Raw genomic sequence first — 55436 nt, 5'->3', positions numbered from 1 at the left:
CATTCGTCCTACGACACGCAGACCATCGACCTGCTGGCGAGCTACACCCCGACGCCGGACAACCGCTTCACCCTCAAGGTGATCAACAACGACCTGCACGCGGACCTCGCCGCCCGGTCGTCGCTGGCCGAGTTCCGCACCAACCCCTATCAGCGCGGCTGCGCGGCGGCGGCGACCGCGGCGGCGGGCTGCTCGCTCACCAACCTCTTCGTCAACGGCGCCTACGGCCGAAGGGTCGGCGTCACCGCCGAGGAGGCCGGCTTCGAGCGCAAGGACCGGCGCACGATCGTGGCGGCGCGCTACGAGCACGACATCGACGCCCAGACCACCTGGCGCACGCAACTCGGCTTCGACGAGCGCAATTTCAACCAGCCGTTCTACGCGACCGCGTCACGGGGCTCGTACCCGTCCTGGAACTTTCTCACCGACCTCACCCGGCGCTACGACCTGTTCGGCCTGCCGGCGGTCGGCTACGTGGCTTTGGCCTACAGCACCATCGACAACCGGATCTCGACCTACAACCGCGCGCCCTACGGCGGCCCGCGGCTGGGCGCGCTGATCGGCGACCAGGAAACGGTGCAGTCGAACCTCGGCGGCCGCGCCCGCACCGAGGTCGCGCTCTCCGAGCAGTGGACGGGCGTCGTCGGCATCGGCGCCGAGACCACGTCGATCACCGGGCGCAGCCTCGCCTACGCCTACGCGGCCGCGGGCGCGACCACGACGATCGCGGACGCGAACCGCACCTTCCTCAACGTCGCCCCGGAACTGGCGCTGGTCTACCGCCCGGGCGCCGAATGGGCGTTCCGCGGCCGCGTCGCCACCGGCTACACCACGCCGGCGGCGAGCAACCTGTTCGTGACCTCGGCGGGCCTGCCCGGCAACAACACCGGGCTGCAGACCCAGGAGAACCTCGGCTTCGACCTCGGCACCGACTGGACGCCGGTCGAGGGGCTGCGCCTCAGCGTCACCGGCTTCTACGAGATCTTCCGCAACGAGCTCGTCTCGCAATCGCCCGGGGCCGGCCTGCAGAGCTACACCTTCAACGCCCCGGCCTCGGAGCACCGCGGCCTCGAGGTCGGCGCCGACTGGGCCTTCGCGCCGGGCTGGCGCATCGTCGCCGCCTACACCTTCGACGACCAGGTCTACAGCCGCTACGTCGAGCAGCTCAGCGCCGGAGCGCTGACCCGCCGCCTCGACCGCGCCGGCAACCGCATCCCGGGGGTGCCGGCCAACCAGCTGCTCGCCCGCGTCGGCTACGACGTCCCGGCCGGGCCGCTCGCCGGGCTCGGCGCCTTCGTCGAGACCGTGTTCCAGGACGATTTCTACCTCGACAACGCCAACCAGCTGAAGGCGCCGGGCTACGCGATCGTCAACGCCAACGTCCACTACGCGACGGAACTCCCCGGCGGCTACGCCAAGCGCCTCACGCTCTACGCCGAGGTGCGCAACCTGTTCGACACGGTCTACGCCGCCTCGGCCCAGAACCTCGCCAACACGATCAGCGCGGCGACCGGGCTGCAGAACGGCGCGGGCGTGCTCGCCGGCACCACCGGCTCGATCTATGCCGGCGCCCCGCGCAACCTCGTCGCCGGGATGAAGCTGGCGTTCTGATGCCGACCCTCGGTGAGCCCGGCTCATCGAGGGTCGGCCCCCGCGACCGCCGGGCGGCGGTCGTCCGCCGGACCTCATGGGTTCTCACCTACGAGGCTTGGCCTGAAGACTCGGCATGAGCCTCAGATCACCGCCTCGATCAGGCCGAGGGTGCGGGCCTCCTCGGCCTCGATGTACCAATTGTAGGGAGCCCGCTCGATCACCTGGTCGAGGGTCACGCTCGAGCCCTCGACGAGGTTGGCGAAGCCCTCGTTCTGGATCGCGATCGAGCACTCGATCTCGTGGAGCGTCGCCTTCACCGTGGCGATGCAGGTGGTTAGCGGACCGTTGATCCGGAGCTCCTTGGCGAGCTTGCGCTCGTGGATCATCAGCCGCGTGCCGGGGGTGAGGTAGCGGTTCTGCCGGGTGAAGAAGCTCATGAAGGTGGTGCCGGCGGAGTAGATCGCCGCCTTGCCGAGGAAGGCGTAGCGGCATTGCGGGTTCATCGCGCTCTTGAAGCGGATGTCCTCGCCCATCATCCGCGCGACCTCCGGGTCGCCGCCGAGCGTGGTCAGCTCGACGACGACCAGCCCCTCGCACGGGGCCTTTCCGATCTGGGCCCGGAAGTCCCGGTACATGTCGTAATCCACCGTGCCGGCGAGCAGGACGGTCGGAGCCGCGAAGTCGGCGGCTTTCAGGGTCGTATCCGGGGTCGTGGTGTTCATGGGGCGGGGCGGCCTTGCGATGCGGACGGGTTTGCGATCCGAACGGGATCGCGGCCTGCACAACCCGCGCCGGACCTGTTCGTTCAGGAAAAGATCCGCATCGGGGACGCCGTCAGCGCGACAGCCCGTCGTCGGGCGCGCGCAGGCGGTAGCCGACGCCGGTCTCGGTGAGCAGCAGGCGCGGGCGCTCGGGATCGGCCTCCAGCTTCTGCCGGAGCTGGCGCATGTAGACCCGGAGGTATTGCGGGTCGGACGAGGCCGAGACCGCGCCCATCAGCTGGGCGTGGGTCAGCACCTTGCCGGCATGCTGCACCAGCACCCGCAGGAAGTCGTACTCGCGCGGCGTCAGCTTCACCTCGCGCCCCTCCACCCGGACGATGCGGCGCACGAGGTCGACGCTCAGGGGCCCGACCTGGAACAGCGGGCGCTGCCCTTCCGTCGCGAGCTGGTGGCGGAGCGCCGTGCGGATGCGGGCCAGCAGCTCGCCCATGCCGAAGGGCTTGGTGACGTAGTCGTCGGCCCCGAGGTCGAGCGCCTCGACCTTGCCGGTCTCGTCGTCGCGGCTCGACAGCACCACCACCGGCAGGGCGGGATGCGCCGCGCGGATCCGGGCGAGGAGGTCGTGCCCGCGCATGTCGGGCAGCCCGAGATCGAGGATCACGAGGTCCACCGTCTCGTGGCCGGACGCCTTGCGGCCCAGGGTCTCCAGGGCGGTGCGGCCGTCGGGCGCCTCCAGCACGGCGTAGCCCTGGGTCCCGAGCCCGGTGCGCAGCAGCCGCCGGATCGGCGGCTCGTCGTCGACGACGAGGATGTGCAGGGTCATGCCGCCCGATCCGAGGCGGTCCGCGCGGGCTCGGCGGGGACCGGCAGGGTGATGGTGAACACCGCGCCGGAGCGGTCGCGGCGGTTGGCGCCGACGACCGTGCCGGCCATCGCCTCGATGAAGCCGCGGGAGATCGGCAGGCCGAGGCCGGTTCCGGCCCGCACGCTGTCGGCCTTGGCGACGCGGTAGAACGTGTCGAACACCCGTTCCAGGTCGGCCTCCGGCAGGCCGCCGCCCTCGTCGAGGATCTCGATCCGCACCCGCATCCCGTCCCTCCGGCCGCGCAGGCGGATGGTCGACCCCTCGGGGGCGTACTTGCCGGCGTTGTCGAGGAGGTTGACCAGCACCTGCTCGAACAGCACCGGATCGAGCCGCAGCGGCGGCAGGCCGGGCGCGATCTCCACCACGACGCGGTGGCCGGACAGGATCGCCTCCAGGCGGCGCAAGGCCGTGTCGGCGATCTCGGCGACGTCGTGCAGCGCGACGTTGGGCACCACCGCGCCGGCCTCCAGGCGGGTCATGTCGAGGAGGTTGGCGATGAAGCGGTTGAGGCGCTCGGATTCCGCGATGACGGTCGCGAGGAGATCCGCCTTCGCGGGGGCGTCGAGGGCGTCGTCGAGGTCGCGCAGCGTCGTGGCCGCGCCGAGCACGGCGGCGAGCGGCGTGCGCAGGTCGTGCGAGATCGAGGTGAGCAGCGCCTGGCGCAGGCGGTCGGTCTCGGCCGCGCGCTCGGCCCGGTCGAGGTCCTCGACGAGGCGGACGCGCTCGATGGCCAGCGCGCCCTGGTCGGAGAGCGCGTCGAGGAGGCGCCGGCTCTCCGGCGAGAGGATCGGCCCGGCCCGGTCGGCGTCGAGGCCGATGACGCCGAGCGTCCCCCGGCCGGTCCGCATCGGCAGGAACAGGCGCTTGGCGCCGGGTAGGGTGTCGGCGCCGCGGCCCGCCGCCCGGTCGTTGTCGAAGGCCCACTTGGCGGCGGCGAGGTCGGCCGCGTCGAGGGTGTCCTCCGGCGGGTAGCCGGCGCGCACCGCGATCGCGCCGGCCTCGGGCAGGAGCAGCACGACGCGGACGTCGAGGCTCGCGGCGATCTGGTAGGCGGTCGCCCACAGCACGTCGTCGAGGGTGCCGCAGCCGGCGAGCTTGCGGCTGAAGCCGTAGAGCCGCTCGCTCGCCACGGCCCGCGCCCGCGAGACCACCGCCTCCTGGCGGGTGCGCGCGGCGAGGTTCGAGACCAGCACGGCGACCAGCGTGAACAGGCAGAAGGCGGCGACGTTGGTCGGGTCGGCGATGGTGAAGGTGTAGAGCGGCGGCAGGAAGAAGAAGTTGTAGGCGAGCGAGGCCGCCACCACGGCGGCGAGCGAGGGCCCGAGGCCGAAGCGCACCGCCACGGCGACCACGGCGGTGAGCAGGACGAGGTCGGCGTTCTCGACGCCGAGCATCGGCTGCAGCGCGAGCGCGATCCCGAGGGCGCCCCCGACGGCCGCGAGCGCGACCGCGTAGGGCCAGGCCGAGCGGGACGGCTCCGCGGCCGTGCGCACGCTCTTCGGCCCGGCCGCGTCCCCGCCCTGCGCCTCCCCACTCTGCGCCTCGCCCGCGATGACGTGGACGCTGATCTGCCCTGAGCCGCGCACGAGGTCGTGCACCACCGAGCCGTTCAGGATCTCGAACAGCCGCGAGCGCTCGGACTTGCCCACCACGACGTGGTTGGCGTTGGCGCTCCGCGCATAGGCCAGGATGTCGTCGGCGATCCGCCGCGAGCCCGGCACGGTCGCCGCCTCGCCGCCGAGCCGGTCGGCCAGCCGCAAGGTGTCGGCGATGCGGTCGCGGGCGGCCTCCGACAGCGCCTGCGCCCGCGGCCCCTCGACCGAGAGCGCGGTCCAGGGCGCGTGCAGGCGGTCGGCCAGGCGCTTGGCGTAGCGCACCAGCCCGGCCGCGCGCGGATCCTCGCTGACGCAGACCAGCACCCGCTCGCCCGCGCCCCAGGGCCCGGGGATGGCGTTGGCCCGCATGTGGCTCAGGAGTTCGTCGTCGACCCGGTCGGCGGTGCGGCGGAGCGCCAGCTCGCGCAAGGCCGTGAGGTTGCCGCGGGAAAAGTAGTGCCGCAGCGCGCGGGCGGCGTTGCGGGGCAGGTAGACCTTGCCGTCCTCGAGACGCCGGATCAGGTCGTCGGGGTTGAGGTCGATCACCTCGATGTCGTCGGCCCGGTCGAGGATGCCGTCGGGCACGGTCTCGCGCACCCGGATGCGGGTGATCTGGACGACGACGTCGTTCAGGCTCTCGACGTGCTGGATGTTGAGGGTGGTGTCGACGTCGATGCCGGCGTCGAGCAATTCCTCGACGTCCTGGTAGCGCTTCGGATGGCGCGAGCCCGGCGCGTTGGTGTGGGCGAGCTCGTCGACCAGCGCCAGGGCCGGGCGCCGGGCCAGCAGCGCGTCGAGATCCATCTCGTCGAGGCGGGTGCCCTTGTAGGCGACGGCGCGGCGCGGGACGACCTCCAGCCCGGCGACGAGGCTTTCGGTCTCCGCGCGGCCATGGGTCTCGACCACGCCGACCACCACGTCGAGGCTGGCGCGGGCCTTGGCCTGGGCCGTGGTCAGCATCTCGTAGGTCTTGCCGACCCCCGGCGCGGCGCCGAGGAAAATCTTCAGCCGGCCGCGCGACCGGCTTTCGCGGCGCGCGGCTTCGAGCAGCGCGTCGGGGGAGGGGCGGGACGGGTCTCGGCTCGGCTCGGGCATCGGGGGCGCATCCTACCCGCAACGGGGCCCGAATGGGCCAGCGCCTATTTCGCCAGCCCGTCCAGCGCGAGGTTGAGCGCCAGCACGTTCACCCGCGGCTCGCCGAGGATGCCGAGCCAGCGACCGCGGACCTGCCCCTCGACGAGGTCGCGCACGGCCGGCTCGGGGAGCCCGCGCGCGGCCGCCACGCGCTTCACCTGGAACAGGGCGGCGGCGGGCGAGAGGTCGGGGTCGAGGCCCGAACCGCTCGTGGTCACGAGGTCGACCGGCACCGGCACGCCCGGGTTCTCGGCCTTCAGGCGGGCGAGGTCGGCGCCGACCCGCTCGGCGAGCGCCGCGCTCGTCGGGCCGAGGTTGGAGCCCGACGAGTTCGCGGCGTTGTAGGGCGCCGGCACGGTCTTGGCGGGGTCGGCCGGGTCGGCGGCGCTGGTCGCGGACGGCCGGCCCTGGAAGTAGCGCGCGCCGGCGAAGGCCTGGCCGATCAGGCTCGACCCGACGGGCTTGCCGTCGCGCAGGACGATCGAGCCGGCGGCCTGGCTCGGGAAGGCGAGGCCGGCGATCCCGGTCATCGCGAGCGGATAGGCGAGCCCGGTGAGCGCGGTCAGCGCGATCAGCAGGACGAGGGCGGGGCGAAGCTGGGTCAGCATGGCGGGGTCTCGTGACGCGAAGGGGGAGGATCAGGCGAGGCGGAGCGCGGTGACGGCGAGGTCGATCGCCTTGATGCCGACGAAGGGCACCAGGATTCCGCCCAGGCCGTAGATCGCCAGGTTCCGGCGCAGCAGCGCGCCGGCGCCGACCGCGCGGTAGGCCACGCCGCGCAGGGCCAGCGGGATCAGCGCGACGATGATCAACGCGTTGAAGATGATCGCCGACAGGATCGCGCTCTGGGGCGAGGCGAGCCCCATCACGTTCAGCGCCTGGAGCTGCGGATAGAGCCCGAGGAACATCGCCGGGATGATGGCGAAGTACTTCGCCACGTCGTTGGCGATCGAGAAGGTGGTCAGCGCGCCGCGCGTCATCAGCAGCTGCTTGCCGATGCCGACGATCTCGATGAGCTTGGTCGGGTCGGAATCGAGGTCGACCATGTTGCCGGCCTCGCGCGCCGCCACCGTGCCGGTGTTCATCGCGACGCCGACGTCGGCCTGGGCGAGGGCGGGGGCGTCGTTGGTGCCGTCGCCGCACATCGCGACGAGCTTGCCCTGCGCCTGCTCGCGGCGGATCAGCGCCAGCTTGTCCTCGGGGGTGGCCTGGGCGAGGAAGTCGTCGACGCCGGCCTCGGCGGCGATCGCGGCGGCGGTGACCGGGTTGTCGCCGGTGATCATCACCGTGCGGATGCCCATGCGGCGCAGCTCGGAGAAGCGCTCCCGGATGCCGCCCTTCACGATGTCCTTCAGCGTCACCACGCCGAGGAGGCGTCCGTCGCGGGCGACGGCGAGCGGCGTGCCGCCGGCCTTGGCGACGTCGTCGGCGATGGCGCGGACCTCCTCGACGCTCTCGGCCGAGGCGGTCGGCGCGTAGGCCAGGGCCGCGCTGGAGCCCCGGGTCGCGACCGGGCCGCCGCTCACCGCCGCGACGATCGAATCGACGGCGCCCTTTCGAATCTGCGAGCCGGCGAGGTCGACGCCGCTCATCCGGGTCTGTGCGGTGAACGGCACGAAGGTGGCGTCGAGGCTTGCCATGTCGCGGGCGCGGATCCCGTAGCTCTCCTTGGCCAGCACCACGATCGAGCGGCCCTCCGGCGTCTCGTCGGCGAGGGAGGCGAGCTGCGCCACGTCGGCGAGCTCCTGCTCGGTGACGCCGCGGACGGGGCGGAACGCGGTGGCCTGACGGTTGCCCAGCGTGATCGTGCCGGTCTTGTCCAAGAGCAGCGTATCGACGTCGCCGGCCGCCTCCACGGCGCGGCCCGACATGGCGAGCACGTTGAAGCGCACCAGCCGGTCCATGCCGGCGATGCCGATGGCCGAGAGCAGCGCGCCGATGGTGGTCGGGATCAGCGTCACGAACAGCGCGACCAGCACGATCAGCGGGATCGCGCCGCCGGCATAGGAGGCGAAGCTCGGGATCGAGGCGACGGCGAAGACGAAGATCAGGGTCAGGCCGGCGAGCAGGATGTTGAGCGCGATCTCGTTCGGGGTCTTCTGGCGGGCGGCGCCCTCGACGAGCGCGATCATCCGGTCGACGAAGGTCGAGCCGGCCGCGGCCGTGATCCGCACCCGGATCTCGTCGGAGAGCACCTGCGTGCCGCCGGTCACCGCCGAGCGGTCGCCGCCCGATTCGCGGATCACCGGGGCGGATTCGCCGGTGATCGCCGCCTCGTTGACCGAGGCGATGCCGAGGATCACCTCGCCGTCCGAGGGGATGATGTCGCCGGCCTCGACCAGCACCACGTCGCCGACCTTGAGGTCGTTGCCGGGGACGGTCTCGAAGGCGCGGCCCGCACCCGTCAGCCGCTTGGCCATGGTCTCGGTGCGGGTGCGCCGCAGGGAATCCGCCTGCGCCTTGCCGCGCCCCTCGGCGATCGCCTCGGCGAAGTTGGCGAACAGCACCGTGAACCAGAGCCACAGGATGATCTGCCCGGAGAAGGCGAGGTTCTCGGCGCCCGTCGCGGCGTCGCGGACGAACAGCACCGTGGTGAGCGCGGCGACGACCTCGACGACGAACATCACCGGGTTACGCACCATCAGGCGCGGATCGAGCTTCCGCAGCGCGCTGAGGAGGGCCGGGCCGACGAGGGCGGCGCTGAGCAGGGTCTGGGAGGGGCGGGACATGGGGTTTCGTCCGGATGCGGGGGAGGGCCGGCGGGCTCAGTGTCCGAGCGCGCGGCCGAGGAGGGCGGCGCCGGCCATCAGGCCGAGGGCGCCGAGGAGGGTGAGGCTCAGCATCGCCAGGATCAGGTCGGAGACCCGGACCGGCGGGCGGCGCCCGGCGACGGCCGGGCGCGGGCGCTGCGCGCCCCGCTTGCGCCGCGGCAAGGGGCGGTGTGCTGTGCGGGGGGCGGCGTGGAGGAGGGTGCGGCCCACGGGTCAGCCCCCCGCCGCGAAGGTCTGGCCGAGGCCGCCGGCGAGGTGCTCGACGATCGGCCCCAGCGCCAGCGCCGGGAAGAAGGTCAGGCCGCCGACGATGAGGATCACGCCGACGAGGAGCCCGACGAACAGGCCGCCGTCGGTGGGGAACGTTCCGGACGAGGCCGGCACGGTCTTCTTGGCGGCGAGCGCGCCGGCGATGGCGAGCGCCGGGACGATCACGAAGAACCGCCCGACCAGCATGCCGGCCGCCAGCGTGGTGTTGTAGAAGGTCGTGTTCGCCGTCAGCCCGCCGAAGGCCGAGCCGTTGTTGGCCGCCGCCGAGGTGAAGGCGTAGAGCATCTCGGAGAAGCCGTGCGGGCCGGCATTGGCGGGCCCCGCGAGCCCCGCCGCGACCACGGTGGCGAGCGCGGTGCCGCCGAGCATCATCAGCGGCAGGCAGAGGATGGCGAGCATCGCCATCTTCACCTCGCGCGCCTCGATCTTCTTGCCGAGGTATTCCGGCGTGCGCCCGACCATCAGCCCGGCGACGAAGATCGTGACGATGACGAAGACCAGCATGCCGTAGAGCCCGGCGCCGACGCCGCCGACGATGATCTCGCCGAGCTCCATGTTGATCAGCGGGATCATGCCGCCGAGCGCGGTGAACGAGTCGTGCATGGCGTTGACCGCGCCGCAGGAGGCGGCGGTGGTGACGACGGCAAACAGCACCGAGGCCACGATCCCGAACCGGATCTCCTTGCCCTCCATGTTGCCGCCGGGAAGCCCGAGCGCGTTCAGGACCGGGCTGCCGGCGGCTTCGGCGCCGTAGGTGACCGCGATCCCGGCCCCGAACAGCACGGCCATCGCGGCCAGGATCGCCCAGCCCTGACGCTCGTCGCCGACGCTGCGGCCGAACAGGTTGGTGAGCGCGGCGCCGATCGCGAAGATCGAGACCATCTGCACGAAGTTCGACAGCGCGGTCGGGTTCTCGAACGGGTGGGCGGCGTTGGCGTTGAAGAAGCCGCCGCCGTTGGTGCCGAGCATCTTGATCGCGACCTGGCTCGCCACCGGCCCGACCGCGATGGTCTGCTGCGCGCCCTCGAGCGTCGTCGCCGCGACGGCGCCGCCGAAGGTCTGCGGGATGCCCTGCCAGACCAGGAACAGCGTGAACACGACGCAGAGCGGCAGCAGCAGGTAGAGGGTGCAGCGGGTGAGATCGACCCAGAACGAGCCCACCGTCCGCGCCGAGGCCCGCGAGAATCCCCGGACGAGGGCGACGGCCAGGGCGATGCCGGTCGCGGCCGACAGGAAGTTCTGGTGGGTCAGCCCCAGCATCTGCGACAGGTACGAGAGCGTGGTCTCGCCGCCGTAGGACTGCCAGTTGGTGTTGGTGACGAAGCTCGCCGCGGTGTTGAAGGCGAGGTCCGGCGCCACGGCGCCCTGCCCGTCCGGGTTCAGCGGCAGGGCCGCCTGCAGCCGCAGCAGGCCGTAGAGCAGCACGAAGCCGGCCGCGTGGAAGACGAGCATCGCGGTGGCGTAGGCGAGCCAGTGCTGCTCGTGGGTCCGGTCGATGCCGGCCAGGCGATAGAGCCCGCGCTCGATCGGCTCGAGCACGGGCGAGAGCAACGTCCGCTCGCCCGCGAACACGCGGGTCATGTAGCCGCCGAGGGGACGCACGAGCGCCAGCACGACCGCGCAGAAGAGCGCGATCTGGATCCAGCCGTTCACGGTCATGGGCTTGGTGTCCTTCAGAACCGCTCGGGGCGGACGAGGGCGTAGGCGAGGTAGGCGAGGAGGCCGACCGTCACGAGGGCGCCGAGGGTCAGGTCGAGAGACAGGCCGTAGGGCATGGCGGGGCCCTCACAGGCGCGCGCACAGGCCGGCATAGCCGACCGCGAGGGCGAAGAAGGCGAGGCCTCCGGCGAGGAAGACGAGGTCGAGCATGGCGGGCGTCCGGACGACGAGGAGCCGGCAACGCGGTCGTGGGCCGACCGGTCCGCTTCGACCGATCCGCCCCGGCGACCTGCTTGCCGTGATCGTCAGAGTGGCCGGACGCGCCGTAGGAATGCGAGAGGGAGGCGGCGCCGAATCCATAAGGATCCCATCAGGATCGGGCCGGCTCGGCGGTGTCGGGCACGGACGACCGCGTCCGGTCGAAGGCGCGGCGGATCGCGCGCTGTCCCGGCGTCTCGACGGCGTAGCGGATCACGGTCGCGAGCCCGACCGAGGCGAGGACGGCCGCGAGGATCGCCGATCCGGACGACCATCCGCCGGCCTCCAGCGCCCGGATGATCGCGTAGCCGAGGATCTGGTGGACGAGGTAGAGCGGGTAGGAGATCGCCCCGAGGAAAACCAGGGGCGCGCAGCCGAGCCAGGGCAGCCGCCCGGTCGCGGCGGCGAGGACCGTGCCGGCAAAGCCGAGCACGAGCAGGACATAGAAGCCCGTCCCGACGCCGCCGTAGTCGACGGCGGGCCCGAGGGCGGTGAAGCCGAACACGGCGGCGAGCGCCCCGAGGCCGAGGGGGGTCAGCGCGCCCGCCGCGAGGCGCGCGAGCATCGCCCCAATCACGAACAGCAGCGCGAAGGGAAGGTTGAGGAGCACGACCACCTGCAGCGTCCGGACCGGAAGGACCAGCGTGCCGACGAACGCCGCGGCGAGCCATCCGGCGCAGATCCGCTCCAGGCGCAGCCCGGGATCGGTCGCCGGGCCCCTATGGATCAGGGCGAGGGCGGCGAGGGCGTAGAAGGCGACCTCGTAGGTCAGCGTCCAGTGGGACGGATCGATCGGCGGCACCCGGATCAGCGAACTGAGCATCGTCAGACCCGCGAGGGCCGCGCCCGGCGTGATCCCCACGGGATTCGGGCCGCCGAGGGCGAAGATCCCCAGCGTGACCCCCGAGCAGACGAGGAAGGCGGGATACAGCCGCGCGACCCGCCGCACGGCGTAGTCTCCGAGGGACGGCGTCCGCCCGAGCGTACCGGCAATCACGAAACCGCTCAGGATGAAGAACAGCTCGACGCCGAAATGCCCGGCGGCGAAGCTCGGAACGCGGTCGACATGCGGCCCGATGCGGCCTTCGTAGCTGAAGAGGTAATGGTGCAGCATCACCATCGTTGCGGCGAGACCACGCAGGGCGTCGATGGATCGGATTCGGCCGATGGGGCGGACGGGGGTGTTGCCCGAATCAATCGACATACTTTAGGTACGTTTTCCGCAACGCGTTCCCGTCACGCCATGACAGCGCGGTTGCCTTAAGAAACGTCGACCCCTGCCGTGCGGGATACCGGCCATTCGAAAAAAGCGTGGCTGCACCGTTGGAAAGGTATAGATTGATACCACGATTACAGTGCTCCTCTTGATTATATTCCGAGAGCGCCGGTTACACCGCACATCCGGGCATCCCGCCCGACAGCACGAACCCTGTGAGGCCAGCCCCATGACGACCGCGGAACAGAAGAAGCCGACCGATGCCGACCACACCGTCGGCAACCGCATCGCGGTGCTTCGGGCCGCCCGCGGGATCAGCCAGACCGCCCTGGGCCAGGCGCTGGGGGTAAGCTTCCAGCAGGTCCAGAAGTACGAGAAGGGCCGCAACCGCGTCGGCGCCGGCCGCCTGCAGACGATCGCCGACCATCTCGGCGTCCCGGTCTCGACCTTCTTCGAGAGCGAGCCCGGCGAGGCCCGCAGCTTCGAGGACGGCACGAGCCTGCCCTTCCTCGGCATCGCCGGCGCCGCGGAGCTGCTGAAGGCCTACGCCGCGATCGCCGACCTGCAGATGCGCCGCGACGTCCTGGCGATGGTGAAGTCCGCCGCCCGGATCGCCCGCGCCAGCACGCCCGACGCGTCCGCTTCCGACATCGCCTGACACGCGGGCCGACGCCACGGCGCCGGCCGCACCCGACAACGTGATCGCCGGGCGCTCCGATGCGCCTATCTTCCCGGATGCGAGCCACGCTGGCTTGCCGAAAGGGAGGATCCGATGATCCGCACCGTCCGCGGCGGCTTCGCCGCATTGGCGCTGTCCGCCTTCGCGCTGTCCGCGACCGTCTCCGGGGCGTCGGCAGCCGAAGGCCTGGCGTACCGGGCTGCGCTGAAGGCAAGCTCGGAAGTGCCCGCCAACGACAGCAAGGGCACCGGAGAGGTCTCGGCGACCTACGATCCGGCGAGCAAGACGCTGACCTGGAAGGGCAGCTACAATGGGCTGACCGGGCCCGTGACGGCCGCGCATTTCCATGGTCCGGCCGAGGCCGGCGCCAATGCCGGCGTGCTGATCCCGGTGACCGCCGCCGCCAGCCCGTTCGAGGGCTCGGCCACGATCGACGACGCCAAGGCGGCCGACCTCGTCGCGGGCAAGATCTACGTCAACCTCCACACCGCCGCGAACCCGAAGGGCGAGATCCGCGGGCAGGTGGTGCGCGCGCCGTAGGCCTTTTCCGGGCCGCGCGCTTTCTGTAGGCCGCTCGCCGGGGGACGGCATGCGGAGGCTCGGTCGGTGAAGCAATCGGACGCCATCATCGCCTGGACGCCGGCGCGCTGGGCGGAGCTGCGCCCGGACACCGCCGGCCAGGTCGCGGTGCTGCCCCTCCCCGACACGGAGGGCGCGGCCAAGCGCTTCATGATGCGCGGCGGGGCCGGCTCCTCGGCCCTCCAAGCCCTGACGGGGGAGGCGCGCATCGCCCGCCTGTTCATCGACTTCCAGACCCTGGTGGTGCGCGACGGCCTCGACCCGCAGGCGGTGCACCGGGCGTTCCTCGCCATCGACGAGTACCGGTTCCGCATCGCCCCCGACACGGAGGGCGCGGAGTTCGAGGATCCGCCGGAAGAGGATTGATCGCAGAGCCGCCCGAACGGCTCGCGGAGTCACAATCGAGAAAAGGCGGGCGCTTACTCACGGTTGCCCTAGTTGAGTCCCGGCACGCCTTGCGCCACGGAGCCTTCCGCGATGCCTCTCGCAGCCTCTCCCGCACCCAGCCGCCTGTCCCGCCGCGCGCTGATCGCCGCCGCCGGGCTGCTACCCTTGGCCCAAACCCTCGCGGCGGAGGAGGCGCTGATCCGCCGGCCGATCCCGTCGACGGGCGAGCTGCTGCCGGTGGTCGGCATCGGCACCTCGCGCCGCTACGAGGTCGCGCCGACGCCGGACGCCGTCGCGCCGCTGCGGGCGGCGGTGGAGCGCTTCGTGGCGCTCGGCGGATCGGTGATCGACACCGCCCCGAGCTACGGCACGGCGGAGGACGTGCTCGGCCTCATCCTCCCGGACGGGGCCCTGCGCGAGAAGGTGTTCCTGGCGAGCAAGGTGGACACCACCGGCCGCGAGGCGACGCGCGCCGAGTTCGAGCGCTCGCTGGCGCGGATGAAGGTCGCGCGGATCGATCTGCTGGCCGTGCACAACCTGATCGACGCGACCGAGAACCTCGCGGTGCTGCGCGACCTCAAGGCCGAGAAGCGGATCCGCTACCTCGGCGTCACGGTCTGGCGCGACGGGCAGTTCGACGGGCTGGAGCGGGTGATGCGCGGCGAGACCCTCGACGCGATCCAGGTCAACTACGCGATCGACAACCGCGAGGCCGCCGAGCGCATCCTGCCGCTCGCCGCCGACCGGGGGCAGGCGGTGATGGTCAACGTGCCGTTCGGGCGCGACCGCCTGTTCAAGGCGGTCCAGGGCAAGGCGGTGCCGGACTTCGCCAAGGGCTTCGGCTGCGAGACCTGGCCGCAATTCTTCCTGAAATACGTCCTCGGCCACCCGGCCGTGACCTGCCCGATCCCCGGCATGGCGAAGGTCGCCTACGTCGAGGACAACCTCGCCGCAGCCCGCGGGCGCCTGCCCGACGCGGCCGAGCGGAAACGGATGGAGGCCTTCATCGATGCGCTCTGACCTTTTGGGACTTTCCCGTCGTGCCGCGCTTATCGCCGGCCTCGCATGCCTCGCGTTTCCGGCGATGGCGCAGGAAGCATCCAAGAAAATCCGGATCGGCGTGATCGGCTCGGGCAACATCGGCGGCACGATCGGGAGCCTCTGGGTCAAGGACGGGCACGAGGTGATGTTCTCCTCCCGCCATCCCGAGACCCTGAAGGCCCTGATCGAATCCCTCGGGAGCAAGGCCAAGGCCGGCACGCCCGAGGAGGCGATCGCCTTCGGCGACGCGGTGCTCGTGGCGGTGCCGTACAAGGCCTATCCGGAGCTCTCGACATCCTACGCCGCCGCGCTCAAGGGCAAGGTCGTGCTCGATGCCGGCAACGCCACCAAGGCGCGCGACGGCGAGCTCTACGACGAGGTCCAGGCCAACGGCATCGGCGCCACCTCGGAGAAGTACTTCCCCGGTGCCAGGCTCGTCCGGGCGTTCAACGCCGCCAACTACAAGGTCTTCGCCAAGGAGGGCGCCAACGGCGGGGCCGACCGGGCCGGCGGCCGCATGGCGATCCCGATCGCCGGCGACGACGCCAGCGCCCTCAAGGTCGCCGAGGGCCTCGTGCACGATGCCGGCTTCGACCCGGTGGTGGTCGGCGGCCTCAAGGACGCGAGCAAGTTCGCCATGGGCTCGCCGGGCTTCGGCCACGAGAAGACCGCGCCGGAGCTGCGCAAGACCCTCGGGCTGACGCCGTGACGATGGCCACCGGGCAACTCCCTCTCCCCTCTGCGGGGGAGGGCGCGTCGGAGCCGGTCCTTGCAACAAGTTGACCCGATGAATCACGCAACGCCGCCGAGCGAGGCCGCGCCTTCGAACGCCCTCGCGCGCCTGATCGGCGTCCGGCCCGGAGAGGGGCCGGCCCTGGCCTGGTCCTGGGCCTACATCTTCTCGATCCTGGCCGCCTACTACGTGCTGCGGCCGATCCGCGACCAGATGGGCGTGGCCGGCGGCATCGAGAACCTGCCCTGGCTGTTCACGGCGACGCTGGTCGGGATGCTGGCGCTGAACCTGCCCTTCGCCTGGCTGGTCAAGCGCATGCCGCGCGCGCGCTTCGTGCCGCTGACCTACCGGTTCTTCGGCGCCAACATCCTTTTGTTCGCGCTGGCGCTCTACCTCGCCCCGCCGGACTGGGACGTGTGGATCGGGCGGGTGTTCTTCGTCTGGCTCTCGATCTTCAACCTGTTCGTGGTGTCGATCTTCTGGGCGACCATCGTCGACGTGTTCTCGACGATCCAGGGCAAGCGCCTGTTCGGCTTCATCGCGGCCGGCGCGACGCTCGGGGCGATCGCCGGCTCGGCGACGACCGCGCTGCTCGCCAAGACCGTGCCGACCTGGGGCCTGATGCTCGGCGCGGTCGCGCTGCTCGAATGCGCCGTGTTCAGCATGCGCGGGCTCGCCCGCCTGTCGGAGCGGCTGCGGCAGGCGCCGTCCGGCGGGCCGGAGCAGGGGACGGGACAGGTGATCGGCGGCAGCGTGTTCGCCGGCGTCACCCGGACGTTCGCCTCGCCCTACCTCCTGAACATCTCGCTGTTCCTGCTGCTGTTCTCGGTGACCTCGACCTACCTGTATTTCCAGCAGGCGGCGATCGCCAAGGCGAGCTTCCCCGACCGGGCGGCGCAGACGGCGTTCTTCGCCGGCGTCGACCTGGCGGTGAACGTGCTGACGCTGGGGGTGCAGTTCTTCCTCACCGGGCGGATCGTGCGCCGGATCGGCGTCGGGCTCACCCTGGCGATCCTGCCCGCGCTGAGCATCCTCGGCTTCGGGCTGCTGGCGCTGGCGCCGTCCATCGCCGCCATCGTCGGCTTCCAGGTGCTGCGGCGGGCGGGCAACTTCGCGATCAGCCGGCCGATCCGCGAGGTGCTGTTCACGGTGGTGCCGCGGGAGGACCGCTACAAGGCCAAGAGCTTCATCGACACGGTGGTCTACCGCCTGGGCGACCAGGCCGGCGCGTGGTCCTATGCCGGCCTCGGGGCGCTCGGGTTCGGCGCGGCGGCGGCCTCGGTGGTGGCGGTGCCGCTCTCGGCGGCCTGGCTCGTCAACAGCCTGTGGCTCGGGCGGGCGCAGGAGCGGCGCCACCGCGCCGCGCGGGCGGCCGAAGCCCCCGGCTACGCCGACGGGATCTAAGGACCGGCCGGCGGCTCAGCGGCGGCGGGCGCGCACCCGGACCGGCCGCAGGACGGGCGCGCCCGCGTGGCGGTCGCCGAGCGCCCGGCCGACGAGGCCCGCGACGCCGATCGCCGCGCATCCGGCGAGCGCCGCGGCGACGCCCTGGCCGAGCCATTCGACAAACCCGAGGATCGCCATGCAACAGCCCTCCGAATCCTGCTCCAGGCTGAGCGCCCGACGGTTAACGAAAGGTTAATGCGCCGACGCCGCATCCCCGCCGCACAGCCGCCGCCCCGGGACGGGATCTGTCCGGCACCGCAACCGTTAAGCCGACGTTAACCCTGGCGCTTCGATGGAGCGTCGGACGCGACCGGCCTAGGGGAGGTCTCGAAGGCATGACCTGCTGGTCCGATTCGCGGCCCGTCCTGTGGCTCGCCCCGGCGCTCGCCCTCGTAAGCCTGCCCCTTATGATCGGGCCCCTTGCGATCGGTCCCCTTGCGATCGGGCCCGCCTCGGCGCAGGAACCGCTCTTCCTGCGCATCCGCCCCTCGGATGCGCCTCCGCCCGCGATCGGCTCCGGCGGGGTCGATCCGGAGATCGCGGCGGCGCGGGCGGCGCGCGAGGCGGTGTGGGAGCGCAGCACCGTCCGCGCGAACATCGCGATCGCCTCGGTCTGCACCGGCTGCCTCGGACGGCCGCCGGCGCCGACGCCCCTGCGGCCGGACCGGCCGCGGCCCGCCACCCCGCCGGAGAGCGCGCGCGCCGCGCTCGCTCCGGCCGAACCTTCCCCCGACGCGGCCGCCGGCCCCGCCGCGGACCCGACATCGACCCGAGGTGATCCATGACCCAAGCCCATCCGACCAGCGGCGCCGAGCCCGATGCCGCCTGCCCGGTCTCCCTGGAACTGCTCGGCGAGGTCTACCGGGCCGACGAGTACGACTTCCCCGAGATCGTCGCCGGCATCGCGCCGCTGAAGCGGGCGCAGCTCGCCGCCTACCTCTACGGCAAGAGCCACATGCACCAGCTCGGCCTGAAGGTGGCCCGCGCCTGCGAGCGCGAGGACCTGATCCGGGTCGCCGGCGAGGTCGGATCGGTGATCCACGGGCAGGCGCACCTCAAGCCAGCGCCCGCCCCCGTCCCGGTGGTCGAGGCCGGCGCGCCGAAGCCGAAGAAGGTCAGCCTCGGCGGGCCTGCCAAGAAGATCAGCCTCGGCGGCTCGGCCGCCAAGGGCCGCAGCTTCGACTGAAGCCCCTCTTTCTCGTCGGCCCGGATACGGCACCGGTGCCGCGCGGAGGGAGCCCGCGGCGCGCCGGTGCCGCTCGTCGCGCGCGCCTCGCCTGGAGTGTCAACGCATGTACGGTTCTTGGTTCAAGCTCGGGATGGACGCCACGATGCTGGCGTTCGAATCGCAGCAGGTGATCGGCATGCGGCTGATGATGCTCTCGGCGGGCGGGGCCGTCGGCCAGGCCGAGGCGCAGCGCATGGTCACCGAGAAGGTCGTGGCGGCGGGCGAAGCCGCGCTGATGATGGCGTCCGGCGCCTCGACCGCCAAGGTCATCGCCGGCTACCGGCGCAAGGTCCGGGCGAACGCGCTCCGCCTGTCGAAGCGCTGACGACCCCGCGCCGGCGCACGGATTCGCGCCGGCTTCGCACCGCAACACCCGTTAACCCTGCCTTAACCACCGGCTTTCATCGTTTCCCCGGGACAGCAACGGGAGACGAGACATGGACCTGATCGATCACCGGGTGCGCGAGCGCGCCTACTACATCTGGGAGGACGAAGGCCGCATCCACGGCCGGGCGGACGCCCACTGGCTGCGCGCCGAAGCCGAGATCGCCGCGCCCGCGCCGATCCTGACGATCGAGGCCGTCGCCGAGACCAGCCTCGCCCCGAGCCCGGCCAAGACCCTGAAGCCCCGCGCCAGCCGCGCCAAGGCCATTGCGAAGCCTGCCGAGGCCGCCGCGAAGCCTGCCGGCAAGACCGCTGCCAGCAAGACCGCTGCCGCCAAGCCGGCCCCGAAGGCCGCCGCGTCCAAGATCGCGGCCCCCAAGGCTCCGAAGGCGCTCGCGGCCGCCAGCCTCGCCGCCAAGCCGAAAGCCGCCCGCGCCTCGACCGGCGCCAGCCTGCACTGAGCCGCCGCCGAGGCCTCGAAACTCGACCGCAAGAGCCCGCCCCTCGACCGAGGGGCGGGCTCTTGCCGTTTCGAGGACCCGCTCGGCCCCTTCCCGGATGCCCCCTTCCCGGATGGCCCCGGATGCGGGATACGCCGATCCTGCAGGCGCGAGGGACGGATCCCCGAATCTCCGTAAGCCAGGGGTTGTGGTTCGCATGCCAGACGCCGTGAGCGGGGCCGACGCGCCCGCATCCGCCAAGCCGTCGGTCCTGACCCACCTCGCGGATCGCCGCATCGTGGCGATGCTCGGGCTCGGCTTCAGCTCTGGGCTTCCGTTCCTGCTGGTCTACGTCACGCAGTCGGCGTGGCTGTCGGAGGCGAAGGTACCGATCGGCATCCTCGGGCTGCTGAGCGAGCTGACGCTGGCCTACAAGTTCAAGTTCCTCTGGGCGCCGTTCCTCGACCGCTACGACGCCCCGATCCTCGGGCGCTGGCTCGGGCGGCGGCGCGGCTGGATCGTGGCGACGCAGCTCGGCGTGGCGCTGACGCTCGCCGGCATCGCCTTCGGCGACCCGGCCGACTTCCTCGCCTGGACGGTGGTGTTCTCGCTGGCGCTGGGATTCGCCGGTGCGACGCAGGACGTGGTGATCGACGGCTGGCGCATCACCGCGGCGCCGCCCGAGCGGCAGGCGCTGATGTCGTCCTTCGCCGAGGTCGGCTGGCGGGTCGGCAACCTCGCGGCGGGCGCCGGGGCGCTCTACCTCGCCGACGCCTACGGCTGGCGCGCCGCCTACCTGTGCATGGCCGTGCTGATGGCGCCCGGGATGATCGCGGCCCTGATCGCCCCCGAGCCGGAACCCGCCCGGCCCGCGACGCACGAGCGCGCCGGCTTCGTCGAGACCGTGGTCGCGCCGATCCGCGAGCTGGTGACGCGGCTCGGGCCGATGGCGGTGCCGATCCTCGTGATGGTCGCGGGCTTCCGCATGCCCGGCTACGTGTCGAGCGCGATGGCGATGCCGCTGTTCAAGAGCCTGCACTACTCCAACACCGACATCGCCACGGTGACCAAGCTGTTCGGCTTCGGCGTCGCGCTGGCCGGCACGTTCCTGGCGAGCTTCGTCGTGCCGCGGATCGGGATCCTCGCGAGCCTCGTCGCGGGCACCGTGTTCGGCTCGGCCTCGCACCTCGCGCTCGCCTACCTCGCGATCCACGGCGGTGACGGGGGAGCGGCGTTCTGGACCTTCGCGATCGCCGTCAGCGTCGACAGCTTCGCCTACGCCTTCGCCTCGATCGTGCTGATCACCTACATGTCGTCGCTGGCCGCGAGCGAGCACGCCGCCAGCCAGTACGCGCTGCTGACCTCGCTGTGCGCGCTCCCCGGCAGCCTGCTGGCCGGCGCCTCCGGCTTCATCATCGCCGATGTCGGCTTCGCCTGGTTCTTTGTCGGCACGGCGCTGATCGGCGTGCCGGTGGCGCTCCTGTGCGCCTATGTCTGGCACGTCCATCCGCGGACGGAGGCGCCGGCGGCGTGAGTCCGCGACGAGGGCCGTGGAACGGCGGCGAAGCTGTGCCGTTGTCCGACGAGAACCCTGCACCGGCCGGGATACGCGCGCGCCCCGCGCGCCGCCCTTTCCGACACGAGGACCCGATGACGCTCCGCACAGCCGGCCTTCTGCTCGCCCTGCTCGCCGTCCCGGCCGCCGCGCAGGCGCAGGTCTATCGCGACCGCGCGCCGGCTGGCCCGCTCGGCGAGACCGTGCCGATCACCGTCGGCGGCCGCGCGCCCTGGCAGCCGGCCTGGGCCTACGATTCCGGCGGCGACAACGACCGGCGGCCGGAGCTGCCCTATTACCAGCAGGGCCGCGGCCAGCAGACCGGCGGCCCCACGCGCAACCTGCTGCCCGACGACGGCCTGCGCCTCGTCCCGATCCCGCGCTGAGCAGATGAAAGCCGCGATCTTCGACATCGACGGGACGCTGCTCGACAGCGTCGACCTTCACGCGGAGGCCTGGGTCGAGGCCTTCCGCCACTTCGGCGTCGAGACCGACGTCGCCAAGGTCCGCAGCCAGATCGGCAAGGGCGGCGACGAGCTGATGCCGGTCTTCCTGTCGGAGGCGCAGCTGCGCGACCAGGGCGAGGCGATCGAGGCCTACCGCTCCGACCTGTTCAAGCGCGCCTACCGCGACCGGGTGAAGCCGTTCCCGGGCGTGCGCGCCCTGTTCGAGCGGATCCGCGCCGACGGCACGACGATCGCGCTGGCCTCCTCGGGCAAGCGCAGCGAGGTCGAGCACTACCAGGACGTGCTCGGCATCGCGGACCTCGTCGACGCGGCGACGAGCTCGGACGACGCCGAGCGCTCGAAGCCCCATCCCGACATCTTCGAGGCGGCGCTGAAGCGGCTCGAAGGCATCGACCGCGCCGAGATCGTGGTCCTGGGCGACACGCCCTACGATGCGCAGGCCGCCGGCAAGGCCGGGCTCGCCACCGTCGGCCTGCTGTGCGGCGGGTTCCCCGAAACCGACCTGAAGGCGGCCGGCTGCATCGCGATCTATCGCAGCCCACAGCACCTGCTCGAAGACTTCGAATCCTCGCCGCTGGCAAAGCGCAAGACGATCTGACGTCGAATCCGGTGCGCGCCCGCAATTGTCCCCGCAATCCTGGCATGCGTGTGGCCCGGATGCGACGCGGTCTCGCGCCGGCTACGGACAACGCAGGATAAGACTGGCGCGGGTGGCGCGAAAGGCGTAGCCACCCCGCCGGAACTTCCTGGGATCCTTCTAAGGACGGGGCGGATCATGCGTCAGACGGCCGAGACCAGCGTACAGACCTGGAATCCCTGCAGCGACAGGCCTCTCCACGAGCGGATCGCGGAGGCGGTCCAGAGCCGCGCCACGCCGATCAGCCAGCTCCTGCGCCTGATGTCGGCCCTCGACGCCGAGGGCAACGCCAACGAGAACCTGCGGCTTCAGCTGCGTGCCCGCATCGGCGCGCCGCTCAGCGCCTGAGGCCGACCCGCCCCGATGGGGGCCCGGCGTCGACGACGGTCCCGGCGATGCGCCCGCCGCCGGGGTGAGCCGGAGCAGGACGGCTGCCGGCGCCTCCCCGCATCTCGGCGCGACGCATCGACCGACCCGCAGGCCGTCATCCTGACTTCAGCTCCTCAAGGCTGAACCCAGAGGCAGGCCGGCTCGCCCTTCACCGCAAGGCATTCGAACGGCGCGCCGCCGATCATCGCGCGGTGCTCGACCGCGCCGACGTCGGCGCGCCGGATCGCCTTGCATCCGGGCCGGCTGCCGGCCTGGGCGAGGGCGGCGGCGCGGTCGGGGGCGGCGGTCGTAAGGAGGCGGAGCGACACGAGGGTGTCGCAGGCCGCGACCCGATCGTCCGGCTGCGCGAGCGCGGGGGTGACGAGCATCGCGGCCAGCCCGATGCCGGCCCGGCACGCACGCCGTCGGAAATGCCGCTCGATCATGTTTCCCCCTCGGCGATCTGCGGACAGGCGGGACGGCCGCGCGAGGCGCGAAGGTCCGGAAGAAACGGCAACGCCGTCCGCGGCGGGCGGACGGCGCTGTCTGGCGGCCGATGCGACGCAGCGTCCGCGTCAGCGCTTGGTCTTCACCTTGGCCTTGCGGGCGGCATAGCGGGCGTCGCGGAGTTCCTTCTTCGCGGCGAGCTCGGCGGCCTTGCGCTCCTGCAACGCCGCGGCCTCGGCGGCCTCGCGGGCGATCTGGGCGGCGAGCTCGGCCTCCTCGCGGGCGCGCTTCTCTTCCGCGGCCTGCTTCTCGGCGGCGATGCGGGCGGCTTCGCGCTCGCGGAGACGGGTCTCGCGGGCCTGGACGAGCTCGGCCCGGGCCTTGGCTTTGGCGATCATCTCGGGGTCGTCGGCCGGGGGGCGCGCCTTGAACTTGGCGAGCAGGGCAGCCTTGGCGGCTGCGGAATTCTGGCGGCGGTCGTCGAAATTACGATAGTCGAATGCGCTCATCTGACCTTTCTCGTACGGTGTCTCACTTCGGGTTTCGGGAGCGTCCGCGACGGATCAATCCGCGGGACGGGGCCGGGGGAACGGGCCCTTCAGCAAATCGGATTCGGCAAGCCTGCTTCCGCCTCGCGGCGAATCGAAAAAGCCAATGACCGACGGATGGGCGGCGTGCAACCTGAGCTGCATTCGGAAATCGCCGCGATGGGTGACAATCGTCGTCGCGCCGTCGCAAATCCAGGGACAGATGCGGATATGCCGCAGCGGGACGATCGACGCCCCCGGACCGCTCCGTCCGGAGGCGTCGCTGTCGCGGATCAGGCCGCCTGGAGGTTTCCGGCCGACTGCTTGCCGGTGCGCCGGTCGTTCTCGATCTCGTAGGAGAGCTTCTGGCCCTCGATCAGGTTGCGCATGCCGGCGCGCTCGACGGCGGAGATGTGGACGAACACGTCCTTGCCGCCGTCATCCGGCTGGATGAAGCCGTAACCCTTGGTCTCGTTGAACCATTTCACGGTGCCCGTGCTCATGGCGCCTACCTCCGTCGTATCGATGTGTTGAGCCTGCCGGCCCGAGCGGCTGTCCACGCGCGGGGGTGGGCGAAGCAGGTTGGATGTCGAGATGGAATGTCAGTCGAAGCGACGCCCTTGCAAGTGGCTAAAGGGACAGCGGGCGGAGCAACCCGGCGGCGGCCGGCAAGCATCGACGCACGCTGGAGTTAGGTCGCGGCCTGCCGTCTGACAAGAGTCCGGCCGACAGTCCCGGCGCCGCCCCCTGCGAAGGTTGCCGCAGCCGGCCCGGCCGTCTAGGTTCGGCCCGGTGCGCGATGGGGTCCGGACGGAGGGTCCGGCACCCGATCACCCCGGATCCGGCTCGGGCGGGGGACCACCGGCAGCGGCCTTCCTTAAGGCCTGCTCCGGCATGATCGGCATCGCGACGAGGGGGGACTTCGAGATGATCGCGACGGAATTTCCGCACGCCGCGGACGTGCAGCGGACGGCCGGCCCCTGCGCGTGACGCGACGGAACCCGGATCGCGCCGCCACCGTCCCGCGCGGCCGCAACGGCGCCTTCGCCGGCGCCGTCATGGCCGCCGGCCTGTCCCTGGCCGCCTCGCCGGCCGCGGCCTTCGACCTGTTCGGGTTGTTCGGCTCCGAGGAGGAGCCCCTGGCGCCGAGCGCCACCGCGCTGCCCTACGCGCTGAAGATCCAGGGCACCGACGATTCCGACCTAGAGAAGACGCTGGAGGACACCTCGACCCTCCACCGCCTGCGCCGCGAGCCGCCGCCGGACGGGGAAGGGCTGGTGCGCCGCGCCGAGGCCGACCTGCGGCGCCTGCCCGACGCGCTCTCCGGCTACGGCTACTACGCCGGCCGTGTCACCGTCCGGATCGAGGAGGTGACGCTCGGCGGCGAGGCCTCGCTGATCGCCGCCGCGCGGGCGGCGGATGCCGAGCGCGCCCGCGCCCTGGTCCCGGTCCGCATCGCGGTCGATGCCGGGCCGCTCTACACCCTGCGCACCGTCACCGTGCGCGACCCGCAAGGCGCCGCCTTCCCCGAGGAGGTGCTGCCGAAGCGCTTCACCCGCGTCGACGACGAGACGCCGGCGCGCTCCAGCCTCGTGCTCGCCCGCGAGGCGAAGATCGTCGACCGCTTCCGCGAGCGCGGCCACCCCTTCGCCAAGGTGGTGTCGCGCGATCCCGTCGTGGACGACGCCGCCCACGTCATGGACGTGACCTTCACCGTCGATCCCGGCCCGCAGGCCGGCCTCGGCGCGGTCACGGTCCGCGGCACGAAGGACATCGACCCGGCGGTGGTGCGCTCCTTCATCGACGCGGAGCCGGGCGACCCGTACTCGCCGAAGGCGCTCACCGACATGCGCCGGGCGCTGGTGAAGGTCGAGGGCCTCGGCTCGGTGCGGGTGCGCGAGGGCGAGGCGCTGGATGCGCAGGGCAACCTGCCGATCTTCGTCGACGTGACCGAGCGCGACCGCAACCTGATCGGCGTCTCGGCCCGCTACTCCACCGTCGACGGCCCCGGCATCCGCGCGACCTACGCCAACCGCAACCTGTTCGGCGGCGGCGAGACGATCCGGCTCGACGCCGACCTGTTCTACCTCGGCAACGATCTCTACGCCACGCAGCGCAAGCTCGCCGGCATCGAGTCGAACGGGCTCGGCGGGCGCCTGTCCGCCACCTTCGTGAAGCCGGCCCTGTGGGGCACCCGCAACGACCTGATCGCCAACCTGTTCGCGGGTCGCGAGGCGCAGCAGAGCTACGTCGCGGACGCCGCCGGCGGGACGCTCGGCGTCCGCCACCGCTTCTCGGACACGTTCTACGCGCAGGTCGGCGTCGAGGGGCAGGCGGGCCGCGCCCAGGACGCGCTCGGCAAGGTCGATTACCGCCTGGTCGGCATCCCGGTCTCGGTGTCCTACGATTCGACCGACAACCTGCTGGACCCGACCAGGGGCGTCCGGCTGACGGCCTCGGCGACGCCCTATGCCGGCTTCCTCGGCTCCGATCCGTCCATCTTCGTCGCCAAGGCGCAGGGCTCGACCTACTACGCCCTGGACGAGGACGCGCGGTACATCCTCGCCGGCCGCCTCGGCTTCGGCTCGATCTCCGGCGCGAGCCTGGAGGACATCCCGGCCAACATCCGCTTCTTCGCCGGCGGCGGCGGCTCGGTGCGCGGCTTCCCCTATCGCACGCTCGGCCCGCGCGGGCCGTTCAACCTGCCGGTCGGCGGCCGAAGCCTGCTGGAAGCCTCGTTCGAGGCCCGGATCAAGGTCACCGACACGATCGGCGTGGTGCCGTTCTTCGATGCCGGCACGGCGTTCGCCGGCTCGCTCCCCGATTTCGACGAGCGCATCCGCACCGCAGTGGGCCTCGGGCTCCGCTACTACACCGGCATCGGCCCGATCCGCGTCGACGTCGCATTCCCCCTCGACCGGATCAAGGGCAACCACGAGCGCCCGGTCGCCCTCTACATCAGCCTCGGGCAGTCGTTCTGATGGGGATTCGGGATCGGTTCGCGCGCGTTCTCCCTCCCCCCGCAGGGGGGGGAGGGATCCGCGTCGCCGTCGCGATCCTGCTCGTCCTCGGCCTCGCCGCGCCCGCGGCCGTCACCCAGGCCGCCGACGAGGCCGAGAAGACCGTGCTCGGCGGGCTGCTGTCGCGCGCGCTCTCCACCCCGTCGTCGCGCGTCGCCATCGGCGCGGTCGACGGCGCCCTCTCGTCGGACGCCACGATCCGCGACGTGGCGATCAGCGACCGCGACGGGGTCTGGCTGAAGCTCGACCGGGCGCGCATCGTCTGGCGCCGCCTCGCGCTGCTGTCCGGCCGGCTCGAGGTCGACACCCTCGAGGTCGGCCGGCTCGACGTGCTGCGGCGCCCGGTGCCCTCCGCCGTCGCCGCGACGCCGGAGCCCGACGGCACCCTGCTGCCGGACCTGCCGGTCAAGGTCGAGATCAAGGACTTCTCACTCGCCGAGCTCGTCCTCGGCGAAGGGCTCGCCGGGCAGCCGGCGCGGCTCTCGGCCAAGGGCCGGGCGAAGCTCGGCGCGCCGTCCGAAGGGCTCGACCTCGACGCGGCGGTGCAGCGCCAGGATGCCGGCGGCCGGTTCGGCCTCAAGCTGCTGTTCGTGCCGCAGGGCGAGCGCCTGGAGCTGAAGGCGACCCTGACCGAGCCGGCCGGCGGCCTGCTCTCCAAGGGCCTGAACATGCCCGGCGCCCCGCCTGTCGACCTCGACCTCGACGGCCGCGGGACGCTGGACGCCTGGAACGCCCGCCTCGACTTCTCCGCCGGCGAGACCATCGGCGCCCAGGGGGGCGCCCGGATCTCGCGGGTCGGGGCCGAGCGGCGCCTCGCCCTCGACCTCGCCGCGCGCATCGAGGGCCTGCTTCCAGGCCCGGCCGCGGCGGTGTTCTCCGGCACGACCAAGCTCGACGGCGCCCTCGGGTTTTCCGATGGCGGCGCGCTCAGGATCGACCGGCTCGAGCTGACCTCGCGGACCGCCCGCCTCGACGCGCGCGGCACCCTGGACGCGGCACGGAACGCCGACTTCACCCTCCAGGCCCGCGCCGTGCCGACCGAGGGCGGGGTGACCCGGGCCGCCGACAGCGAGCTCAAGACCCTGGTGTTCGACGGCAGCCTGAAAGGCCCGCTCGCCCGGCCGCACGTGGCGGGCAGCCTGAAGGCCGCCGGCCTGCGCACCCGGGATAGCGCCCTGGACCTCGTCGAAGCCCGGCTCGCGGCCGAGCCCGCCGCGGCCGACCGCTTCGACCTCAGCGCCGACGCCCGGGTCGAGGGGCTGACGCTGCCCGACCCCGCCCTGCGGCGGGCGCTCGGCGCACGCGCCGGCTTCGACTTCCGCGGGACCCTGGAGCCCGACAACGCGGTTTCGGTCTCGCGCCTGCACGTCGAGGCGCCGACGATGCGGGCGGACTATGCCGGCCGCGTCGGGCGCAACACGCTCACCGGCACGGTCGAGGCCGCGCTGTCAGACCTTTCGGCCTTCTCCGACCTCGCGGGCCGGCCGCTCGCCGGAAGGCTGTCGGGCACGGCCAAGCTCGGCGGCGATCCGGCGCGGAAGGCCGTGACCGCGGAGGTGGATGTCCGCACCGAGGCGCTGTCCCTCGGGCGACCGGCGCTCGACGGGCTGCTCGGGGCGGCTCCGCGCGTCACCGGGCGCCTGTCCCAGGTCTACGACGGCTACGCCTTCGACGGCGCGAAGCTCGAGGGCGCGGCCGTCGTCGCGCGCCTCGACGGCCGCGCCACCGCCCGGGTCGCCGACGCCAAGCTCGACGTCGACCTGAAGGACCTGTCCGCCCTCGACGACGCGCTCGCCGGGCGGGCCGGGCTGTCCGGGCGGCTCTCGGGGACCCTCGAGCATCCCGACCTGTTCGCCCTCGTCAGCGCGTCCGAGGCCAGCGCCATGGGCCGCCCCGTGCGGGGCCTGAAGGTCGAGGCGACCCTCAAGGACCTGACCGGCGCGCTCGACGGCACGGTCGCCCTCGGCGGCACCGTCGGCGGCAAGCCGCTGCAGGGAGGGGCCCACCTCGCGCGCTCGGGGGCCGACTGGCGCCTCGACCGGCTCGGGCTCGGACTCGGCTCGGTGACCCTCGACGGCAGCGCCGCGCTCGACGCCGCGACCCGGCTGACGGAGGGCGCGGTCCGGCTCAAGGCGGCCGACCTCGACGACCTCACGCCGCTGGCGCTGACGCGGCTCGCCGGCCACCTCGACGCCGACATCGCGCTGTCCCGCGCGAGCGGCCGGCAGGACGCGACGATCCGCGCGACCGGCGCGCGCCTGCAGGCCGGCGCGATCGGCCTCGCCCGGCTCGACGCGGACCTGACGGGACAGGACCTTCTCGGGGCGCCGCGGATCGACGGGCGGGCCGAGGCGGACCGCATCGTCGCCGCCGACCAGATCCTCGACACGGTGCGCCTGACGGCGGCGGGCTCCCCGGCGGCGACCGATCTCGTGCTCAAGGCGCGCGCCCGCGGCTTCGACCTCGACGGCGCCGCCCGCCTCGTCCCGGGCCACGGCTCGGACGCGGCCACCCGGATCGACCTGCTGCGCGTCTCCGCCGCGCGGGGCGCCGACCGGCTGGCGCTCGCGGGCCCTGCGACGGTGACCCTCGAAGGCGGCGGCGCGCGGATCGATAACCTGACGATCGCCGCGGGCGGCGGCCGCGTCACCGTCGCGGGCAAGGCCGGGCGCGACAACGACCTGACGATCGGCATCCGCGCCCTGCCGCTGGCGCTCGCGCGCATCGCCGCGCCCGGCCTGGCGCTGAGCGGCACCCTGGACGGCGAGGCCGCGATCCGGGGGCCGACGGATCGGCCGCAGGGGCACTACGCCCTCACCGTCGCCCGCCTCGTCACGCCGGAGACGCGCAAGGCCGGCCTGCCGCCGATCGAGGCCTGGGCGTCGGGCGACCTCGGCGACGGCCGGATCGGGCTCGACGGCCGCATCACCGCGGGGCCCGGCGTCGCGATGACCCTGTCCGGCTCGCTGCCGGCGGCGGCCGGCGGCAGCCTCGCGGTGAAGGCGCGGGGAACGCTCGACGCGGCGCTGGCCAACAGCCTGCTCAGCGTCGGCGGCCAGCGGGTCGCCGGGCGGGTGGCGATCGATGCGGGGGTGACGGGCACGCTCGCCGCACCGCGGGCGGAGGGCAGCGCGACGCTGTCGGGCGGCAGCTTCACCGACCCGCTCAACGGCATCCGGCTGACCAACATCGAGGGCCGCGCCACGGGGCGCGGCGACGCGGTCGTGCTGGAACGCCTCACCCTGGCGACCCGCAACGGCGGGACGCTGCGCGCCGACGGCCGCGTGGCGCTCGAGCCCCAGGCCGGGTTCCCGGGCACGATCCGCATCGCGGGCGAGCGCGCCGAGCTGATCTCGAGCCCGCTGATGACGGCGGTGGCGAGCCTGAACCTCGCGCTCTCCGGCCCGCTGTCGCGCACGCCGCGGATCGCCGGCCGCGTCGACGTGGTCTCGATCGACGTGTCGGTGCCCGACCGGCTGCCCGCGACGGTGCAGCCGCTGCCGGGCATCCGCCGGGTCAACACCCCGCCCGACATCCGCGCCCGGCTCGACGCCAAGGCCCTGCGCGGGGCGCAGGTGGCGGCCGTGGGAAGACGCGGCGCGCGCGGCAAGCCCGCCGTGCCGTTCGACGCCACCCTCGACGTCGCGGTGAGCGCTCCGAACCGCATCTTCGTGCGCGGGCGCGGCATCGACGCCGAGCTCGGCGGGAGCTTGCGCGTCACCGGCACCTCGCGCGACCCGAACGCGAACGGCGCGTTCGAGCTTCGGCGCGGGCGTCTCGCGGTGATCGGGCAGCGCCTCGACTTCACCCGCGGCCGCGTGACCTTCGGCGGCGCCATCGCGGCCCCCGACCTCGACTTCGTCGCCGAGACCAAGGCCACCGACATCACCGCCCGCATCGCGGTCTCGGGGCCGGCCGACAGCCCGGTCTTCGCGATCTCCTCGGACCCGAGCCTGCCGCAGGACGAGGTGCTGTCGCGGCTGCTGTTCAAGAAGGCGTCGGGCAGCCTGTCGCCGTTCCAGGCGCTGCAGCTGGCGCAGGCCGTGTCGCAGCTCTCGGGCGGGGCAGGGGGCGTCGACGTGTTCGAGGCGGCGCGCAAGGGCCTCGGGCTCGACAGCCTCGACGTCTCGACCGGGACCAGCGGCGGCCCGGCGCTCGGCGCCTCGCGCTACCTCAGCGATCGCCTCAGCGTCGGCATCAAGGCCGGCGCCAAGCCGGCCGACACGGGCGCGACCATCGACTACGACGTGACGCGCCGGGTGAAGATCCAGGGCGAGGCCGGCAGCGACGGCCGCACCAGCGTCGGCGTCGGCGCGGAATGGGAATACTGAGCGCGCGACGCGCTCAGTGGCGGGCGAGGCCGGCCTGCTTCGGGCCGACGGCCTGGGCGAGGCGCCGGCCGACATGCAGCATCGCCCTCTCGATCAGGGCGAGCGTCGGCGGATCGTTGTCGAGCTTGGCGTACTCGTAGGCGACGATCAGGCCGTCGGCGATGCCTTCGAGCAGGCTGACGGTCTCGCTGGCCGCGTCGGCCAGTTGACGGAACGGATCGCCGGACGTCCCCTCGGCGGCCCGAGCCTCCGCACTGTGAGCCTCGGCAACGTGAGCCGTGCAGCGGTCGAGGATCCCCTGCGACGCCTCGATCGTCTTGCGGGTCTCCTCGATGATCTCGCGCATCTCCGCGACGAGGGAAGGCTGGTCCGCGACCTTCGGGTGATCGATGCTCATGCTGATATTGCCCCCACGACGGAGCAAGCTTGCATCCTATGGTTGAGATGCGTCAACAGGATTCGCATGTCGCGCGACGTCGCACGGTCGGCCGCAAGGGTCCGGTGCCAAGGGGCCGGTGCAAGGGTCCGGTGGAGGCGGGTGCAGGACGGGAAGCGGAACCGGACGTGCGTCAGGAAGTGTCCGAACGAAAACGAGCCGCGCCCGTTTCCGGGGCGGCTCGCAGGTGGCACATCCGACGCGACCCCGCAGGGTCGCGCCCGAGGGTCACTTGATCAGCATCAGCAGGGCCTTGCCGGCGGGGGACTTCAGCTCCTTGGCGTCGAGCGTGCCGTCGTTGTCCGGGTCGGCGGCCTGGAAGCGGTCGGCGACGGCGGCGAGGTATTCCTTCTTGTCGATCGTGCCGTCGTTGTCCGGGTCGGCCTTCTTCAGGCCGGCGGCGCTCAGGCGGCCCTTCAGCTCCTTCTTGTCGAGGGTGCCGTCGGCATCCTTCTCGAGGCGATCGAAGGTCGCCGAGGCGGTCGCCTCGATCTCCTTCATGTCGACGGTGCCGTCGTTGTCGGTGTCGATCATCTTGACCGCCTGGGCGCCGGTCATCGGCTTGGCGAAGGCGACGGGGGCGGTCATGGTGGCCGAGGCCAGGACGAGAGCGGCGAAGGTGCTGGAAAGACGAAGGGTCATTGCCGAATTATCCCGAAATGTGTTGCGCGAACTTCCTACGCGTGACGATTGCACTGCACAAGCGATTTCTCTCGATCGATCGCTGAGGTTGCCCATGGCGCGTCCCACGCCGAAGGCGGGGCGAGCCCGGCGCGACATCCCTGCGGGCGCGGGCGCGAGCCCAACGCGCCATCGTCCGCGTCGTTGCGAAGGCTCGCCGAATCGCCATCGTCCCGACGCACGGTGCGCCCCGAACGGCCGACGCGGGGGCCGGCGTGCCGCCCGCCCCACCCTCCAGCGCGAGACCCCGATCCGATGGCAGCCCGTCCGCTGATCTTCTATCCCGACCCGCGGCTGGACGTGCCGTCCGACCCCGTGACGGCCTTCGATGCCGATCTCGGCGACCTCGCCCGGGACGTGACGGAGACCCTCGATTCGGCCGCGGCCGCCGGGTTGACTGCGGCGCATCTCGGCGTGCGGCGGCGCCTCGTCGTGCTGCGCCCGGAGCCGGGCGGGCCGGCCATGGTCTACGTCAACCCCGAGATCGTCGACCGCTCGCCCGAGCGCGTCACGGCGCGGGAGGGCAGCGTCTCGATGCCGGGCGTGTCCGAGCCGGTCGAGCGGGCGGCCACGATCCGGGTGCGGTTCCAGGATCTCGACGGCGTCGCGCAGGAGGAGGCGGCCGAGGGGTTTCAGGCCGCCTGCCTCCAGCACGAGATCGACCAGCTCGACGGCATCTTCTGGATCGCCCGCCTCTCGCGCCTGCGCCGGGAGCGGGCGGTGAAGCGCTTCGCCAAGCTGCGGGCGCAACCGTGAGCGCGATCCCGTCTCGAGGCCATCCGGCCTTGGGCCGCGCCGTGCCGGCCACGCCGGCTCGATCACGGAGGCTTGACGCCGGGACAGAGGCTTGGCCCGATGCCGGCCTGCGCTTAGGAGGAGGCATGCGTCTCGCGATCCTGCTCGCCACGTCCCTGTCCGCCCTGGCCGTATCCCGGCCCGTGCAAGCCCAGGCGCCGGGCAGGCCGGCCAAGCCGGCGCCGGCCGTGCAGGGGCCGGTCTCCGCACCGGTGATCGCGTGCCCGTCGCTGGCGAACTACCGTCTCCTGCGGCGGGAAGCGCCCGACGAGGCCGCCGCGCTCGCACGCCTGGGCGATGCCAGGGCCGACCACCTCGGCTGCACGGCGTTTCCGCGGGATCGGATCGCCGCGCTCGCCGAGCACGTCGCCCTCGGCGGCGCGCAGTACGATTGCCTGGCCCTGCAGGGCACCGCGATCTGCCAGTGGACGGCGACCGGCACCGTCGACCTGCCGGTGCCGGCCAAGTCGCAGCCGAAGCCGTCGGCCGCCGACAGGGGCCGACGCTGAGGCACCGTCCGGCGCGCGCGGCGGCGATGCCGGGGACGGCGCCGGGAGCGCGTTCGCGACCGGGCCCGGCTGCGCTCGCGTCCTGGACCGGATGAACGCGCCGGTTGTAACGTTCCGGTCCCGGCCGCATTCCGCGGCGCGGATCAGGACGCGAGACCGATGGCACCGACTGACTCCGAGACCGTCCCCTGCGCCTGCCCCGACTGCGTCTGCGAGGTCGCGCCGGGCCATGGCATCGCGCGCGCGGGCAAGACCTTCTGCTGCGAGGACTGCGCCGCCGGCCACCCGGACCATGCCGGCTGCGGCCATTCGGGCTGCGCCTGCCACGGCTGAGGCCGCGGGTTCCTGAGCCGGTCAGAACCGCGCGGTCAGGAAGATCCGGACGTTGCGCCCGGCGAGCAGGATCTCGTCCTTCTTGAACGAGGCCGAGTTGCGGATGCGGTCGTCGAGCAGGTTGCGGCCGGCAAGGCCGAGCGTCACCGCGCTCGCGCCGTAGACCGCCGGGTCGAGGGGCTCGGTGTAGCTCACCTCGGCGCGCAGGTCGTCGAAGCCGGGCGTCGTCGTCTCCAGCGGCGCGACCTCGGTGTGGGCGAAGGCGTGCAGCAGGAAGACGCGGGCGTACCAGCCGTCCGCCCGCACGAACGCGCCGCCGCCGACCCGGTGGGGCGGGATCCGCGGCACGTAGGTGTCGTCGTCGAACTGCGCGCGGACGAAGTCGTACTGCGCCTCGAGGCCGGCCCAGCCGTCGCCCACCGGGATCAGGTCGAGCTGCGCGCCGATCTCGGCACCGTAGAAGGTGGCGTTGCGCTGGGAGTAGACGATCTGCTGCAGCGCGTCGTCGGAGCCGCAGGAGGCGAAGTCGTCGCCGCAGCGGGTGCCGGTCTCGCGCTTGTAGATGAAGCCGGTGTAGCGGGTGTAGTAGCCCGTCGCGTCGAGGCGCAGCGGACCTTCCGCCCGGCGGATGCTGGCCTCGACGGTGCGCGCCCGCTCCTTCTTGAGGTCGGGATCGCCGATCTCGAAGGTCGCGGTCGCGTCGTGCGCCCCGCGCGAGTACAGCTCGAAGGCGGTGGGCGCGCGCTCGACGTAGGACCCGTTCAGGCTCGCGACGAAGCCGTAGGGCAGGTCCTGCAGGGCGCCGAAGCTGAGGCTCTTGGGGGCGAACTTGCGCCGCCGCCCGAAGGCGAGCGGATCCTCGCCCTCGACCGGCAGGTAGCTCCCCGGGAACTGCGTCGCCGTGCCGGTGGAGCGGTCGCCCTCGATCCGCCCGGCGGCCTGGAAGCGCAGGCCGTGGCCGACGTTCAGCTCCTCGAACAGGTAGACGGCGTTCGAGCGGGAATCGGTCGGCGCCAGCAGGGTGCCGGCCTCGCCCGAGGTCCCGATCTCGCGCCGCCCGGCCTGGAGCCCGAGCGCCCCGGTCAACGTGCCGAGGGCGGTGAAGACCGGCACGTGCTGCAGCTCGACGCGGCCCTCGGCCTCACGGTTCTTGAAGGTCGCCTGCACCCCGTCGAGGCCGTCCTCGCCGAGGCCGATCTCCTGGTGCTTGTAGACCGAGCCCCCGGCCCAGAACCGGATCACCTCGAACGGTCCCTCGAGCGGCCGAACTTCGCCGCGCGCCAGCACCCGGTCCTGGTTCGGGTTCAGGCGCGTGCGGCTCTCGGCCGCCTCGCCGCCGGGGATCTGGTAGAGCGCGTCGTAGTGGCTGTACGAGATCCCGACGAAGCCGCGGTCGCCGATCACCGACATGCCGACCGCGCCGCCCTGCGAGCGGTTGGCGGAGTTGGCCTGGATGCCGGCGGGCGTGTCGTAGCTGTCGGCGCCGGTCCGGAAGCCGTCGGCATGGACCGCGACGTTCTCCGAGCCCGCATCGACGGTGCCGGCCACGAGCCGGCCGTTGTCGACGCTGGAATACCCGGTGGTGACCTGGCCGGCATAGCCGCGCGGCGGGATGAAGGTCGGCACGCGGTTGTTCTCGGAGGAGACCACGCCGCCGATCGCCTGGCTGCCGTAGCGCAGGGTCGCGGGCCCGCGGATCACCTCGATCCGGTCGGAGACCAGCGGGTTGATCGGCACGCCGTGGTCCTCGCCGAGCTCCGAGACGTCCTGGATGCCGACGCCGTTCTCCTGGATCCGCACCCGGCTGTTGTCGAGGCCGCGGATGATCGGCCGGCTGGCCGCGCCCGGCGCGTAGGTCGAGGCCGAGATGCCGGGCCGGTCCATCAGCGCGTCACCGAGCGTGCGCGGCTGCTCGCGGGCGATCTGGTCGCGCGTCACCACCGTCACCGGCGAGAAGGTGTCGACGGCCACCGGCAGGATGCCCGCCGGCAGGCTCGCCTCGGGCGCCGCCTTCGGCCCGGGCTGGATCGGGCTCGCCGTGGTGACGCTGAGCTCGGACAGGGCGACCGCGTCCTGCGCCCGCGCCGCACCCGGCAGCAGGCCCAGGCTCAGTCCCAACAGCGTCGCCCGGAATCTCGCTTGCCCGCTTCGCATCACGCCTCGTCACATCATGTTATAATGTTTCATTATGCGGATGTAACACAATAACAAGACAGGAATCGAACCGTGGCGCCGCTCGCGCCCCGGGCGTTGCGGTGCGGCCACAGCCGTATCCCCCGGTCAGCGGATGGCGGCGAGGTAGCCCGAGACGGTGAGGATCGAGACGATCGTCGAGACCAGCACGACGTTCGAGGTCACGGCGGCCTCGCGCCGGTAGAACTCGGCGAGCATGAACGGCCCGGTCCCGGTCGGCAAAGCCGCCATCAGCACGGCGGTGTGCAGCAGCAGCGGCGGCAGGCCGAAGGCACGCGCGAGGCCGTAGGCCAGCAGCGGATGCGCCACGAGCTTGAGCCCGACGAGCAGGGCGGTCGCGGCGACCGGGCGTTCGTCCGACCCCCTCGGGCGGGCGAGGAACAAGCCGAGCGCGACGAGCGCGCACGGGGCGGCCGAGCCGCCGAGCAGCTTCAGGAAGGTCTCGGCGGGAAGCGGCACGGCCGCGCCCGAGAGCGGGACCAGCGCGCCGAGGGCGGGCGCGATCAGCAGCGGGTTGCGCACGAGCGAGCGGGCGACCTTCAGGGCCAGGTCGGAGCGCCGCCCCTCGGCCTGAAGCCCGATCTCGATCAGGACGATGGCGAGCGCGAACACCACGCAGACGGTCATGATCGCGGCGATGGTGGTCGGCGCCAGCGCCGCCGGGCCGAGCGCCACCAGCGCCAGGGGAAAGCCCATGAACCCGGTGTTGGCGTAGGCCGCGTTGAGGCCGTCGATCGCCGCGTCCGCGAGCGGCAGCGGCCGGCGCAGGCGGAACGTCACGGTGGCGGCGAAGACGATCACGCTGCTCAGGCCGAACACCGCGATGAAGCCGGGCTGCCAGATCTCGGCGGCATGGGTGTGGGCGATCACGTCGAAGAGCAGCGCCGGCAGCGCCAGGTAGACGACGTAGCGGTTGAGCTCCGCCGTGGCGCCGTCGCCGAGCACGTCGAGCCGCCGCACCAGCCACCCCGCGAAGATCAGCGCGAAGATCGGCAGCACGACCATCAGGGTCGAGAACATCAGGAAAACCGCGTCCGGGACAGGTCCGTCGCGTCCTAGCCGCGACGGCCGTCCGCACCAAGGCGCGAGCCCCGTCCGGAGGGGCGCGTGGATCGATACGGGGGAGGGCGGTTGGCGGAAGCGGATGGGAATCGAACCCACCGTACGCTTTGGGCGTACCACTGGTTTTGAAGACCAGGAGGGCCACCAGACCCCGTTCGCCTCCGCCGACCGGGATAGCATCGTCCGGCCCGGGGTCCAAGCGCGCGGAGGCCGAAGCGTCGCGGCCGGAGCGCCGGGCGCGCGGCGCGACCGGGCGAATGCCCGATTCGTAATAATTTCGCCACACTGTGGTGGCTCTGCATCAGCCATGCCGTTTCTGCGATCCAGGACTTCGGAGGCCCCGTCGGCGAGGCCCGACGAGGGCGGTGCCTCCGTCCCCGACGCGCTGCGGGCGGGGCCGCGCGGGCCCGGCTGGATCGGCGCCGGGGTGGTCGTCACCGCCCTGATCTCGGCGATCGCCACCTTCCTGGTGCTGGCCGGCGTCATCCGCGTGACGCCGACGCCTACGATCGGCGTCACCCTGCTCGCCATCAACGTCGCCCTGGTGCTCGGGCTCGCGGTGATCATCGCCTGGGAGGCGCGGGTCTTCCTGCATGCGCGGCGCGCCAACGCGGCGGTGGCCCGGCTCCACACCCGCATCGTCGGCCTGTTCTCGCTGATCGCGATCCTGCCGACCTGCCTGCTGGCCGTCGTCGCCTCGGTGACGATCGACCGCGGCCTCTCCCTCGGCTTCACCGACCGGGTCCGCGACGTGGTGCTGAAATCCGTCGAGGTGGCTGACGCCTACCAGGAGAACCAGTGCCAGTCGCTGGCGCGCGAGATCCGCATCCTCAACGACGACCTGACCCGGGCGCGGCCGAACTTCGACGTCAACCGCGATTGGTTCGAGGGCTTCCTCACCACCCGCGCGACCAATCTCGGCCTGCCGGTCGCCCAGATCATGCGCGGGCCGAACGAGGTGGTGGCGCGCGCCAAGATCGACGTGCTCAAGACGACGCGCCTGCCCTCGGCCGCCGCCTTCGAGGACGCGGCCAAGTCCAGCGACCCGATCTGCCTGCTGCCGACCGAGGGCCGCGTCTTCGCGGCGATGTTCCGGATGCCGGCCTACGACGACGCGGTGCTGCTGGTGCAGCGCGAGGTCAACCAGCTCGCCATCGACTTCCCCGGCGTGTCGCGCGCGGCGGCGGCCGAGTACCTCACCTACGATTCGCTGCGCACCTCGATCCAGGTGACCTTCGCCTCGATCTTCGTGCTGATCGCGCTGATCGCCCTGCTCTCGGCGGTGTGGTTCGGGATGAACTTCGCCAACCGCTTCGTCGCCCCGATCCGCCGCCTGATCAATGCCGCCGACCAGGTCGCCTCGGGCAACTTCTACGCTCAAGTTCCGGCGCGGAAGACCGACGGCGACCTCGCCCATCTCGGCGAGAGCTTCAACAAGATGACGCAGGAGCTGCGCCGTCAGCATGCCGGGCTGACCGCGGCGAGCGACCTGATCGACCGCCGCCGGCGCTTCACCGAGGCCGTGCTGTCGGGGGTCTCGCCCGGCGTCGTCGGCGTCGATGCCGCTGGCTTCGTCACCATCGCGAACCCGGCCGCCGAGCGGATGCTCGATCTCGCCGACGGCGCGCTCGTCGGCCAGCGCCTGTCCGACGCGGTGCCGGAGCTCGCCCCGCTCCTGCCCGGCGCCGAGGGGCGCCAGCGCGCGCAGGCGCACCAGATCCAGCTCACGCGGGGCGGGCGCGAGCGCACCATCGCGGTGCGGGTCACCAGCGAGCAGGCGCAGGGCGGCGCGCGCGGCTTCGTGGTGACCGCCGACGACATCACCGACCTCGTCTCGGCCCAGCGCACCTCCGCCTGGGCGGACGTCGCGCGCCGCATCGCCCACGAGATCAAGAACCCGCTGACCCCGATCCAGCTTTCGGCCGAGCGCATCCGGCGCAAGTACGGCAAGGTCATCACCGCCGACAAGGAGGTGTTCGACCAGTGCACCGCGACGATCATCCGCCAGGTCGACGAGATCAAGCGCATGGTCGACGAGTTCTCCTCCTTCGCCCGGATGCCCAAGCCCGCGATCGCCGAGAACGACCTCACCGAGATCGCCAAGCAGAACCTGTTCATGATGCGGGTGGCGCATCCCGACATCGACTTCGCCTTCACCGCGCACGGCCTCGGCGGCACCGGCACGGCGGAGGCCGAGAAGATCACCGCGGCCTTCGACATCCGCCTGCTGAGCCAGGTGATCACCAACATCCTCAAGAACGCCGTCGAGGCGGTGGCCGAGGTGCCGGAGGCCGAGCTCGGCAAGGGCAAGATCGGCTTGAGCCTCACCGTCGAGGAGGGCTTCGCCACGATCGCGGTGACCGACAACGGCAAGGGATTTCCCGTCGAGGGGCGCCAGCGCCTGCTGGAGCCCTACATGACGACCCGCGAGGGCGGCACCGGCCTCGGGCTGGCGATCGTGAGCAAGGTGCTGGAAGAGCACGGCGGCGGGATCGAGCTGAACGACAACCCCGCCGGCCGCGGCGGCCAGGTGCGCATGCGCGTGCCCCGCGCGCTGTCGCCCGCGGACGACGCGGTCGCGGGCCCGGCCCGCCCCAACCCTGACGAGAAGGGCGCCGCGACGACGGCCCCCCGAGAGATTGCGGAGATGCAGCCATGAGCGCCGATATCCTGGTGGTCGACGACGAGGCCGACATCCGCGACCTGGTCGCCGGCATCCTCGACGACGAAGGCCACCGCTCGCGCACCGCGGGCAGCTCCGACGAGGCGCTCGCCGCGATCGAGGCGCGCCGCCCCCACCTCGTCTTCCTCGACATCTGGCTGCAGGGCTCGCGCCTCGACGGCCTGCAGGTGCTCGACCTGATCAAGGCGTCCCACCCGGACCTGCCGGTGGTGATGATCTCGGGCCACGGCAACATCGAGACCGCGGTCTCGGCGATCAAGGCGGGCGCCTACGACTTCATCGAGAAGCCGTTCAAGGCCGACCGGCTGATCCTGGTGGCCGAGCGCGCGCTCGAGGCCTCGCGCCTGCGGCGCGAGGTCCGCGACCTCACCGCGCGCTCCGGCACTGCCAACCGCATCGTCGGCGGCTCGGTGGCGATCAACCAGCTGCGCCAGACGCTGGACCGCGTCGCCCCGACCAACGCCCGGGTGATGATCACCGGGGCGCTGGGCTCCGGCAAGGAGCTCGCCGCGCGCGGCCTGCACAAGGCCTCGGCCCGGGCGAGCGGGCCGTTCGTGCTGCTCAACGCGGCCGCGATCCTGCCGGAGACGATGGAATCGGAGCTGTTCGGGGTCGAGGCCGGCGGCGAGCAGGGGAGGCGGGTCGGCGCGCTGGAGGAGGCGCATGGCGGCACCCTCTACCTCGACGAGGTCGCCGACATGCCGCGGGAGACGCAAGGCCGGATCCTGCGCGTCCTCGTCGACCAGAACTTCCAGCGCGTCGGCGGCACCACCCGCGTCCACGTCGACGTCCGCATCATCTCGTCCTCCTCCCGCGACCTCGCCGATGAGATCGCCGCCGGGCGCTTCCGCGAGGACCTGTTCCACCGGCTCTCGGTGGTGCCGATCCGCGTGCCCTCGCTCTCGGAGCGCCGCGAGGACGTGCCGGAGCTGATCCAGTTCTTCATGAACAACATCTCGGCCCAGACCGGGCTGCCGCGCCGGGTCATCGGGCAGGACGCGATGGCGGTGCTGCAGTCGCACAACTGGCCGGGCAACGTGCGCCAGCTCAAAAACAACGTCGAGCGGCTGATGATCCTGACGCAGGCCGACCCGGACCAGGAGATCACCTCGGAGATGCTGCCCTCCGAGATCGGCGCCCTGGTGCCGACGACCCCGAACGGCGCCGGCGGCGAGAAGCTGATGAGCCTGGCGCTGCGCGAGGCGCGCGAGATCTTCGAGCGCGAATACCTCGTGGCGCAGATCGCCCGCTTCTCGGGAAACATTTCCCGGACCGCCGAATTCATCGGCATGGAGCGCTCGGCCCTGCACCGCAAGCTGAAGTCCCTGGGGATCGGCCCCTGAGCGCCTTGCGGGCGGATGACGGAAGCGGTGAGAAGCAACCCCCGTTCGTCGCGTGCGGAGCCGGTTCGGGTCTTGCATCGGCGCCGGAATTGAACCTGTAATGCACGATTCCGCTCCGCGGCGGGCTCCTCAAGACCAGCGCTGCGGCGGCAGGATCGATGCCGCGGATAGAACGAAAACCCGCTCCCGAAGGCGGGCGCCAAGACAACAAAGGACAAGAAGATGGCGGCCGAACGCGCACAGAACCTGCAAGACACCTTCCTCAACCATGTCCGCAAGAACAAGATTCCGTTGACGATCTTCCTCGTCAACGGCGTCAAGCTGCAGGGCGTGGTGACCTGGTTCGACAACTTCTGCGTGCTGCTTCGCCGCGACGGCCATTCCCAGCTCGTCTACAAGCACGCGATCTCGACGATCATGCCGGGCCATCCCGTGCAGCTGTTCGAGCCGGACGAGACCGCCCCCGAGAAGGCGTGACCGGGCGCCCCTGACGCGCGGCTGGCCCCCGGTCCGCGCGAGCGTGCTCCGCGCCATCTTGGTTCGCCGGCTGCTCAGCCCCATCTGAGGGGTTCCGAAACGCATCACGCCGCCGCCCCGACGGGCGGCGGCTCAAGGATTCCATGACCGAGACGCTGACCTCCGGCGAGGCCCGACTGCAGGCGATGGCCGCGCCGGAAGGCGAGATCGCCGCCGCGACCCACACCCTCGTCATCGGTCCCTACCTCAGCCGCACCGCGGCCGCGTCGCCGCACGGGCCGGCGCCGGTCTCGCGCTCGACGCAGGCGCGGCTGGAGGAGGCGGTGGGGCTGGCCGCCGCGATCGAGCTCGACGTGGTCGAGGCGATCCCGCTCAGCCTCGCCCGCATCCGGCCCTCGACCTATCTCGGCAAGGGCCGCGTCGAGGAGATCGCCGGCCTGATCAAGGCGAGCGAGATCGGCCTCGTGGTGATGGATTGCGCCCTGTCGCCGGTGCAGCAGCGCAACCTCGAGAAGGAATTCGGCGCCAAGGTCATCGACCGTACCGGCCTGATCCTCGAGATCTTCGGCCGCCGCGCCTCGACGCGCGAGGGCACGCTCCAGGTCGAGCACGCCCACCTCGCCTACCAGAAGTCGCGGCTGGTGCGGTCCTGGACCCACCTAGAGCGCCAGCGCGGCGGCTTCGGCTTCCTCGGCGGCCCCGGCGAGACCCAGATCGAGGCCGACCGGCGCATGATCCAGGAGCGCATGACGCGGATCGAGCGCGACCTCGACGCCGTCACCCGCACCCGCGGCCTGCACCGGCAAAGCCGGGCGCGCGTGCCCTACCCGATCGTGGCGCTGGTCGGCTACACCAATGCCGGCAAGTCGACGCTGTTCAACGCCCTGACCAAGGCGCAGGTGGTGGCGCAGGACATGCTGTTCGCCACCCTCGACCCCACCGCCCGCGCCACCAAGCTGCCGCACGGCGAGACCGTGATCCTGTCCGACACCGTCGGCTTCATCTCCGACCTGCCGACCGCGCTGATCGCCGCCTTCCGCGCCACGCTGGAAGACGTGATCGAGGCCGACATCCTGCTCCACGTGCGCGACGTCGCCCACGTCGATTCCGAGGCGCAGGCCGAGGATGTCGGCACGGTGCTGGGCGAGCTCGGAATCGAGATGTCGGCCGACCGGATCATCGAGGTCTGGAACAAGGCGGACCTGCTCGACGAGGGCGAGCGCACGCGCCTCGCCAACCTCTCGGCCCACGACCGCAACGACCGCGACGGCGCCGCACCGGTGCTGGTCTCGTCGCTGACGGGGGAGGGGCTGTCGGCGCTGACCGCGCGGATCGAGGCGCGCATCGCCCGCGCGCGCTCGACCTTCGCGGTCATCCTCGGCCCCGAGGAGGGCGCGGCCCTGCACTGGCTCTACGAGAACGCCGAGGTGCTCGACCGGCGCATGGAGGAGGGCGGCACGCTGCACCTTGCCATCCGGATCGCGCCGGAGAAGGAGCCGCGCTTTCTCAACCGCTTCGGCGGCGCCCGCCGGCTCAGCCGGGCCGGGTAGTCCCGACCCGCGCGGGCACCCGCCTCATGCTCGACGACAGGGCCGCACAGCGCGCGCAGGACGAGAACACCGTCCTGCGGCTGATGCAGCGCGCCACCGGCGGTCGCCTGCTGGTCCTGCGCGTGGTGATCGTGCTCGTGCTGCTGATGGCGGCGCAGGTCTACGACGGCTCGCTGCACGCGCTGAGCCACTGGTTCATCCTCGGCCTCTATGCGGCGGGCTCGGTCTGGTTCGGCCGGGCCGAGCGCGGGGAGGGGCGCCACGCGGAAGGCTTCGCCTGGGCCGGCACCGGGCTGAACGCCGGGCTGGCGATCTACGTCCTCGTCGAACACATGCTGGCGGGCGCCGCCGACGATGGCGGGGCCGCCGACGCGGTGAGCCGGCTGCCGGCCTTCCTGCTGCTGCTGCAGACCGCGCTCAGCATGCGCGTGTGGCACGCGGCCCTGTTCTCCGGCACGGTCGTCTTCGCCTGGGGCGCCGCGATCCTCGTCGGCCTCGTCAACCCGGCCGGCTTCCTCGGCCCGCATGTCGATCTCGGCGAGCAGGTGCCGGGGCTGCTGACCTTCCTGGCCGCGAGCGTCGTGGTGGTCGACGGGGTCGCGCGCCTGCGCCACGCCGCCGGCGAGGCCGTGCGCCTCGAGCACGAGCGCACGCAGCTCGCCCGCTTCGTTCCCGACGGCGTCGCGACCGAGCTCGCCCGCGACGGCGACCTCGGAACGGCACGCCGGCGCCATGCCTGCCTGCTGGCCCTCGACGTCCGCGGGTTCTCGCGCCTGAGCCGCGAGCACCCGCCCGAGGCGATGGTGCGCGCGCTGCTCGCCATCCGCGCCCTGGCGCATGCGGCCGTGACCGAGCACGACGGCATCGTCGACAAGTATGTCGGCGACGCCGTGCTGGCGCAGTTCGTGGTCGGCGGCCCGGTGGCGCAGGCCCGCGGCGCGCTGGCCTGCGCCCGCGCGATCCGCACCCGGCTGTCCGCCCTGAACCGCACCCGCGCCGAGGCCGGCGACTTCCCGCTCCGCGTCGTCGTCGCGCTCCATGCCGGCGACCTCCTCGTCGGCGTCTTCGACGATGGGCTGCGCGCCGAGTACACCGTGCTCGGCCCGGCGATGAACACCCTCGCCCGCCTCGAGACCCGCGCCAAGGCGGCCGATCTCGACGTCGCCGCCTCCGAGGATTTCCTGCGCCTTCTGGGGCCCGCCCTCCCGGACGGCGCGCGGGCGGTGCCGGTGGCGGAGGCGGGGGCCCTGCAGCCGCCCCTCTTCGCGATCGCGGATGCCGCCGTCCCGGCGGACGCGTAAGGCCGGAACGCGCGGGCTCGGGCACGCGATGAGCCGGCACCGCTCGCGCGATGCCGGCCCCGTCGTTCCGTCCCCTCGTTCCCGCGTGTCCGCCGCTCAGTCCTTGGACGGTGCCGCCACGGCCGCGACGAGCTTCTCGTGCGGCCGGCCGAACCCGCCGACGACCGACACCCGCGTGCCCGAGGCGGCGCGCCGTCCCGCCCAGTCCCCGATCATCTCCAGGCAGGTGTGGTCGATGTGGGCGAGGTCCTTCGTCCCGAGGCGGACCTCGCCGCCCTCGGGGGTCCGCTCCAGCGCCTCGGTGAGGTGCGGGAGCTGCAGGAAGGTGGCCGAGCCCGAGAGGCGCAGTTCCGGCACCCCCGCCACCTCCGTCGCCGCCGCGTGCTCGATCCGCAGGCGGCCCTTGCGCAGCGTAGGAATAACCTGGAGCAGGCTGAGCCCGAGCCCGACCAGCACGCCGGTGAGCAGGTCGGTGGCCACCACCATCACCATCGTCGCGAGCCAGATCGCGGCAGTGAGCCAGCCGTAGCGCGCGTGCAGGTGGACGGCGTGGTGGGGCCCGATCAGGCGCCAGCCGGTGACCACCAGGATGCCGGCGAGCGCGGCCGTCGGCACCAGCTTCAGCACCCAGGGGAGGGCGAGCAGGAAGGCGAGGATCCACGTCCCGTGCATCACCGTCGAGGCCCGCGTCGCCGCGCCGGCCTGGACGTTGGCCGAGGAGCGCACGATCACCCCGGTCATCGGCAGGCCGCCGATCAGGCCGCAGATCAGGTTGCCGACGCCCTGCGCGCCGAGCTCGCGGTTGTACTGCGTGCGCGGCCCGTCGTGCATCCGGTCGACGGCGGCCGCCGACAGCAGGCTCTCGGCGCTGGCGACGGCGGCGATGGTCAACGCCATCACGATCATCGTCGGCTCGAGCAGCCGGCCCCACTCCGCCGCCCCCGGCATCGACAGGGTGGACAGGATCGCGTCCGGGACCTCGATCCGCTTGACCGCGAGGCCGCCGAGCCCGGCGACCGCGGTGCCGGCGAGGACTCCGATCAGCGCGCCGGGCACCATCCTCATCCGCGCCGGCCGCAGGCGTTCCCAGGCGATCATCGCCGCGATGGTGGCGAGGCCCACCGTGACGGCGCCGACGCGGTTGCCCTCGCCCGTGACGAAGTCGAAGAACGCGGCCGGGATCGCCACGAGGTTGTCGAGGCCCGAGGCCAGCGGCAGGGCGTCGGTGAGCACGTGGACCTGGCCGAGCACGATCAGCAGGCCGATGCCGGCGAGCATCCCGTGCACCACCGCCGGCGAGATCGCGCGGAACCAGCCTCCGACCCGGAGCGCGCCGGAGGCGACCTGGACCGCGCCGGCGAGCACGAGCACCGGGCCGAGCATCCCGAGCCCGTGCTGGCGCACGAACTCGAACACGATGACGGCAAGCCCCGCCGCCGGCCCGCTGACCTGCAGCGGCGAGCCCGCGAGCAGTCCGACGACGATGCCGCCGACGATCCCGGTGATCAGCCCGCGCTCGGGCGGCACACCCGAGGCCAGGGCGATGCCCATGCACAGCGGCAGCGCCACGAGGAACACGACGAAGGAGGCCGGCAGGTCCCGCGCGAGGGAGGCCGGGAGGATGCGCGCGGGGGGCGTTTGGGTGGGTCGCATCGGCCCGGCCCCTACGCGGCCGCCTGCGGCGGCGCGTATTCCGGCGCCGCCATGCGCACGGCCGAGCCTTGGGCAACGGGGAAGTCGCCGGCGGAATCGAGGGCGTCGAGCGGCAGGAAGCGGCCGGCCTCGCCGTCATAGGCCAGCAGGGTGCCGGTCTCGATCTCGAAGAACCAGCCGTGCAGCCGCAGCTGGCCCTTGGCGAGGCCCGCGGCCACGCTCGGGTGGGTGCGCAGGTTCGCGAGCTGGACGATCACGTTCTCCAGGGCGAGCGCCCGGTGGCGCTCCTTCGGGTCCATGTCGGCGGGATAGGCCTCGCAGACGATCCGCTCGGCCGCGTGGCTGTGCCGGAGCCAGGCGGCGACGTTGGGCATCCTCGCCAGGGCCTCGGGGCTCATCAGCCCCTTCATCGCGCCGCAATCGGAATGGCCGCAGACCACCACGTCGCGGACGCCGAGCGCCACGACGGCGTACTCGATCGCCGAGGAGACGCCGCCGGTGCCGGTCGAGAACGGCGGCACGATGTTGCCGGCGTTGCGGCAGACGAACAGCTCGCCCGGGCCGGCCTGGGTGATGTGCTCGGGCGAGACGCGGGAATCGGCGCAGGCGATGATCAGGGCCTTGGGCTGCTGCCCGTCCCTGACCAGCCGCTGGTACATCGCCTGCTGCCCCGGGAAGACCTTGTCCTGAAACTCGGAGATGCCTTCGATGATGTTGTCCACGAAGGATCCTCTTGCGCTGAAACGATGTGGGGGCCGACTCGCGGCGATCGCTGCGATGCCGGCACGGCGGGGCGCCTGCCGTCGAGCGGCGCGGCGCGGACGCGAGCGAGCCCGCGCGGGGGCGGCCGTGCGGGCTCGGATGTCGGGCGGGGCGGCGCCGGATGCCGGCGCCGGTCGGCGGATCGGATCAGCGGCGGCCGCGGGGGGCCGCGCTTCCGGACGCCCAGTGCGGCGAGACCACGTCGCGGCGCGCGACGGTGGCGCCGGGCATGTCGGAATACATCGGTGCGCCCAGAAGCTGCCCGGTGCGGTTGCGCTGCGAATGGGCGGAGCGGGGGTCGTGGTAGGGGTCGTTCACGTAGGAGCTCATGTGGCCGCCGCCGGCCGGCTGGCGGTCGCCGCCACCGCCCTCGCCGGCCCGAGCCGCGACGGGGAGGGCGAGAACGGCGGCGAAGAGCGCCGAGGCAACGATGCGCGTCATGAGATAATCCTTCCTCTCGAAGTTTTCTTCTGCAGGACATGCCGCCCTGCGCCAACGAGAAGAACATAACCAATGTCGTTCGACGAATATGTGTGCGAATGCACAAGTATAGCAAACTATATTTAATCCGTTTCTCTTTCGACTTGGGTGCGGCGGCGCACGCGGACCGTCCGCTGCGTCGAACGGAGCGGGATTAGACGCTGGCCGGCACCGCCGCAGCCCTTCGGGAGCGCAGGCGACCTGCGGATCGCGGGTCGGGCCGAACGACGACGGAGGCCGCGCCGCTGAGCGACGGGCCTCCGGGAGGGCAGGGCGGTCGGGACCGGGTTCGCGCCGGCGTGGGCTGCCGGATCGCGACGGCGGGCGCTACCCGAGCAGCTTGTCCAGCGTGATCGGGATCTCGCGCACCCGGATGCCGGTGGCGTGCCAGACCGCGTTGGCGATGGCGCCGGCCGAGCCGGTGATGCCGATCTCGCCGACGCCCTTGATGCCGAGCGCGTTCACGTGAGCGTCGTCCTCGTGCACCAGGATCGCCTCCATGGCCGGCGTGTCCGCGTTCACCGGCACGTGGTATTCGCCGAGGTTGTCGTTGAGGAAGCGGCCGGTGCGGGCGTCCATCGCCGCGTGCTCGTGCAGCGCGAACGACATTCCCCAGATCATCCCGCCGTAATACTGGCTTGTGACCAGGCGCGGGTTGACGATGCGGCCGGCCGCGAACGCGCCGACGAGGCGGGTGACGCGGATCTGGCCGAGATCGGGGGCGACCTTCACCTCGGCGAAGACCGCGCCGTGGGCGTGCATGGCGTAGGTCTTGGCCGCCGCCGGATCGGTCGAGGCCTTCCCGGTCGCGGTGAGGCTCGCCCGTCCGGCGCGTGCCAGGATGTCGGAATACGCCTCGCTGCGGCTCTCGTCGTCGCGCCGGAAGAGTCGTCCGTCGCGGGCGACGAATCCGGCATTGCCCGCGCCGTAGAGCGGGGAGGCGGAATCGTTGGTGGCGAGGTCGGCGAGCTGCGCGATCACCGCCTGGCCCGCCGCGTGGATCGCCCCGCCCGCGGTGGCGGTGTGGGCCGAGCCGCCGGCGATGCCGGCGTTCGGCAGGTCGGAGGAGCCCATCCGGAAGGTCAGCCTGTCGAGGCCGATCCCGAGCCCGTCGGCGGCGATCTGGCCGAGCGCGGTCCAGGCGCCCTGCCCCATGTCGTGCGCGCCGGTCTCGATCAGGCCGGTGCCGTCGGCCCGCAGCTCGGCCTTCGCCTGCGCCTCGAACATCAGCGCCGGGAAGGTCGCGGTGCCCATGCCCCAGCCGACGAGGAGGCCGTTCGCGTCGCGGGTCTGCCGCGGCGCTCTCGGCCGCGCCGACCAGCCGAAGCGCTCGGCGCCGCGGGTGTAGCACTCGCGCAGGGCCTTGGAGGAGAACGGCTTTCCGGAGATCGGCTCGACCTCGGCATAGTTCGCCAGGCGGAATTCCAGCGGGTCCATGCCGCAGGCCAGCGCCATCTCGTCGATCGCGCTCTCCAGCGCGACGCTGCCCGAGGCCTCGCCGGGCGCGCGCATGAACAGCGGCGTGCCGGTGTCGACCCGCACCGCCTGGTGCCGGACCGCGATGGCCGGGCTGGCGTAGAGGGTGTGCGAGACGCCGCCGGCCGGCTCGAAGAAGTCGTCGAACCGGCTCGAGGCCGTCAGCGTCTCGTGCTCCAGCGCCGTCAGCTTGCCGGCGTCGTCGGCGCCGAGGCGGAAGCTCTGCCGGGTCTCGGCGCGGTGGCCGACCGGGCCGTACATCTGCGCGCGCGCGAGCACCAGCTTGACCGGCCGGCCGACGAGGCGCGCGGCCATGCAGGCCAGGATCTGCGGGCCCGAGATCAGGCCCTTCGAGCCGAAGCCGCCGCCGAGGAACGGGCTCTCGATCCGGATGTTCTCCGGCGCGATCCCGAACAGCCCGGCGAGGCGCCCCTGGGCCATCGACATGCCCTGGCTCGGCGTGTGCAGCGTGAGCTGGTCGCCGTCCCAGGAGGCCACCGCCGCGTGCGGCTCCATGGCGTTGTGGTACTGGGCCGGGGTCTCGTAGGTCGCCGCGATCCGCCGGCTCGCGGCGGCGAGGCCGGCCTCGACGTCGCCGTGGGTCTCCTCCGGGGGCTGCCCGACGCCGATGCCGGGGGGCGTGAACGGCGGCTCGGCGTCGAGGCCGATGCGCGGCGTCTCGGCCTCGTAGCGCGGGCTCAGCAGGCGCGCGCCCTCGGTGGCCGCCTCCAGCGTCTCGGCGATCACCACCGCGATCGGCTGGTTGGCGTAGCGGACGGCCGAATCCTGCAGCAGGTCGAGGCGGAAGATGAAGCCGTGGGGCTTGTCGTCCGGGTGCTGGGCGAGGGCGGGAGCGTTGTCCGGCGTCATCACCGCGACGACGCTCGGATGGGCCTCGGCCGCCGCCACGTCGAGATGGGTGACGCGCCCGCGGGCGATCCGGGCGACGCAGAGCGCCGCATGGAGGGTGCCGTCCGCGACGTTGTCAGCCGCGAAGGTCGCCCGGCCGGTGACCTTCAGCGGCCCGTCGCGCCGGGTCAGGGGCTGGCCCATGCTCGATCCGTGGCGGGCCCGCTGCGGCGCGGACGTCAATGCGATCTCAGCCATGGGCGGCTCCTGCCGGCGAAGGGGAGGGGACGGCGAAAGGGGCGGCGAACGGCGAGGCCGGCAGCGCCGGCAGGCGCTCCGGCGTGCCGGCGGCCGCCAGCGTCAGGGCCCGCACGAGGATGCGGCGGGCGAGCTCGATCTTGAAGACGTTGGCTTCGCCCGACGGCTTGGCCCCGGCGAGCGCCGCGTCGGCGGCCTTCCGGAACACATCCGGGTCCGGCGCCTGGCCGGCGAGCAGGCGTTCCGCCTCCCGCGCCCGCCACGGCTTCAGCGCCACCCCGCCGAGCGCGAGGCGGGCCTCGCCGATCCGGTCGCCGTCGAGGCGCAGGCCGGCCGCGGCGGAGACCACCGCGAAGGCGTAGGAGGTGCGGTCGCGGACCTTGAGGTAGCGGGCATGGGCCGAAAACCCGGCCGCCTCCGGCGGCAGGCGCACCGCGACGATCAGCTCGCCCGGCGCCAGGTCGGTCTCGCGCTCCGGCGCATCGCCGGGCAGGCGATGGAAGTCGACCAGCGCCACCGCACGCCGGCCGCCCGCGCCCTCGATCTCGACGACGGCGTCGAAGGCCGCCAGCGGCACGCAGAAATCCGATGGGTTGGTGGCGATGCAGTGCTCGCTCCAGCCGAGCACCGCGTGCAGCCGCGTCGCCCCGCCGATCGCGGCGCATCCCGAGCCCGGCGCGCGCTTGTTGCAGGGGGAGGTGGCATCCGCGAAGTACGGGCAGCGGGTACGCTGCATCAGGTTGCCGGCGGCGGTCGCGGCGTTGCGCAGCTGCGCCGAGGCGCCCGCGAGAAGCGCCTCGGCCACCGCGGGATAGGTCTTGGCGAAGCGCGGATCGTGGGCGAGGTCGCTGTTGCGCACCAGCGCGCCGATGCGCACGCCGCCGTCGTCCAGGAACTCGATCCGGTCGAGGCCGGGGAGGCGGGTGACGTCGACGAGGCGGGCCGGCGTCACGACGCCGCCCTTCATCAGGTCGAGCAGGTTGGTGCCGGCGCCGAGATAGGCCGCTCCGGGCGCCTGCGCCGCCGCGATCGCCTCGGCGACGCTGGCGGGACGGGTGTAGTCGAACAGGTTCATGCCGCGTCCTCCCGCATCGCCGCGCCGTCGCCGGCGCCCTGCGCGGCCAGAACCGCCTCACTGATGCCGGCATAGGCGCCGCAGCGGCAGAGGTTGCCGCTCATGCCCTCACGGATCCGCTCGGGATCGGTCCCCGCCTGCCCCTCCGTGATCAGCCCGACCGCGCTCATGATCTGGCCCGGCGTGCAGAAGCCGCACTGGAAGCCGTCATGCGCGATGAACGCCGCCTGCACCGGGTGCAGAGCGTCGCCGTCCGCCAGCCCCTCGATGGTGGTGACGGAGGCGCCGTCGAGGCTGACGGCGAGCGCGAGGCAGGCGTTGATCCGCCGGCCGTCGACCAGCACCGTGCAGGCGCCGCACTGGCCGCGGTCGCAGCCCTTCTTCGATCCGGTGAGATGGAGGCGCTCGCGCAGCAGGTCGAGCAGGGTCACGCGGGGATCCTCCAAGAGGACCTCGCGCGCCGTGCCGTTCACGGTGAGCCTGAGAGGTATCATGCGATCTCCGGGCATGGCGCAGCTTGGAATGAAACCAGATAGGATCGTGCGGTGCGAAGGCCAGGGGACGGACCTTCGCGCGGCGAGGGCAGGGGGCGCGGCAGCGCGCAGGGCGGGGGCAGGGAAGGGGGCGCGAACGGGAACGGGCGCGGGCAGGGCGCCCGCAACGCGCGTCGCCTCCCGCACCCATCCCTGCTACCCTCCCCGCGTCATGAGCGATCACCATCCGGACCTGAGCTACCGCCTCCGCCAGCAGGCGATCCTGTCCGAGTTCGGCGTCGAGGCCCTGCGCGGCGAGGACGTCGACGCGCTGCTGCAGCGGGCGACCGAACTCTGCGCCGAGGGCATGGGCGCCGAGTTCTGCAAGGCGCTGGAGCACCTGCACGACGAGGACATGCTGCTGGTGCGCGCCGGCGTCGGCTGGGGACCGAACGTCGTCGGCCACGCCCGCGTCGGCGCCGACCTCGCCTCGCCCGCGGGCTTCGCCCTCAAGACCGGCCGGCCGGTGATCTCCAACCACCTCGAGAACGAGAACCGCTTCCGCACGCCGCAGATCATGGCCGAGCACGGCATCCGCCGGGCGATCAACGTGCTGATCGAGAACCGCGAAGGCGCCTTCGGGGTGCTCGAGGTCGACGATACCCGCGAGGGCATGTTCACCGAGGCCGACATCGCCTTCATGCAGGGCTTCGCCAACCTGCTCGGCGGCGCGATCGAGCGGCAGCGCACGGAGGGGCTGCTCAAGCAGGCGCTGGCGCGGCAGGACCTGCTCGTCCGCGAGATGAGCCACCGGGTGAAGAACAGCCTGGCCATCGTCGCGAGCCTGCTCGCGCTGCAGGCGCGCAACGCCGACGACCCGGCCGTGCGCGACGCCCTGATCGACGCCCGCACCCGGGTCGAGGCCATCGCCGGGGTCCACGACCAGCTCTGGCGCCAGGGCGACACCACGCCGGGCGAGATCGACCTCGCGCAGTTCCTGGAGACATTGACGGCCAACCTGCAGAGCAGCGCGCCGAACCACCGCATCCGCTGCAGCGCCGAGCCGCTGCGGGTCTCGGCCGACCGGGCGATCCCGATGGGATTGATGGTCAACGAGCTCGTCACCAACGCGATCAAGTACGCCTATCCCGACAGGACCGGGGAGGTGCGCGTGGGCGCCGCCTGCACCGGCGCGGCGCTCGTCCTCGACGTGTCGGACGACGGCGTCGGCCTGCCGGCGGATTTCGACATCGGCCGGGCCTCGGGCAGCCTGGGCATGCGCGTGATCGCGAACCTCGCCCGCCAGCTCGACGCCCGGATCGCGACGCCGCGCGGGCAGGGCGCCCGCTTCCACATCGAGATCCCGCTGGAGGCGTGAGACCGGTTCCGGCACGGTGGGCGCCGGAGGGCGCTGCGCGACCGCACGAAGATTTGCATCGGGCCGGCCGGTCGTGCGTCATGCGCCGGACGCTGGCGCACCCTACGCTGCAGGCCGGATACGAGGAGATGCCATGCCCCGCTTCCCGGTCTTGTCCCGCGTCCCGGCCATGCCCCGCTTGCCGATCGCCGCGCTCGCGGCCCTGTGTCTCGCCGCTCCCGCCTGCACGCGCCCGGCCCTCGCCACGCCGGCCGATCCGATTCCGCCGACCACGCTGACGCCGCCCGCGCCGCCCGCGCCTCCGCCGCCGGCCTCGTTCCCGCTGATGCGGGTGGTGCCGAAGGGCGAGGCCCGCACCATCGCGTTCTTCGCCTCGCTGTTCCCGGACTGCTCCTCGCAGGGCCCGGTGGTGATCCGCACCCTGGAGCAACCCCGGCACGGCTCGATCGAGCTGGCGCAGACGGATTCGTTTCCCCGTTACGGCGTGGGATCGGCGCTGGCGGCCTGCAACGCCCGCAAGGTGCCGGGCTTGAAGCTGACCTACACCTCGGAGGAGGGGTTCGAGGGGCTCGACACCTTCCGCATCTTCGTCATCAACGCCGACGGCACCGGCTACGAGTCCGACGTGCGCGTCACGGTGCGCTGACCGCATTCGATTCCGGCCGCCGACCGCCCGGGATCGCCTGCGGAAACACGCCCCTAAAGGGCACATCCGTTATTCGCATAAGATATATTATGGAACATGAAAGGCCGATGTCCCCGGGGCGAGGGGGCTTCGGCCGGTCCCGAACCAGCTGGCATGCCAGCATCCGGCAGGATCGCCTTCACGGCCTCGGCGATCCAGGCCTGGCGGATCCAGGCTCGCGTCGTCCCGGGCGAGGGCGCTCCGAGCCCCCTGCCCTCTACGCTTGCCCCGAGTCACGAACGCCCTCGGCATCAGGCGGCCAGCGCATCGGCCAGGCGGCGGACATCGGAGACGATGCGTCCGTCGGGGAAGCGGCAGGCCACCTCCTCCGAGGCCCGGCCGCTCGGGCGGATGCGGATCGACGCCGGGCACACCAGCTCGTCGCGGCGGTCCAGCGCTTCGGCGGCATCCATCGGCGCCGCGCGGCCGCCGCCGAGCCCGCGCCACCACTGCACCGCCTTGTCGCGGGCAAAGCCCGTCCGCTCCAGCGCGAGCCGGATGCGATGGGCGCCGTCGGAGCAGCGCAGCACAATGTCGAGGCCGTCCGCCCCGCGCTCGAAGCGCCAATCCGAGACCGGCCGCCAGCCATCCGCGCGCTCGGACAGGATCGGCAATTCGTCGTCGGCCGCGGCCTCGTGCTTGGCGGACGCCGCGTCGTCCTCCGGTTCGATCCAGCAAGGCTCGCAGGTCGAGGCATTGAGCGCGATCAGCGCGCCGCAGCCGGGGCAGGGCTTGGCCCGCGCCAGCCCTTCCCTGCCCTTCACCGCGGCGGCGGTGCGGGCGGTGACCACGTCCACCGGGCCGTGCATCCGCACCAGGCCGGCATAGTCGAGGATCAGCGCGTCGCGCTTGCCGGGCGCGTTGCGCAGCGCGCGCCCGACCTGCTGCACGTAGAGCCCGGTGCTCTGGGTCGGCCGGAGCAGGGCGATGAGGTCGACCTCCGGCACGTTGAAGCCGGTGGCGAGCACGCCGACGGAGGTCAGGCAGCGGATCCGCCCGGCGCGGAAGGCCGCCACGATCCGGTCGCGCTCGCGCCGCGGGGTCTCGCCGGAGATCGTCTCGCAGGAATGGCCCTCCGCGCGGATCGCGTCGCGCACCGCGTCCGCGTGGCTGAGCCCGGCACAGAAGGCGAGCCAGGCCCGGCGCTCGCGGCCGTAGCCGACCATTTCCTCGACCGCGGCGCGGGTGATCCAGTCGCGGTTGACCGCCGCTTCGAGCTGGCTCGGGATGTAGTCGCCGGCGCGCTTGCCCACGCCGGCGACGTCGAGGGCGGTCAGCGTCGCCTTCGACAGGAGCGGGCAGAGATAGCCCTGCCCGATCAGGTCGCCGGCATCGACCTCGTAGACGATGCCCTCGAAGATCCGGCCCGCGCCTTCGTCGAGGCGTCCGCTGTCGAGCCGATAGGGCGTCGCGGTGAAGCCGACGACGCGAAGCTCCGGCCGCAGCGCCCGCAGGCCGGCGAGGAAGCGGCCGTAGCGGGTCTCGGCCGAGCGCGGGATCAGGTGCGCCTCGTCCACGATGACCAGATCGCGCGGGCCGATCGCGTCGAGCCGGTCGGCGACGGATTGGATGCCGCAGACCAGCACCTGCGCCCCCGCCTCCCGCCGCCCGAGCCCGGCGGAGAAGATCCCGGCCGGCGCCTCCGGCCAGTAGCCGGTGAGCTCGGAGAAGTTCTGGGCGATCAGCTCCCGGCTGTGGGTGACGACGACGATGCGGGCGAGGGGATCCGCCTGCAGCGTCTCCCGCGCGAGCGCCGCGATCACCAGCGCCTTGCCCGCGCCGGTCGGCAGCACGATCAGGCCGTCGCGCAGGGGCTGCCCCCCTGCCCCGCTCCAGGCGGCGGCAAGCGCGTCGAGGCTGGCACGCTGGTAGGGTCGCAAGGTCAGCATGGCGCATGCTCTACCGCAGCCGGGCGCACGCGTCCGTGGCCCGTTCGCCGCGCCCGGCTGGGATCAGGGCGTCTCGGGCGGTTGCAGCAGGTAGACGTCCATGATCCAGCCGTGGCGGGCGCGTGCCGCGGCGCGCTGCCGGCGGATCTCCGGCCCGACGGTGCCGAGCCGCCCGACGATCAGGAGCTCGTCCGGCGAGCCGAGATAGGCACCCCAGTGGATCGTCAGCTCGGGATCGAGATGGTCGAAGCGCGGGTCGGCGTCGAGCATCACCACGACGCTGCCGACGCCCGGCGGAAAGCCATCGGCGATCGCGCGGCCCGTGGTGATGTGGACGGCCCCGCCGATCCGGTTCAGCGGGATGCGGTGGGCGGCCGCCAGCATCTGCACGCTCGAGATGCCGGGGATCACCGTATAGGCGAAGGCTCGGGCATCGCGGGCGAGGATGCGCTCGAGGACGCGCAGGGTGCTGTCGTAGAGCGCCGGATCGCCCCAGACCAGGAAGGCGCCGACCTCCCCTGCCCCGAGATTCGTCGCGATCAGGCCGCCGAGGAGGTCGGCCCGGGCGGCGTGCCAGGCCTCGACCGTGGCAGCGTAGTCCGCCGGCCGGCGCTCGCGCGGGGGATCCTGCGCCACGACCAGGCGATACGCCTTGCGGATGTGCCGGGCGCAGATCGTTCGGCGCAGGGCGACGAGGTCGTCCGTGTCGGCGCCCTTGTCGAGGACGAACACCACGTCGACG

Annotated in this window: 52 protein-coding genes and 1 tRNA gene (2 of these 53 running past the window's edge); 27 read left to right on the top strand and 26 right to left on the bottom strand. The window is 72.5% G+C overall.

Annotated features, from left to right (window positions below; genetic code table 11):
• Window positions 1-1611: the 3' portion of a TonB-dependent receptor family protein gene (locus MKK68_RS22910; RefSeq protein ID WP_244033020.1), read on the top strand. 720 nt of this gene lie to the left of the window's left edge; only the last 1611 of its 2331 coding nucleotides appear in the window; the start codon falls outside the window, past its left edge; the stop codon is at window positions 1609-1611.
• A gap of 122 nt (window positions 1612-1733) precedes the next feature.
• Here MKK68_RS22910 and MKK68_RS22905 read toward each other — a convergent pair whose 3' ends face one another.
• From MKK68_RS22905 to MKK68_RS22865, 9 genes are all read right to left on the bottom strand, one after another.
• Window positions 1734-2315, bottom strand: coding sequence for a peptidase S14 (locus MKK68_RS22905; RefSeq protein WP_147728117.1), 582 nt, complete (start codon window positions 2313-2315; stop codon window positions 1734-1736).
• Between the two features lie 112 nt (window positions 2316-2427).
• Window positions 2428-3138, bottom strand: a complete 711-nt coding sequence (locus tag MKK68_RS22900) for a response regulator (protein WP_147728118.1) — start codon at window positions 3136-3138, stop codon at window positions 2428-2430.
• Window positions 3135-5870 (bottom strand): sensor histidine kinase, encoded by a 2736-nt coding sequence (locus tag MKK68_RS22895; protein WP_244033019.1) that lies wholly within the window; start codon window positions 5868-5870, stop codon window positions 3135-3137. The genes MKK68_RS22900 and MKK68_RS22895 overlap by 4 nt, the downstream gene beginning before the upstream one ends.
• Before the next feature lie 44 nt (window positions 5871-5914).
• Window positions 5915-6517 carry a K(+)-transporting ATPase subunit C gene (locus MKK68_RS22890; RefSeq protein WP_147729400.1) on the bottom strand — a complete coding sequence of 201 codons (603 nt, stop codon included), beginning with the start codon at window positions 6515-6517 and terminating at the stop codon, window positions 5915-5917.
• 30 nt (window positions 6518-6547) lie between these two features.
• The gene (gene kdpB / locus MKK68_RS22885) at window positions 6548-8638 is read right to left on the bottom strand and encodes a potassium-transporting ATPase subunit KdpB (RefSeq protein WP_244033018.1); all 2091 of its coding nucleotides are present in this window, start codon (window positions 8636-8638) and stop codon (window positions 6548-6550) included.
• Window positions 8639-8674: 36 nt separating this feature from the next.
• Entirely contained in the window at window positions 8675-8890 is a 216-nt protein-coding gene (locus tag MKK68_RS22880; RefSeq protein ID WP_147862918.1) for a hypothetical protein, read from the bottom strand.
• A 3-nt stretch (window positions 8891-8893) separates the two neighbouring features.
• Window positions 8894-10609 (bottom strand): potassium-transporting ATPase subunit KdpA, encoded by a 1716-nt coding sequence (gene kdpA, locus MKK68_RS22875; RefSeq protein ID WP_244033017.1) that lies wholly within the window; start codon window positions 10607-10609, stop codon window positions 8894-8896.
• A 14-nt stretch (window positions 10610-10623) separates the two neighbouring features.
• Window positions 10624-10725 (bottom strand): K(+)-transporting ATPase subunit F, encoded by a 102-nt coding sequence (locus MKK68_RS22870; protein ID WP_210246746.1) that lies wholly within the window; start codon window positions 10723-10725, stop codon window positions 10624-10626.
• A gap of 254 nt (window positions 10726-10979) precedes the next feature.
• Complete coding sequence (locus tag MKK68_RS22865) at window positions 10980-12071, bottom strand: acyltransferase family protein (RefSeq protein WP_147727687.1); 1092 nt, start codon at window positions 12069-12071, stop codon at window positions 10980-10982.
• A 241-nt stretch (window positions 12072-12312) separates the two neighbouring features.
• On the opposite strand from MKK68_RS22865, the gene MKK68_RS22860 reads away from it, so the two are divergent.
• The 6 genes from MKK68_RS22860 (at window position 12313) to MKK68_RS22835 (ending at window position 16906) form a co-directional block, all read left to right on the top strand.
• Window positions 12313-12741, top strand: a complete 429-nt coding sequence (locus MKK68_RS22860; RefSeq protein ID WP_147727688.1) for a helix-turn-helix domain-containing protein — start codon at window positions 12313-12315, stop codon at window positions 12739-12741.
• A 114-nt stretch (window positions 12742-12855) separates the two neighbouring features.
• Window positions 12856-13302 carry a CHRD domain-containing protein gene (locus MKK68_RS22855; protein ID WP_147727689.1) on the top strand — a complete coding sequence of 149 codons (447 nt, stop codon included), beginning with the start codon at window positions 12856-12858 and terminating at the stop codon, window positions 13300-13302.
• Between the two features lie 66 nt (window positions 13303-13368).
• Complete coding sequence (locus tag MKK68_RS22850; RefSeq protein ID WP_147727690.1) at window positions 13369-13707, top strand: hypothetical protein; 339 nt, start codon at window positions 13369-13371, stop codon at window positions 13705-13707.
• Between the two features lie 111 nt (window positions 13708-13818).
• Complete coding sequence (locus MKK68_RS22845; RefSeq protein WP_244033015.1) at window positions 13819-14748, top strand: aldo/keto reductase; 930 nt, start codon at window positions 13819-13821, stop codon at window positions 14746-14748.
• Window positions 14738-15478 carry an NADPH-dependent F420 reductase gene (locus MKK68_RS22840; protein WP_244033014.1) on the top strand — a complete coding sequence of 247 codons (741 nt, stop codon included), beginning with the start codon at window positions 14738-14740 and terminating at the stop codon, window positions 15476-15478. Before MKK68_RS22845 ends, MKK68_RS22840 begins: the two co-directional genes overlap by 11 nt.
• A gap of 78 nt (window positions 15479-15556) precedes the next feature.
• Window positions 15557-16906, top strand: coding sequence for an NTP/NDP exchange transporter (locus MKK68_RS22835; protein WP_147843739.1), 1350 nt, complete (start codon window positions 15557-15559; stop codon window positions 16904-16906).
• Window positions 16907-16921: 15 nt separating this feature from the next.
• Here the strand turns inward: MKK68_RS22835 and MKK68_RS22830 are convergent, their stop codons facing one another.
• Window positions 16922-17086 carry a hypothetical protein gene (locus MKK68_RS22830; protein WP_187276682.1) on the bottom strand — a complete coding sequence of 55 codons (165 nt, stop codon included), beginning with the start codon at window positions 17084-17086 and terminating at the stop codon, window positions 16922-16924.
• 197 nt (window positions 17087-17283) lie between these two features.
• On the opposite strand from MKK68_RS22830, the gene MKK68_RS22825 reads away from it, so the two are divergent.
• From MKK68_RS22825 to MKK68_RS22790, 8 genes are all read left to right on the top strand, one after another.
• Complete coding sequence (locus tag MKK68_RS22825) at window positions 17284-17733, top strand: hypothetical protein (protein ID WP_243948272.1); 450 nt, start codon at window positions 17284-17286, stop codon at window positions 17731-17733.
• Window positions 17730-18134, top strand: a complete 405-nt coding sequence (locus MKK68_RS22820) for a hypothetical protein (protein WP_147727278.1) — start codon at window positions 17730-17732, stop codon at window positions 18132-18134. Before MKK68_RS22825 ends, MKK68_RS22820 begins: the two co-directional genes overlap by 4 nt.
• Before the next feature lie 106 nt (window positions 18135-18240).
• Window positions 18241-18501, top strand: a complete 261-nt coding sequence (locus MKK68_RS22815) for a hypothetical protein (RefSeq protein WP_147859544.1) — start codon at window positions 18241-18243, stop codon at window positions 18499-18501.
• Window positions 18502-18613: 112 nt separating this feature from the next.
• Window positions 18614-19021 carry a DUF2934 domain-containing protein gene (locus MKK68_RS22810; RefSeq protein WP_244033013.1) on the top strand — a complete coding sequence of 136 codons (408 nt, stop codon included), beginning with the start codon at window positions 18614-18616 and terminating at the stop codon, window positions 19019-19021.
• Between the two features lie 196 nt (window positions 19022-19217).
• Window positions 19218-20534, top strand: coding sequence for an AmpG family muropeptide MFS transporter (locus MKK68_RS22805; RefSeq protein ID WP_243933458.1), 1317 nt, complete (start codon window positions 19218-19220; stop codon window positions 20532-20534).
• Between the two features lie 116 nt (window positions 20535-20650).
• A complete protein-coding gene (locus tag MKK68_RS22800) occupies window positions 20651-20941 on the top strand; it encodes a hypothetical protein (RefSeq protein WP_147727282.1) in 291 nt (96 codons plus the stop codon).
• Window positions 20942-20945: 4 nt separating this feature from the next.
• The gene (locus MKK68_RS22795) at window positions 20946-21620 is read left to right on the top strand and encodes an HAD family hydrolase (protein ID WP_147727283.1); all 675 of its coding nucleotides are present in this window, start codon (window positions 20946-20948) and stop codon (window positions 21618-21620) included.
• Window positions 21621-21797: 177 nt separating this feature from the next.
• Complete coding sequence (locus MKK68_RS22790; RefSeq protein ID WP_147843412.1) at window positions 21798-22007, top strand: hypothetical protein; 210 nt, start codon at window positions 21798-21800, stop codon at window positions 22005-22007.
• A 155-nt stretch (window positions 22008-22162) separates the two neighbouring features.
• Here the strand turns inward: MKK68_RS22790 and MKK68_RS22785 are convergent, their stop codons facing one another.
• The 3 genes from MKK68_RS22785 to MKK68_RS22775 all read right to left on the bottom strand — a co-directional run bounded on the left by MKK68_RS22785 (window position 22163) and on the right by MKK68_RS22775 (window position 23505).
• Window positions 22163-22474 carry a hypothetical protein gene (locus MKK68_RS22785; RefSeq protein WP_147727285.1) on the bottom strand — a complete coding sequence of 104 codons (312 nt, stop codon included), beginning with the start codon at window positions 22472-22474 and terminating at the stop codon, window positions 22163-22165.
• A gap of 129 nt (window positions 22475-22603) precedes the next feature.
• Window positions 22604-22984, bottom strand: coding sequence for a DUF6481 family protein (locus MKK68_RS22780; RefSeq protein WP_147727286.1), 381 nt, complete (start codon window positions 22982-22984; stop codon window positions 22604-22606).
• A 311-nt stretch (window positions 22985-23295) separates the two neighbouring features.
• Complete coding sequence (locus MKK68_RS22775; RefSeq protein ID WP_018043862.1) at window positions 23296-23505, bottom strand: cold-shock protein; 210 nt, start codon at window positions 23503-23505, stop codon at window positions 23296-23298.
• Between the two features lie 555 nt (window positions 23506-24060).
• On the opposite strand from MKK68_RS22775, the gene MKK68_RS22770 reads away from it, so the two are divergent.
• A complete protein-coding gene (locus tag MKK68_RS22770) occupies window positions 24061-25983 on the top strand; it encodes an autotransporter assembly complex protein TamA (RefSeq protein ID WP_244033024.1) in 1923 nt (640 codons plus the stop codon).
• Window positions 25983-30353 carry a translocation/assembly module TamB domain-containing protein gene (locus tag MKK68_RS22765; protein ID WP_244033012.1) on the top strand — a complete coding sequence of 1457 codons (4371 nt, stop codon included), beginning with the start codon at window positions 25983-25985 and terminating at the stop codon, window positions 30351-30353. Before MKK68_RS22770 ends, MKK68_RS22765 begins: the two co-directional genes overlap by 1 nt.
• 13 nt (window positions 30354-30366) lie before the next feature.
• Here MKK68_RS22765 and MKK68_RS22760 read toward each other — a convergent pair whose 3' ends face one another.
• Together MKK68_RS22760 and MKK68_RS22755 are read right to left on the bottom strand one after the other, a co-directional pair.
• Window positions 30367-30750 carry a hypothetical protein gene (locus MKK68_RS22760; RefSeq protein ID WP_147726352.1) on the bottom strand — a complete coding sequence of 128 codons (384 nt, stop codon included), beginning with the start codon at window positions 30748-30750 and terminating at the stop codon, window positions 30367-30369.
• A 267-nt stretch (window positions 30751-31017) separates the two neighbouring features.
• A complete protein-coding gene (locus MKK68_RS22755) occupies window positions 31018-31431 on the bottom strand; it encodes an EF-hand domain-containing protein (protein ID WP_147726351.1) in 414 nt (137 codons plus the stop codon).
• Between the two features lie 294 nt (window positions 31432-31725).
• On the opposite strand from MKK68_RS22755, the gene MKK68_RS22750 reads away from it, so the two are divergent.
• From MKK68_RS22750 to MKK68_RS22740, 3 genes are all read left to right on the top strand, one after another.
• Window positions 31726-32226 (top strand): peptide deformylase, encoded by a 501-nt coding sequence (locus MKK68_RS22750; protein ID WP_147726350.1) that lies wholly within the window; start codon window positions 31726-31728, stop codon window positions 32224-32226.
• A 125-nt stretch (window positions 32227-32351) separates the two neighbouring features.
• Complete coding sequence (locus MKK68_RS22745) at window positions 32352-32774, top strand: hypothetical protein (RefSeq protein WP_147859539.1); 423 nt, start codon at window positions 32352-32354, stop codon at window positions 32772-32774.
• Between the two features lie 159 nt (window positions 32775-32933).
• Window positions 32934-33107: a metallothionein gene (locus MKK68_RS22740; protein ID WP_147843076.1), complete on the top strand. Its 174-nt coding sequence runs from the start codon at window positions 32934-32936 to the stop codon at window positions 33105-33107.
• Between the two features lie 21 nt (window positions 33108-33128).
• On the opposite strand, the gene MKK68_RS22735 is transcribed toward MKK68_RS22740, so the two are convergent.
• The 3 genes from MKK68_RS22735 to MKK68_RS22725 form a co-directional block, all read right to left on the bottom strand.
• Window positions 33129-35261: a TonB-dependent receptor gene (locus tag MKK68_RS22735; protein ID WP_147726348.1), complete on the bottom strand. Its 2133-nt coding sequence runs from the start codon at window positions 35259-35261 to the stop codon at window positions 33129-33131.
• Between the two features lie 126 nt (window positions 35262-35387).
• Window positions 35388-36320: an AEC family transporter gene (locus tag MKK68_RS22730; protein WP_244033011.1), complete on the bottom strand. Its 933-nt coding sequence runs from the start codon at window positions 36318-36320 to the stop codon at window positions 35388-35390.
• A gap of 112 nt (window positions 36321-36432) precedes the next feature.
• Window positions 36433-36525: transfer RNA gene (locus MKK68_RS22725), tRNA-Sec, on the bottom strand.
• A 144-nt stretch (window positions 36526-36669) separates the two neighbouring features.
• Here MKK68_RS22725 and MKK68_RS22720 point away from each other — a divergent pair.
• From MKK68_RS22720 to MKK68_RS22700, 5 genes are all read left to right on the top strand, one after another.
• On the top strand, window positions 36670-39021 hold the full coding sequence (locus tag MKK68_RS22720; protein WP_147843073.1) for a sensor histidine kinase: 2352 nt from the start codon (window positions 36670-36672) through the stop codon (window positions 39019-39021).
• Complete coding sequence (locus MKK68_RS22715) at window positions 39018-40388, top strand: sigma-54-dependent transcriptional regulator (RefSeq protein ID WP_244033010.1); 1371 nt, start codon at window positions 39018-39020, stop codon at window positions 40386-40388. Before MKK68_RS22720 ends, MKK68_RS22715 begins: the two co-directional genes overlap by 4 nt.
• Window positions 40389-40610: 222 nt before the next feature.
• Window positions 40611-40865, top strand: coding sequence for an RNA chaperone Hfq (hfq, locus tag MKK68_RS22710; protein ID WP_066925253.1), 255 nt, complete (start codon window positions 40611-40613; stop codon window positions 40863-40865).
• A 143-nt stretch (window positions 40866-41008) separates the two neighbouring features.
• The gene (hflX, locus tag MKK68_RS22705; RefSeq protein WP_147843072.1) at window positions 41009-42415 is read left to right on the top strand and encodes a GTPase HflX; all 1407 of its coding nucleotides are present in this window, start codon (window positions 41009-41011) and stop codon (window positions 42413-42415) included.
• A 26-nt stretch (window positions 42416-42441) separates the two neighbouring features.
• Window positions 42442-43716 (top strand): adenylate/guanylate cyclase domain-containing protein, encoded by a 1275-nt coding sequence (locus MKK68_RS22700; protein WP_147859538.1) that lies wholly within the window; start codon window positions 42442-42444, stop codon window positions 43714-43716.
• 96 nt (window positions 43717-43812) lie between these two features.
• Here the strand turns inward: MKK68_RS22700 and MKK68_RS22695 are convergent, their stop codons facing one another.
• From MKK68_RS22695 to MKK68_RS22670, 6 genes are all read right to left on the bottom strand, one after another.
• Complete coding sequence (locus MKK68_RS22695; RefSeq protein WP_147729750.1) at window positions 43813-45369, bottom strand: SulP family inorganic anion transporter; 1557 nt, start codon at window positions 45367-45369, stop codon at window positions 43813-43815.
• A gap of 11 nt (window positions 45370-45380) precedes the next feature.
• Window positions 45381-46091 (bottom strand): carbonic anhydrase, encoded by a 711-nt coding sequence (locus MKK68_RS22690; RefSeq protein ID WP_244033009.1) that lies wholly within the window; start codon window positions 46089-46091, stop codon window positions 45381-45383.
• A gap of 187 nt (window positions 46092-46278) precedes the next feature.
• Complete coding sequence (locus MKK68_RS22685) at window positions 46279-46572, bottom strand: hypothetical protein (RefSeq protein ID WP_147729318.1); 294 nt, start codon at window positions 46570-46572, stop codon at window positions 46279-46281.
• A 366-nt stretch (window positions 46573-46938) separates the two neighbouring features.
• The gene (locus MKK68_RS22680; RefSeq protein WP_244033008.1) at window positions 46939-49194 is read right to left on the bottom strand and encodes a xanthine dehydrogenase family protein molybdopterin-binding subunit; all 2256 of its coding nucleotides are present in this window, start codon (window positions 49192-49194) and stop codon (window positions 46939-46941) included.
• The gene (locus MKK68_RS22675) at window positions 49187-50269 is read right to left on the bottom strand and encodes an FAD binding domain-containing protein (protein ID WP_243985717.1); all 1083 of its coding nucleotides are present in this window, start codon (window positions 50267-50269) and stop codon (window positions 49187-49189) included. The genes MKK68_RS22680 and MKK68_RS22675 overlap by 8 nt, the downstream gene beginning before the upstream one ends.
• Window positions 50266-50763 (bottom strand): (2Fe-2S)-binding protein, encoded by a 498-nt coding sequence (locus MKK68_RS22670; RefSeq protein ID WP_244033007.1) that lies wholly within the window; start codon window positions 50761-50763, stop codon window positions 50266-50268. Before MKK68_RS22670 ends, MKK68_RS22675 begins: the two co-directional genes overlap by 4 nt.
• 211 nt (window positions 50764-50974) lie before the next feature.
• Here MKK68_RS22670 and MKK68_RS22665 point away from each other — a divergent pair, with 211 nt between their 5' ends.
• A complete protein-coding gene (locus MKK68_RS22665) occupies window positions 50975-52120 on the top strand; it encodes a sensor histidine kinase (RefSeq protein WP_243946762.1) in 1146 nt (381 codons plus the stop codon).
• Between the two features lie 133 nt (window positions 52121-52253).
• Window positions 52254-52766: a hypothetical protein gene (locus MKK68_RS22660; RefSeq protein ID WP_244033006.1), complete on the top strand. Its 513-nt coding sequence runs from the start codon at window positions 52254-52256 to the stop codon at window positions 52764-52766.
• A gap of 290 nt (window positions 52767-53056) precedes the next feature.
• Here MKK68_RS22660 and MKK68_RS22655 read toward each other — a convergent pair whose 3' ends face one another.
• Together MKK68_RS22655 and cobF are read right to left on the bottom strand one after the other, a co-directional pair.
• Window positions 53057-54694, bottom strand: a complete 1638-nt coding sequence (locus MKK68_RS22655; protein ID WP_244033005.1) for a DEAD/DEAH box helicase — start codon at window positions 54692-54694, stop codon at window positions 53057-53059.
• A gap of 63 nt (window positions 54695-54757) precedes the next feature.
• A protein-coding gene (cobF, locus tag MKK68_RS22650) for a precorrin-6A synthase (deacetylating) (protein ID WP_244033004.1) crosses the window boundary here: on the bottom strand, window positions 54758-55436 show its 3' portion. It continues 80 nt past the right edge of the window; only the last 679 of its 759 coding nucleotides appear in the window; its start codon lies beyond the right edge, outside the window; its stop codon occupies window positions 54758-54760.

Origin of the sequence: Methylobacterium sp. E-016, from assembly GCF_022829745.1 — a bacterium.
In the GTDB taxonomy this organism is placed as follows: domain Bacteria; phylum Pseudomonadota; class Alphaproteobacteria; order Rhizobiales; family Beijerinckiaceae; genus Methylobacterium.
Note: the sequence above shows the minus strand (reverse complement) of the source record. Positions and strands in the feature narration are given on the sequence as shown.

Bases quoted from the DNA above. Each gene is read 5' to 3' on its own strand.
- MKK68_RS22905 (WP_147728117.1), bottom strand. From the start codon at position 2,315: ATGAACACCACGACCCCGGATACGACCCTGAAAGCCGCCGACTTCGCG.
- MKK68_RS22900 (WP_147728118.1), bottom strand. From the start codon at position 3,138: ATGACCCTGCACATCCTCGTCGTCGACGACGAGCCGCCGATCCGGCGG.
- MKK68_RS22895 (WP_244033019.1), bottom strand. From the start codon at position 5,870: ATGCCCGAGCCGAGCCGAGACCCGTCCCGCCCCTCCCCCGACGCGCTG.
- MKK68_RS22890 (WP_147729400.1), bottom strand. From the start codon at position 6,517: ATGCTGACCCAGCTTCGCCCCGCCCTCGTCCTGCTGATCGCGCTGACC.
- kdpB (WP_244033018.1), bottom strand. From the start codon at position 8,638: ATGTCCCGCCCCTCCCAGACCCTGCTCAGCGCCGCCCTCGTCGGCCCG.
- kdpA (WP_244033017.1), bottom strand. From the start codon at position 10,609: ATGACCGTGAACGGCTGGATCCAGATCGCGCTCTTCTGCGCGGTCGTG.
- MKK68_RS22870 (WP_210246746.1), bottom strand. From the start codon at position 10,725: ATGCCCTACGGCCTGTCTCTCGACCTGACCCTCGGCGCCCTCGTGACG.
- MKK68_RS22865 (WP_147727687.1), bottom strand. From the start codon at position 12,071: ATGTCGATTGATTCGGGCAACACCCCCGTCCGCCCCATCGGCCGAATC.
- MKK68_RS22860 (WP_147727688.1), top strand. From the start codon at position 12,313: ATGACGACCGCGGAACAGAAGAAGCCGACCGATGCCGACCACACCGTC.
- MKK68_RS22855 (WP_147727689.1), top strand. From the start codon at position 12,856: ATGATCCGCACCGTCCGCGGCGGCTTCGCCGCATTGGCGCTGTCCGCC.
- MKK68_RS22845 (WP_244033015.1), top strand. From the start codon at position 13,819: ATGCCTCTCGCAGCCTCTCCCGCACCCAGCCGCCTGTCCCGCCGCGCG.
- MKK68_RS22840 (WP_244033014.1), top strand. From the start codon at position 14,738: ATGCGCTCTGACCTTTTGGGACTTTCCCGTCGTGCCGCGCTTATCGCC.
- MKK68_RS22835 (WP_147843739.1), top strand. From the start codon at position 15,557: ATGAATCACGCAACGCCGCCGAGCGAGGCCGCGCCTTCGAACGCCCTC.
- MKK68_RS22830 (WP_187276682.1), bottom strand. From the start codon at position 17,086: ATGGCGATCCTCGGGTTTGTCGAATGGCTCGGCCAGGGCGTCGCCGCG.
- MKK68_RS22825 (WP_243948272.1), top strand. From the start codon at position 17,284: ATGACCTGCTGGTCCGATTCGCGGCCCGTCCTGTGGCTCGCCCCGGCG.
- MKK68_RS22820 (WP_147727278.1), top strand. From the start codon at position 17,730: ATGACCCAAGCCCATCCGACCAGCGGCGCCGAGCCCGATGCCGCCTGC.
- MKK68_RS22815 (WP_147859544.1), top strand. From the start codon at position 18,241: ATGTACGGTTCTTGGTTCAAGCTCGGGATGGACGCCACGATGCTGGCG.
- MKK68_RS22810 (WP_244033013.1), top strand. From the start codon at position 18,614: ATGGACCTGATCGATCACCGGGTGCGCGAGCGCGCCTACTACATCTGG.
- MKK68_RS22805 (WP_243933458.1), top strand. From the start codon at position 19,218: ATGCCAGACGCCGTGAGCGGGGCCGACGCGCCCGCATCCGCCAAGCCG.
- MKK68_RS22800 (WP_147727282.1), top strand. From the start codon at position 20,651: ATGACGCTCCGCACAGCCGGCCTTCTGCTCGCCCTGCTCGCCGTCCCG.
- MKK68_RS22795 (WP_147727283.1), top strand. From the start codon at position 20,946: ATGAAAGCCGCGATCTTCGACATCGACGGGACGCTGCTCGACAGCGTC.
- MKK68_RS22790 (WP_147843412.1), top strand. From the start codon at position 21,798: ATGCGTCAGACGGCCGAGACCAGCGTACAGACCTGGAATCCCTGCAGC.
- MKK68_RS22785 (WP_147727285.1), bottom strand. From the start codon at position 22,474: ATGATCGAGCGGCATTTCCGACGGCGTGCGTGCCGGGCCGGCATCGGG.
- MKK68_RS22780 (WP_147727286.1), bottom strand. From the start codon at position 22,984: ATGAGCGCATTCGACTATCGTAATTTCGACGACCGCCGCCAGAATTCC.
- MKK68_RS22775 (WP_018043862.1), bottom strand. From the start codon at position 23,505: ATGAGCACGGGCACCGTGAAATGGTTCAACGAGACCAAGGGTTACGGC.
- MKK68_RS22770 (WP_244033024.1), top strand. From the start codon at position 24,061: ATGGCCGCCGGCCTGTCCCTGGCCGCCTCGCCGGCCGCGGCCTTCGAC.
- MKK68_RS22765 (WP_244033012.1), top strand. From the start codon at position 25,983: ATGGGGATTCGGGATCGGTTCGCGCGCGTTCTCCCTCCCCCCGCAGGG.
- MKK68_RS22760 (WP_147726352.1), bottom strand. From the start codon at position 30,750: ATGAGCATCGATCACCCGAAGGTCGCGGACCAGCCTTCCCTCGTCGCG.
- MKK68_RS22755 (WP_147726351.1), bottom strand. From the start codon at position 31,431: ATGACCCTTCGTCTTTCCAGCACCTTCGCCGCTCTCGTCCTGGCCTCG.
- MKK68_RS22750 (WP_147726350.1), top strand. From the start codon at position 31,726: ATGGCAGCCCGTCCGCTGATCTTCTATCCCGACCCGCGGCTGGACGTG.
- MKK68_RS22745 (WP_147859539.1), top strand. From the start codon at position 32,352: ATGCGTCTCGCGATCCTGCTCGCCACGTCCCTGTCCGCCCTGGCCGTA.
- MKK68_RS22740 (WP_147843076.1), top strand. From the start codon at position 32,934: ATGGCACCGACTGACTCCGAGACCGTCCCCTGCGCCTGCCCCGACTGC.
- MKK68_RS22735 (WP_147726348.1), bottom strand. From the start codon at position 35,261: ATGCGAAGCGGGCAAGCGAGATTCCGGGCGACGCTGTTGGGACTGAGC.
- MKK68_RS22730 (WP_244033011.1), bottom strand. From the start codon at position 36,320: ATGTTCTCGACCCTGATGGTCGTGCTGCCGATCTTCGCGCTGATCTTC.
- MKK68_RS22720 (WP_147843073.1), top strand. From the start codon at position 36,670: ATGCCGTTTCTGCGATCCAGGACTTCGGAGGCCCCGTCGGCGAGGCCC.
- MKK68_RS22715 (WP_244033010.1), top strand. From the start codon at position 39,018: ATGAGCGCCGATATCCTGGTGGTCGACGACGAGGCCGACATCCGCGAC.
- hfq (WP_066925253.1), top strand. From the start codon at position 40,611: ATGGCGGCCGAACGCGCACAGAACCTGCAAGACACCTTCCTCAACCAT.
- hflX (WP_147843072.1), top strand. From the start codon at position 41,009: ATGACCGAGACGCTGACCTCCGGCGAGGCCCGACTGCAGGCGATGGCC.
- MKK68_RS22700 (WP_147859538.1), top strand. From the start codon at position 42,442: ATGCTCGACGACAGGGCCGCACAGCGCGCGCAGGACGAGAACACCGTC.
- MKK68_RS22695 (WP_147729750.1), bottom strand. From the start codon at position 45,369: ATGCGACCCACCCAAACGCCCCCCGCGCGCATCCTCCCGGCCTCCCTC.
- MKK68_RS22685 (WP_147729318.1), bottom strand. From the start codon at position 46,572: ATGACGCGCATCGTTGCCTCGGCGCTCTTCGCCGCCGTTCTCGCCCTC.
- MKK68_RS22680 (WP_244033008.1), bottom strand. From the start codon at position 49,194: ATGGCTGAGATCGCATTGACGTCCGCGCCGCAGCGGGCCCGCCACGGA.
- MKK68_RS22675 (WP_243985717.1), bottom strand. From the start codon at position 50,269: ATGAACCTGTTCGACTACACCCGTCCCGCCAGCGTCGCCGAGGCGATC.
- MKK68_RS22670 (WP_244033007.1), bottom strand. From the start codon at position 50,763: ATGATACCTCTCAGGCTCACCGTGAACGGCACGGCGCGCGAGGTCCTC.
- MKK68_RS22665 (WP_243946762.1), top strand. From the start codon at position 50,975: ATGAGCGATCACCATCCGGACCTGAGCTACCGCCTCCGCCAGCAGGCG.
- MKK68_RS22660 (WP_244033006.1), top strand. From the start codon at position 52,254: ATGCCCCGCTTCCCGGTCTTGTCCCGCGTCCCGGCCATGCCCCGCTTG.
- MKK68_RS22655 (WP_244033005.1), bottom strand. From the start codon at position 54,694: ATGCTGACCTTGCGACCCTACCAGCGTGCCAGCCTCGACGCGCTTGCC.